This is a genomic window from Rhizobium mongolense USDA 1844, assembly GCF_000419765.1.
Classification (GTDB): Bacteria; Pseudomonadota; Alphaproteobacteria; order Rhizobiales; family Rhizobiaceae; genus Rhizobium; species Rhizobium mongolense.
On record NZ_ATTQ01000001.1, the window covers coordinates 281,227 to 337,110 of the forward strand.

Genomic DNA, 55,884 nt, shown 5'->3' on the forward strand with positions numbered 1-55,884 from the left:
CGATACTTTCACGCCGACCGATCTCCTGGAGCGAACGGCGCATCCGGACCTCATTACATCCCGATTGCTCCTGAGCGCAGCCGATGTCCTGGAAGGCAATACGGCACTGGATACACTGTTCAGGCAGCAGTTGACTGACCTTCTGGCCACACGCCTGCTGGCTGCGCACACGGGCAAGGCACCGAGCTATCAGCCGGCGCTCGGCGGCCTCGCGCCGAGCGTGCTGCGCCGGGCCATCGAACGATTGCGGTCGGACGCCGACGCGGACGTCTCCCTCGCGGCCCTCGCTGCCGATTCCGGGCTGTCGCGTTTTCATTTCTGTCGGGCTTTCAAGGAAAGCACGGGGCTTTCGCCTCACAACTGGCTGCGTCAATATCGGCTCGAGCAGGCCATAAACATGCTACGTGATCCTCAAAATTCGATCGCGTTTGTCGCAGCCTCGCTCGGTTATGCCTCGCAAACAGCATTTGCAGCTGCATTCCGAAAATTGACCGGTGAAACACCGACTGATTGGCGGCGGCGCCACGGCTGACCGTAATCTCCTTTCGCCCTCGCCCCAGATTCCGGGCTGTCGCGTTCTTGGCTTCCACGCCATCGGCTGGAACACGCGACGACCATGCCGCGCGATCCCTGGCATGGCGTTGGGTCGCAGCCATTTGACTGCGCCTCGCAAACAGCCTTGGCCGCCACATTTCGAAAGCTGACCTGTAAAACGCCGGGCGATGAACTGCCGCGCATCCGCTAAACCGCAATTGCTCTGCAATGGCCCCAATCCCTCTGGCGCAGTCGTAGACTTGTTTCGCTAGACCACCATTGCGCCCATACCAATGGATCCTGGGAGACAAAGGATGGTCTGGGATACCGATTACGGGTCAATCGCAACGAAGCGACCCGTAGCGCCCTTGCATGCCCGACTGTCCGTCGATTCGATGACGGGCACCGAAACAAATATTCTACAAAGGATCAGCACAATGACCTCCATTACAACCAGCGACGGTGTTCAACTTTTTTACAAGGACTGGGGACCGAAGTCCGCTCAGCCGATCGTCTTTCACCACGGCTGGCCGCTCAGCTCCGACGATTGGGATAATCAAATGCTCTTCTTCCTCGGCAAAGGCTTTCGCGTGATCGCTCATGATCGCCGCGGCCATGGCCGATCGAGCCAGGTAAGCGACGGTCATGACATGGATCACTACGCCTCCGATGTTGCCGCAATGATCGACTACCTCGATCTTCGCAACACGATCCATGTCGGCCACTCTACCGGCGGCGGTGAAGCCGCGCGGTATGTCGCGCGCTACGGCAAGGGTCGCGTTACGAAACTGATCCTGATTGCGGCCGTGCCGCCATTGATGTTGAAGACCGCGGCCAATCCCGGCGGTTTGCCGATCGAGGCATTCGACGGCTTGCGCAGCCAGCTGGCGGCAAACCGTTCGCAGTTCTATCGCGATTTTCCGAGCAGCCCCTTCTACGGCTACAACCGCCCGGGTGCCGAGCCTTCGCAGGCGGTCATCTCAAATTGGTGGCGTCAGGGCATGATGGGCGGCGCGAAAGCGCACTACGACGGCATCAAGGCATTCTCGGAGACGGATTTTACCGAGGACCTGAAGAGCATCACCGTGCCAACGCTGGTGTTGCATGGCGATGACGACCAGATCGTTCCCATCGGCGCCGCCGCTCCATTGTCGGCGAAGCTCCTGCAGACCGGCACGCTGAAAATCTACGAGAAACTGCCGCATGGGCTGTGCACGACCCATGCAGATGTCGTCAATGCCGACATGCTGGCCTTCATCACCGCCTAAGCGACGTCGCTTCACCAATCCGCGCGCCATCGTTACCAACCATCTCGCCGCCCATCGGGAGCGGCAACGGTGACTCGCGGGCCCTTTGAAACTACAAACCACGGAGTGAATAACATGAGACTTGTGATTGTAGGCGCCGGGTTCGCTGGCATGTACGCCGCACTTTCCGCAGCCCGCCTGCGCGATATCGAAGGCGTTTCGCCCGAAGAGCTCGAAATCGCGCTGGTGTCCCCGGAACCGACGCTCGTCATCCGCCCCCGGCTTTACGAGCCGAAGCCCGAGACCCTGACGGCACCTCTGCAGGATGTATTTGACGCCGTCGATGTCGCGTACGTGCAGGGCAGCGTCGAAGCAATCGACCCGAAGGCCTGCACCGTAGACGTCGTCAATGCCAAGGGCGAACGAAAGACCCTTCAGTATCATCGCCTTGTGCTCGCCACCGGCAGCCGGCTGTTCCGCCCGAATATTCCCGGCCTTGCCGAATACGCCTTCAGCATCGATAACATCGATGACGCCATTGCCCTCGATCGCCACCTCCACGCGCTTTCGAAGATGCCGGCTTCGGCCGCGCGCGACACCATCGTTGTTGCCGGCGCCGGTTTCACAGGGATCGAGGCGGCGACCGAAATGCCTTCGCGGCTGCGGGCCCTGTTCGACAAAACCGTCAATCCGCGTGTCATTATCGTCGATCGCAGCAGCGCGGTCGCCCCCGACATGGGCGAAGGTCCTCGCCCGATCATCGAGGAAGCACTGCGCAAGCTCGGCGTGGAAACGCGGCTCAACGCCGGGGTTTCATCACTCGATAAGTCCGGCGTTACGCTGAGTACCGGCGAGCATATCGAAACCATGACCGTGATCTGGGCGGCAGGCATGCGGGCCAATCCCCTGACCACCAAAATTCCCGGCGAGCGTGACAAGTTCGACCGGCTGCTGGTCGACGGCTGCCTGCGCGTGCCGTCCGTGCCTGGCGTCTTCGCCACCGGGGATGCGGCGCGCGCCGCGTGCGACGACTGCGGCAACTACGCACTGATGTCGTGCCAGCATGCCACACGCATGGGCGCCTTCGCGGGCAACAATGCCGCCGCCGAACTCTTGGGTGTGCCGGCACGGCAATATCATCAGGAAGCCTACGTCACCTGCCTTGACCTCGGCGATGCCGGAGCCCTCTTCACCCGAGGCTGGGAGCGCAAGGTGGAGATGGTCGGCGAGAAAGCAAAGGCGACCAAGCAGGAGATCAACACTGTCTGGATCTATCCGCCGAAGCCCGAGCGCGCCGCTGCGCTGGCCTCAGTTGATCCGGAGCATGTGACCAACCTCTGATCGCATCCCAAGATGGGGCTGCGCTCTCAACAAGAGCGCAGCTTGCCATATTCGGGCTTGTTCCTGACACAACTCTCGATCATTTCTTCCCGAGCGCTTTCGGCTCGTCAGCGATCTTTGAAGGTGTGCCGCAAAGAGCAGACCGCCTGGTTCTCACCTGGGAACCGTGATCGTCTCCGTATTTGCTCAAAACAAGCTTTTCATTGTCCCGGTATCGGGAAGTCCACCGCGTTTTCTGTAAGCCGGTTGAGGCCGAAGCCCACATGACTCCATCATCCGATGGTCGGAGAGATATGGTTCAGCAAGCGGCAGGACGACTCTATGCTATCAGCGCGAAGGTGACTGGTGAGCTCGGAACCGAGCAATTCGCTGCCGCTGCCGGGCAGACCGATGCGTGCGCTCGCGCATTCCTTGGGCCGGATGGCTCTCGCACCCTGGTGTCGCCGCTTGACGACCATGAATGGATTCGCCCGTTCGGGCTCAGATGTCTGACTGCAGAATTTAATGGCGCCATCTTTTCAGTCGAATGGAAGGAGGCACGTGGTCCAAACACGTCACCGTAGCGCCACAACTACGCACGCAATCCGACCTGCGATACAGCGAACTTAAGCTTCAGCGGCGGCGCTGAGCCAGCGCTGCGTTGCGCAAGCGGGCGAAGATTGCGGACCTCAAGCTCGGGCCGAAGTAGCCAGCAGCACCCTTGTGTTCCTGCTCCCTACAGTCCTGACATCAACTCTACCGAAAATGCCGTCGTCAAGCTGAAAGCCTGCTGCCACCGAGACCCAAGCGCTCCATCAGCCCCCTCTGGCGCGCCCGTCGGGGCGATCGCGACCTCGTCTCACCGACCTAAATTCGCAGATGACTTCAGAGCGGCAGGACATGATTCCGATTAGAGAAAAACGCTCTAGACTGAGCGGGATGAGAGCGCCTCATTGTTCACATCGGGATATTCGTTGGCGGCCGATGTCGGCACGAAAACGAGGCTTTCGGCCGGCATGGCCAGCGAAAGACCGCTTGCTCTGCATCGGTCATGGAGGAGGTCGACGATCTCGTTCTTGGCGGACGTTCGAGTGGCGACGCTGTCGACGCGAAACTGCAACTCGACTTCGATTGCGATCGCGTCGATGGCTTTGATGGCAACGACCGGCGGCGGATTCTTCACGATTCGGACACTGGCTTGCAGCACGGACCGCATGACCTCCTCGACAAGACGCGGCCTTTGCGTAGCCGCGATGCGCACACGCAACGCGATCTGGTGGGTCTCGTCAGGGCGACTGAGATTTGTCACACCCTGTTTTGCCAGTATGCTGTTCGGTAGCACGACGACATTGTACGTCGCGGTCAGCAGGTTGGTGGAGCGCCAGTTGGTTTCGACGACGCGGCCCTCAGTGCCGTCGCTCAACTCGACCCAGTCGCCTATTGCATAGGCCCTGCCGAGCGTCAGGGCGATGCCGGAAAAGACATCGCCGAGCGTGTTCTGCAAGGCGAGGCCGAAGATGATGGCGATGACGCCCGATGTCGCAACCAAGGTGCCGATCGGCATGCCGAAGACGAAACCGATGACTGAAAGCGCCACGCCGAGATAGATGACGGCAATGGCAATATCCTGGATGAGGTGTGCGTTCCGCGACTTGTGGTTAAGCCTGACATAGATGTGGACGAAGCCAATGATCGTCCACGCGAGATGGGTCCACCACAGGATCCTAGCCGATTTGGAGAGTAGCGCGGCAAAACCCTGCGTAAAGATACCATCGGGCCGGTGCGGCGCGATTCTTGCCGTAAAGAGTACGAAACTCATGCCGGTAAAGAAAAGGATCTGGACGATCAGGCGACCTGTCGGACGGTTTCCGCCCTGAATGTGCCACACGACGATCCCGGCAATTCCCAGAATGTTGATCAGGACGAGCGGCAGGAAGTTGTCATCACCAAACATAACTGGGTTCACCGATCATGGTTTGCGTCAAAGAACTGCCGGGCACGGCATCGTGTGCCCGGCCAGATCGCCTATTTCTTGATCGGGAAGGTCAGTTCCTTCTCAGCGGTATCGACCACAAAGACAGCGAGCAGCTTTGCCGGCTTAGTCTTGCTGGCGTTTTCGCTGACACCGTGGCGATCGCCCGGCAATTCCGAAAAGCTGTCACCGGCTTCATAGACCGTGACGGGCCCGTCATTGACCTGGCTGCGGATCGCCCCTTCGAGGACGGTCGCGTAAATGAAGGCGGACACTGGGTGTGTGTGGCCCTCCGAGAAGCCGCCCGGAGCATATTCGACGAGAACGCCCTTCATGCTCTTGCCTGGAACGTTCGGCAGTTCATGGTCATAGACCAGCGTAACCTTCGCGCCCTCGCCGCCACCAGGCGTATCATGTGCAAGAGCCGAACCTGATAGGAGAGCCGTCAACGCAACGGCAAAATGCAATGACTTGATCATGTCTATCGTCCTTTCCTGACTGAGGCACTGGGCCGCCTATAAGACGGCCCGTATGCAAGTCGTTATTTTCTGGGCGTTGTCGCAAACCAATCATCGAAACGGATGTGGCCGATGCGAGGATGATTGTCGGAAACGAGTGAACCGTCTTCCAGTTTGGTTCCGAAATAGCGGGCATCCGGATCCGCGACGACAGTGCGGGAATCTCCGATCGCCTTGAGGTAGCGCGCGGCGAAATCGCAGAGACGCGCGCGCTCGGGGCCGCAGATTTCGATAATGCCGTTAGCCGGCGCGGCAAGGGCCGCGTCCGTGACGAAATCGGCGACGTCGTCGGACGCGATCGGCTGTAGGAAACCCGTCGACAGGCGGGCCGTGTCGCCGACCGTGCCCTCTTGGGCGATACCGCCGAGAAATTCCATGAACTGTGTGGAACGCACGATCGTATAGGGAATGCCGGCTTCACGGATGATCTTTTCCTGGGCGACCTTGGCTCGAAGATAGCCGCTATCCGGCAACCGATCCGTGCCGACGATCGAAAGCGCGACGTGGTGTTTCACGCCGGCCTCGATTTCCGCTGCCACCAGGTTCTTGCCCGCCGTCTGAAAGAATTCGAGCACGGCCTTATCCTCGAAGGATGGCGAGTTCGCGAGGTCGATCACCACCTCGGTATTCTTCAGTGCTTCCGCCAGGCCCTCTCCGGTGAGGGTATTGACGCCGGTTTTCGGGGCAGCGGCAATGACCTCATGCCCTTTCTTGCGCAGGCGCTCTGCGGTCTTGGAACCGATCAGGCCGGTTCCGCCGATAATCACGATTTTCATAGGATGCTCCATTTGCTGCGCGCCCATGCGGTGCGCGTGGTTCAATAGGTGGATAGGTGAAGGCCTTGTCGAAGCTCGGGCTTCAAGGCCGAGCTGGACATGGCCTTCAAAGGATGACGCTCTGGTTCGGCCTTAATTCATCATGCGGTCAGTAGTCCCAGAAGACCGGGACCCAACGAAAGGCGTCGCCGTCGACCGCGACATGGCCAACAGAAGGAAACGGCATATGAGTTGCCACCAGCAGTTCGCCGGTCGCTGCAAGCTCCCGCAAAAGCCGGACCCGAACGCGGGCAGCCTCCTCGGGGTCATGTTCGAAACCGTTGTGCCAGTCGGGGTGGTCGAACCCGACCGCGAACACGGCGTCGCCGGCAAACATTAGACGGTCGTTGCCTGAGGCCACACGGACCACGCTGTGCCCGGGGGTGTGGCCGCCGGTTCGAGAGACGACCACGCCCGGCGCCACTTCATGCTCATCCTCGAACAGCCGCAGCTGGCTCTGGTAATCTTTGCTGAACCGTTTGGCGGCCGCCCGCAGCGCGTCAGGGAAGCCCGCAGGCATCGAGACGTGGGAAAAATCGGGCGACTCCCAAAATTTGACCTCGGCAGCGGCCACATGGATCCGCAGGTCCGGATTCAACCGTTCCTTCACCCCGTCGACGAGCAGCCCGCCAACGTGGTCCATGTGCATGTGGGTCAGCACCACGTCGGTCACGGATCCAAGATCGATGCCGGCGGCCCCCAGTCGCTTCATCAACTGCCCGGCCCGCGGCAAGTTCAAGTCCGGGTCCAATCCTAGCCCAGCGTCGATAAGGATGGTCTGCCCGCCGCTACGCACCACGACCACGTTCAGCGCCCAGTCGAAGGCATCCGGCGGCAGGAACATGTCGCCCAGCCAGGCGGCCCGGGCGGCCGGGTCAGCGTTGTGGCCCAACATAGCGGTTGGGAGCGGTAGCACCCCATCGCTGACCACCAGCACGTCAATCTCGCCGATCCGCACCGCGTAGCGCGACGGAACCAGCTCTTCGGGTCCCGTTCTACCGGGGTGTGAGGTGTTGTCCGCTTTCATGCTTGCCTCCTGAGGGTTGTCGATCATCTGGTTCATCTTTGAAAACTCCTGCGTTCTATCTTGGTGCTAGATCCTTGGTGGCTCACGCTTCCTGGACGGGAGCGCGGTCAATGCGGGTGAAGTCTTTAGCGATCGGCGACACACTCACTGCTGGCGTGTCCTCTAATGATCTATCGAAACCGATCTGCGGCTGCGCCAGAACGATTGCTGCCGCTGCAGAGCAATTGCTGCGCATGCGGCAATCGCCCGGGGTTTCGCCGGTTTGTTGGATGCAGCCGCGAGAGAAACGTCCGGCAATGATCCTCAAGGACATCCTGGTCTTCGGGATCGTCGTTCACGTGGTTCTCGACTGCTTCGACGGCGTCAGTCGTCTGGCAAGCTGGTGCGGCGCAACATCTCGGGGCCATTGATTGAGGCTCGACGTCCTTTCCCAAGTGGGCGGAACGGTGCCAAATGGATTTCTACAAGTTGCGGCGTCGCACCAGACTAGGGTGCGACGCGGGACCCCCAGCGCCAATATCGAGATTAAATCGCTCGAAACGCTAGCGATCTCAGGTTTTATTTGTTCTGCAGGAGCAGCCGATGATGCCCGTCTGGCCGTATCGTCCCCACCCTCGGCATCTTTGTCTTTTTATCGTGGCCTACGTTCTGGGCTGCGGTTTCGCTCAGGCTCTCGCAATCGTTCCCGGAACCGGTATTTCCATTTGGTCTCCGAGCGGGCTTTTCATTGCCACGCTCGTTCTGGTTCCGAGGCAGAGCTGGCCATGGTGGGTGCTAGCGGGATGTTTCGCCGAGCTGCTCAGCAATCTCCTGTGGTTCCACAGCCCTTTGCCTGCCGCCTTTTTGATATATGTCGGCAACGCCCTCGAGGCGGTGGTCGGTGCCTTGCTGGTCAATTGGGCCTTGAAGCGATCGATCCGATTGGAAACGTTGCAGGAGGTTCTCGCTTTCGTCGTGCTGTGCGCGGGAGTTGCACCGCTGGTGAGCGCGACCGTGGGAAGCGCGACACTCGCCTGGTTCGGAATATTTTCGCAAGGCTTCGCCGGCGCCTGGCCGCTGGTGGATCGGAGACGCCACCGGCGCCTTGATCGTTGCACCGCTGGCGTTGATCGTGATCCAGAACTGGCGACAAGACTGAGTTCTCGGCGGCCCGATGGGCAGAAGCCTGCGTCCTTGGGCTGATCTTCCTCGGCGTCAACTCCGAATCTCGACAAAGCCAGTGAATCACGACCAAAGTCTTCACGCCAGGGCCTTTTTCAAAGCCCGCTAGGCATCTTTCGGCAGCACTGAGCGAACCCTTGCGATGAAGACATGGAAGTCCTGCATGAAAGTGCGAAGGAAATCAGCGGTGGTGTCATTCATGACCTCACCGTCATCGGTGATCAGCCCTGGTGTGAACTGGATGTAGGCTTCCGGGGCATTCATTTGGGGAGAGTTGCAGAAGCTAAGCACGCTGCGCAAATTCTGCTGGGCGACTGCTGTGCCTATGGCGCCCGGCGAGGTGCCGATCACCGCTGACGGCTTGCGTGTGAACGAGTTGGTGCCGTAGGGGCGGCTAGCCCAGTCGATTGCGTTTTTCAGCCCGCCAGGTATGGATCGATTATATTCGGGCGTGACGAACAGCACGGCGTCGACGGCCGCGATTGCCGCCTTGAATGCCTTGCCAGCCGGCGGGTAGTCGGCGTCATAGTCGTAGCTGTAGAGCGGCAGGTCCTTGAAGGATATCTCCGACATTTCAAGTTCGGGCGGGGCAAACCGCACCAACGCCTTGGCGAGCTTGCGATTGATCGAGGCCTTGGCGAGGCTGCCGATGAAATAGCCTACTTTATGTGTGGTCATGGCGTTCTCCAATATCACGCATGATAAAGGAAGTATCATACTTCAGATTCATAGAAGGGTCTCTTGTCCTTTTGAGCCCAAGTAGCTAACCGCCGACGAACGTGACCGTCTCGTGGAGCGGGGCGCGGCCTGTACGGGCGGAACTTGCGGTGATATCCTCGTACCCGATCGACATGCCGCAGAAGAGGATGAGCCCGTCCGGGGGTGACAGGACCTCCGCGACCGTCTCGCGAACCTGCGACCATGCCATCTGCGGGCAACTGTGCAATCCTTCGGCCCGGAGCAGCAGCATGACGGTCTGAAGATACATGCCGACGTCGGCCCATTGGGGCCGGCCCAGGTCGCGGTCGATGTAGCAAAACAGAGCGGCGGGCGCGCCAAAACAGTTCCAGTTGGCGATGGCTGCCCGCTGGCGGGCCTCCCAGTCCTCGCGCGCTATGCCAAGCGCGCTGTAGCGCTCCTTGCCAAAGGCAGATCGGCGCTCCCCGTACGGGGATTTCAGCACCGGCGGGTACATCTCATACTGCCGCTCGTCCCAATGGTCGCCGTGGGCCACACGCTCGATGGCGGACGTCTTGAGCTCGACAAGCGGCGGACCAGTCAACACGTAAGTGTTCCACGGCTGGATGTTCGATCCGGACGGCGACCAAGCTGCAGCGGACAGCACGCGCTCAAGCACCGCCCTCGACACAGGCTCGTTTTTGAATCCGCGCACCGCCCGGCGGCTTGTGACTGCCTCATATACGTCCATGGTCGCCTCCATACCGGCCATTCGTTTCGGTCTATCGGGGTGTGAGGTATTGTCCATACTCATGGTCGTCTCCTCATGTCTGTTCCGGTTCTGATGTGGTTCGTTATCTCCATTCGCAATGGAGACGTAAATCATACCGGGGTCTAGGAGGTGTAGATCAAACGTATATCAGGGATCGGTGCATCCGAAGGGCATGTGGCCGAAGCATCGCTGAAACCCCGCGCCACCCCGACCTTGGGTACCGCCCCTGAACGGCGCGGTTGTCATCATCCTCATCTGCAAGCAACAGACCCGGGATTATCCGTGATGACAAGGTGGAGAGCGCCCTCATCCATGTCGAGGCGAACCACAGCGATCCGCAGCTTCAATTTAGATCGAGGTGCGGCGAGCCTTGGCGAATCCCCGATCAGTCGCGATGAACCGCTCCAGCATAGGCACGATCAGGCCAACGGGGTCGCGACTGGCTGCCCGGTCTCGCGGGCCAGTTCATCGGCTCCGACCGGCTCGTTGCGACGCTAGTCGGCCGGGGGCGATACGGTCGCCGGACCTCGCAGCACCGCCGGAATCACCTGATAGAACTTGCATCGCTGATTTGGCGCCCGCCATAGACCAGCCGATAGACGCCGGGCTGGAAAGGAAACATCGCGTAGGCAACCCCTTTAATGGTCTCGGTATCATGGTCCACGGGCAAGCCGTCGCGGCTGATCGCGAATAGCTCTTTGCCTCTGGTTCGCGCCGGGACCATTCCGCGCAACATCGTTCCGGTTCGCCGGTCGACCAACGCCTCGAAGGTAAGGACGGTACCGTCCAGGCGATCTGCCCGAAGTGCGAGTTGTTGTGGCCCTCGGTCCAATCGAGCAATTGTTGCACCGAGACCAGCGGCACGCCGCGGGCTTTCGCAGCCCTCGTCAATTGTCTGTCGAAATCGTCGGTGAAGTCGTAATGCGTCCCGAACGCGCCATAATAACTTGAGGCCCCAGCGCCCGGTCAAGCTGTGTCTCGATGGCTGACGGGAAGCGCATGCCGCTCTCGTTCACCAGATGCGACGCCGCCTGGTAGACGTCGATCATGCTGCCATCGAGATCGGCAAATCGCATCGGCAGACCGGAGCCGGTCATGAAGCCGGGACGGTTCTGTATCCACGATCCGGGCCAATAGTAGTAGATGAGGTCGATGCGGATCCCGTAGTGCGCCTCCATCTTCGGCGTCGATACCCAGTCGCTCCACGCGATGCAATGCTGCGGCATAGGCAAGAGCCTTTCTGGGCGACAGCCGCCATTCGGGTAAACCCACGCGGTGGCGCGGTAGCATTCCCACGCGGCGAGCAAGCACCCCTTCGGCTCGGCGGGCTTGAGCCGGTCGGATGAGTCCTCGGTTCCGCTGGGCGTGCCGTCCGTACGGAATATTACTTCACCGGCATGACGACCGGAGCATCCTTGTTCTTCAGCAGCACAACGATAAATTTCGCCGGTTTGGACGTGCTCGCGTTGCGACTGACCAAGTGAATGTCGGAAGGGCCTTCATAGTAAGTCTCCCCTGGCGACAAGGTGACTTCTTTTTCACCTTTCACCTGCATCACAATGGAGCCTTCCAGAACGTAGACGAATGCATTTGCGTCGTGCCTGTGGATAGGGTCTGAACCTCCCGGCCCATACTCGACCGATATCATTAGCCCTTCCTTGCCAGGATAATTTGGAAGATCCTTTTGCATGAGGGATGTGACCTTTGCACCATTTTCAGCCGCAATGCCGGGCAGGGTGCCAAGTAGAGAAGCGGTCGCGGAGACAAAAAGCGAGAAGAGAACTGCTTTCATCGTCGAAATCCTTTTAGTTTGTTGAATTGTTTGCATAAATGCGTTTCGAGCTCGAACAACACGTTGTTCGATGCCTGGGCTTACTTCGGCTGCCGGGACTGTCGGAACCATTCCTCAAAGCCGATCTTGCCGAGCCGTGCACCGTCGGCAGGCACCAGCGACTGGTCATTCAGTTTAGTGCCGAAATAACGAGCATGAACATCAGCTTCGACAGTCCGCGGGTCATTGCTTGCTTTCAGATACCGCGCAACGATCTCGTTCATGGGAGCGCGCTCGGGACCCGCAATCTCGATCGTGCCGTTGAGCGGCCTGCAGAGGACAACGTCGGCCATGGCATCGGCAACGTCGTCCGATGCGATAGGCTGGAAAGATGCAGGCGAGAGCCGCGCGACGGTACCGACAGTTGCTTCATCGGCAATGCCCTGCAGGAATTCGAAGAACTGCGTGGAATGGACGATTGTGTAAGGGATCGGCGAAGCTTTGATGAGTTTTTCCTGGGCAAGTTTGGCCCTCATATAGCCGCTTTCTGGCAGCCTTTCCGTTCCTACAATGGATAGGGCAATATGATGCTTCACTCCGGCCTTTGCTTCGGCCGCCAGCAGATTATGGCCAGCCGTTTCGAAGAATTCCAGAACCGCTTTGTCTTCGAAAGAAGGCGAGTTGGCGAGATCAAGCACGACGTCGCAACCTGTCAGCGCTTCAGCAAGACCTTCGCCGGTGATCGTATTTACCCCGGAGTTTGGTGAGGCAGCCAGAACGTCGTGTCCCTTGGCCCGCAACCGCGCAACAGTCTTTGAACCGATAAGGCCGGTCCCGCCGATCACAACAATTTTCATAACGGATGTCCTCAAAAATGAAAGTTTCGGATCATTTCGAACGCTTCGAACAATGCCGGGAGCGACAGATCCATTCTATCGTGCAAGGAGCGTAAAGTTCTAATCGCCGGGTTTAGTCGACCCATCCTCAAGTCTAGTCCAGGAACGGGTGATACGAGTGTTGCCGCCGGGCGCGAGGAAGCGTTTAACCCTTTCCCGGTTCAATTTCCTATAGAGCGGCGGCTCTCGCCATGCGTCGAGCATGTAAACCCGCATTTTGGTTTCGCCATGTGAGCGAGGATCGCTCGCATGCATGTAGATACAAAAGGCGCAGCCATTGATCTGCGAGGCACGTAATTTGACGAGCTCGCCAAGCCTGGGCTCCAGTCACCTCCCAAAATGGCCTGGCTATTGTGCAAACGGCGGGGAATAGGCCCCCTGCACGATCTCCAAGCGCTTTTGGAAGTGAGCCAGAACCGTTATCGAAATATGATCTCTTCTATACCAATTCCAGTCTGGCAGGTGCGGCCAGCAGGTGCGGTATCGGGTCGGTGGAAGGCCGACGAGCGAATCAAGCTGGGTCATAACTGAACCGTTGCATCTCAGCTGATCTATTCAGTCGCTGACCTCCAGCGCGTGTTGCCGCGATCGTGGCGACAGAACCTATACCGAGGTATGGCTCGTACTACCTCTTGACCCCATAGATCGCAAACACGGCTCGACATAGCGTCTTAGATGCCGCGTCTAAGGCGGCGGTGAGAAGGAGAGCTAACATGGATTTCGAACTTACCCCACACTCTGTTCGAATGGGTACCGACGACTTGGTTCCGTCACGCTACGCGCTGCGGATCGGCGAGATTGATGTACTAGTGGTCAGCGATGGTGTGCTAACGCTGCCGGGCGCGATGTTGGGCCACAACGCCGAGCCGGCTGTGCGGGCGGCCTGGCTGGATTACAATTTCCTGCCCACTGACACGCTCGATTGGGGGCTGAACGTGGTCGTGGTACGTAGCGGCGGCCGGACCATACTTATCGATGCTGGGCTGGGGGACGACCCGAACTTAAACTTGCCGCGAGCCGGGCAGTTGGCGCATAGATTGGAGGCCGCCGGCATCCATCTTGCGTCCGTCACCGACGTGGTGCTTACCCATATGCACATGGACCATATTGGCATGCTGCTCGTCGACGGCGTGAAGGACCAGCTGCGTCCGGATCTGCGAATCCACGTGGCGGCCGCCGAGGTGGAGTTTTGGACGCACCCCGATTTCTCCCACGTCTCCATGCCGCAGGGGTTCCCGGACGCGCTGCGGGCGGCGGCCAAGCGGTTCGCGGAAGAGTACCGCAGCAATCTGCAAACGTTTGAGGAGGAGCACGAGGTTGCACCGGGGGTGGTCGTCACCCGCACCGGCGGCCACACCCCGGGGCACAGCGTGGTGCGCCTCGCGTCCGGCGGCGACCGGCTGATGTTCGCCGGCGACGCCGTGTTCGCGGTCGGGTTCGAGCACCCCGACTGGTTCAACGGCTTCGAACATGACCCCGAGGAGGCGGCGCGCGTTCGGGTCCGTCTCTTGCGGGAGCTGGCGGCGAGCGGCGAACTGCTGGTGGCCACTCACCTGCCGTTCCCATCCGTCGGCCATGTGGCGGTCGACGGCGACGCCTTTCGTTGGGTACCGCTATTCTGGGACTACTGACCTCTTAGCCGGATCAGGGCCGCACTAGGGCGCGTATTCACAACGTTGATGACCCCACGCCCTAGTGCCAAAAAGATATCAATAACCCCAGCGATTGTGCCTAACACCTGCATTCGATGGTCTGGATATGTGGCATGGCCGCGAACCGCGAAGATCTTTTACTGTTTCCATGAAACGATGAAACGATCTAGGCGACCGCATGCGTTTGAACAACTGGTCGATCGCTGCCTCGTACGACGCCGCCCGTCACCGGCTTAGGCTTCGGCTTCTCTACCGTGAGCAGGTCGATCATCTCCGCGCCGCACCGGTTGTGCTCCGGCGGCATGCATTTGTGGGGGTTTCTGCTCGGGATCGATCCGGCATTCAAGCGGCGTGTCATGGGCGGTACATAGGGTTTCCCCACCCGTTTTGCTCTTCGGCCGCAAACCGCTGATCTACCATGGCGTGGTTCGGATAGTGCTGCATTTGCTCACGGCAGCAAGTGGCCCTTCGCGGCTTTCGCAGCGGCGCAACAGTACCCTAGTTCGCGCCGAACTCGCGCATCGACGCGGGCAGCGTTTCCCATGCCCGGATCAGCTCGCCGACGGAAGCGACCTCCATCTTGCGCATGACATTGCCGCGATGCAGCTTTACGGTCACTTCACTGATGCCGAAGTCGAAGGCGATCTGTTTGTTGAGGCGTCCGCGCGCCACTTCATACAGAACTTCGCGCTCGCGTGGCGTCAGCGAATGAAGGCGTTCGACGTTGCGCTTGACGATCACGGATTCCTCCCGCCGCGCAACATCCATCGCAATGCCCCTAATCACAGCGTCAAGCAGCGTTTGGTCCCGCACGGGCTTCGTGAGAAAGTCCACGGCGCCGGCCTTCATCGCCTGGACGGTCATCGGAATGTCGCCATGCCCGGTCAGGAAGATGATTGGCGTGAGGCTGCCATTTTGGGCCAGATGATGCTGCAGGTCCAGACCGCTCACTCGTGGCATGCGAACATCGAGGATCAAGCAGCCGGGGCTGTCCAAGACGTTGGTGTCCAGCATTTCCCCGGTCGAGGCAAAGCAAACAGGCTGGAATCCGGCCGACAGGATCAACTCCGACAGCGCCTCCCGCATGGACGCATCGTCATCGACAATGATGACGAGCGGCTGCTCTGCTTCGCTTTTGCTCTGCTGTGACAGGGGCGCCAATCTCCCGACGAACGACTGGTCAACTCTCATGATCATCCTCCATGTTTCGATTGGTTAAGGCGTTGTCCACGGCAGCCAGCAAGGCCTCGGCATCGAAGGGCTTGCGGAAAAACCCGCTGATGCCGCGGGCGCGATCCTGATCCGCAATCTCGTGGCGGCCGGTGATCAGGAACACCGGCAGCAGCGGCCGCACCTTCTTCACCCAATCACGAAGTTCAAAGCCGTCCATGCCTGGCATCCCGATGTCGGTGATGAGCAAGTCCACGCCCGACAGCCCGCTGATGAGTAGCGACCCCGCGGACGAGAAGCTGTGGGCAGCATAGCCCGCGGACTCCAGAAGGTCCTCCAGCGACTCGAGCAGTCTTGGATCGTCATCAACAATCGCCACGACAGGTCTTCGCTTGCTCACGCTCCACTCCCTCCTGCTCGGCGCGAGTGGGTGATCGGTATTTCCAATCGCTCCGCGATACGTACGAGATCAGCGAGCGACGCCGCTGCCATTTTGTGCATCACATTCCTTCTATGGATTTCCAGCGTGACCTCGCTGATCCCCAGCTCCGCGGCGGCCTGCTTGTTGAGAAGACCACTCACCACGAGCGGCAGCACCTCACGTTCGCGCGGCGTCAGGTCTAAATAGCGTTGCCTCAGCGCGCCGACGTCGGCGCGTTCTGATCTCTTTTCCCGATCCTGGGCGATCGCCGCATCGATTGCGGCCATGAGGTCCGAATCACTGAAGGGCTTAGTTAGAAAATCCACGGCGCCGTGCTTGATCGCGCGCACCGAGGACGGGATGTCACCATGCCCTGTTATGAAAACGATCGGCGGATGTTCGCCCGCGGCGATCTGCCTCTGCAGATCGAGGCCGTTGATATCCGGCAATTCAACGTCGAGGATGAGGCAGGCAGGGACGTCCGGCTTGTCCGCGCTGACATAATCGCCGGCCGATCCGAACGCGATGGCGCGCATGCCGTGGGAGGCAAGCAGCTCGCTGAGCGCCTCTCGCATGCGTTCATCGTCATCCACGATGAAGGCGATTTGATCGTCCGTCGCCATCACTCTGCTCCCACTTCATCGGGTAAAGTGAAGACGAAGGTCGCTCCATGCGGTTGGTTCTTCTCCGCCCACAGCCGTCCGCCGTGAGACTCGACAATCGAACGACAGATCGCGAGCCCCATGCCCATCCCGTGCGCTTTCGTCGTAAAGAACGGCTCGAATATCTTGTCAGGAGATTCGACGCCCCGACCGAGATCACTGATCTCGGTCTCGACCGCGTGCCCCCTCCGCCGCGCGCGGATCCGAAGAACTCTGTCAGTCGTAATGGTATCCATGGCCTCCATGCCGTTGCGAATAAGATTGACGAGAACCTGCTGGATCTGGACCCGATCGAGCGTGACAGGCGGAAGGTTGCTTTCGACATCAACGTCCATACGGACGCGCCGCCGCGCCGCCTCCTCAGCGGTTAGGTCACGCGCATCCGCGATGACGCTGTCCAGTGCCGTGGCATGCCTCGTTTCGACCGACTGCTTGAATAAGGCGCGGATGCGGCTCACGACGTCGGCGGCGGCATTTGCGTCACGAATGATGCGCTCCACCGTCTTTTGCGCGCGCTCGAGATTTGGCGGTTGAGCCGTGAGCCAGCGCTGGCAGGCGTGCGAGTTCGCTACGACGGCCGCTAACGGCTGGTTTACCTCGTGTGCTATAGAAGCCGAAAGCTCAGCAAGGCTCGCCGCCTGACTCGCACGCGCAAGGCTCTCTTGCGCCAGACGCAGCTCTCCTTGCGCGCGAATCTCACCGTCGATGTCCAGGCAGATGACGTTCCACTGCACGATGGCGCCTTCGGCGTTGCGCATCGCCGCGGCACGAGTATCGACCCAGCGATATTCGCCATCGAAGCGCCGCAGACGGTGCTTCCGGGCATACGGCTCGCCGGTGGACAATGAATGGGCATATCTCTCTTTGACCCCTGCCACGTCGTCGGGATGAACACCGGCATCGAGTGTGCCGGCCAAGCGAGACTTCCCGGTTCCGTCCAATTCTTCAAGCTCATACCCGAGGAATTCGCGGAGCTGTCGACTGCGATATAACGGCTCGCCGTCGGGCGCAGCGCAATCGATCATTACCGGTAGCGTTTCAACGAGCTCCCATAGCGAGCGCTCTCTCTCGCGCAGCGCCTCCTGAGAAATCACAAAATCGTGGATATCGACGTTGGCGCCGTACCACCGGATGATTCGGCCACTCTCATCGCGGAGCGGATCCGCACGCCCCTCTGTCCAGCGGTATGAACCATCCCATCGGCGGTTGCGAAATTTCAACTCGAATGCTTCACCCGTGCTGAAGGAGTGGGTTAGGGCGCGCTCCAAAGGGATCCTGTCGTCAGGATGAACGATGGCCTGAATTGCTCCGGCTAGTCCTTGCTCGGCATCAAAATCCTCCAGTTTCAGGCCGATATAATCCATCATGGTCTTGTTGATGTATGCGGGCTCGCCCCCGGGCGTTACGCACCAAATCTGTACTGGCACTGTGTCAATGAGTTGCTGAAGCTGCCGCTCGCTGCGTCGCAGAGCCTCCTCGACGCGCAGCTGATCGTCGATGTCATGGGAGAGGCCGTACCATTGGAGGATGCGCCCGCTCTCATCGAGCAGCGGCTCCGCGCTGCCTTCCACCCAGCGGTAGACGCCATCCGCACGCCGCAGGCGATAAGTCTTGGAGAAGCGCTCTCCGGTTACGAAAGAATGGTTGAGCGCTTCCCTAAGGCTGGCCGCATCATCGGGATGGACGGCGGCTTCTATGATGGCTGCCAGCCGGCTCATGCCCGGTTTGTCCAAATCCCCTACATCCAGACCGAAAAAGTCAATCAAGCGCTTGTTGAAGAAGGTCGGCTCGCCCTCCGGACTTAACCGCCAGAGCAGGCTCGGAACCATATCCACGAGCTGCGAGAGCTCCCGCTCCCGGTCGCGGAGCGCTTCCTGTGCGCGCATCTCATCGTCGATTTCGATGGAAATTACATACCATTGCGCAATCGCTCCGTGTTGATCCCGCAGCGGTTCTCCGCGGCCATCAACCCACCGATATGCGCCGTCCGCACGGCGCATGCGATATTTCATGGAGAAGGACTCGCCGGTAACGAATGAGTGGCGGGCCGTCTGTAGCAGGCTAACTGCATCATCGGGATGGACGAGGCTCTGTATGATTGCAGCCAGCCGGCTCATGCCAGGCTTGTCCAAATCCCCTACATCCAGACCGAAAAAGTCAATCAAGCGCTTGTTGAAGAAGGTCGGCTCGCCTGCGGGCGTCAGACGCCTGATCTGGACTGGAACCATGTTCACGAGCTGCGATAACTCCCGCTCCCGGTCGCGCAACTCCTCCACGCTTTGGCGCAATGTGAGCACCGCCAGCTGATGCTGCCGGGATATGGCGGCCACGATGAGCGCCGAAAATGCCGAGACGGCCAGAAAAAGCTGCAGCATGACCTGCTTATGCTTCTGGGACTCAGGATCGCCGGCAAATTGACTGGCGCCGGATATCGTGAATACTGCCGTGATCATAGCGAGGAGAGTTAAGCTGACCGCGGCGCCTTTGAACTCAAAGCGCACTGCGGCCCAAAGAAGAGGCGGCATGATGATGTAGGCGAAGGGCAGGTAACCGCTCAAGGAAAGGGCAGCGACACCAAGAAAGATCAGCCCCAGGACACAAGCTTCCATCCATTGCGCCACCGAGAGCTGGGCCTTGCCGCGCCAGTTCTGCAATACGACCAGCGCCAGTGGTGCCACGATCAAGACACCGGTTGCGTCTCCGATCCACCAAAGAGGCCAGGCAGTTGTGAAGGATTGCGATTGTATGCCAAACCACGCAAGTGTCGCGCTTCCCACCGTAGCGCTTATGACTGGCGCAATTCCAGCGCCCAGTACCACGAATGCGAGAACTTCCTGCAAGGTTTCCAGCCGCACCGGCCGCCCGCAGATCCGGATCACCAGCCATGCGCCGGCCGCCGCTTCAAGAGCGTTGCCGGCGTAGATCAGGACGGCGGCAGGCAACGGACTATGGAACCACAGGAAATTGCTAAACAGTTCCGCCAGAAGGCCCCCCAGCACCCACCACGGCCAGCTGTGCCTGGAAGCAAGGATAAGCGTAGCCATTAAAAGCCCGCCCGGAGGCCAAATGGAAATACCTGTTCCGGGTACGATTGCTAGCGACTGAGCGAAACCGCAGCCCAGAACATAGGCTACGACAAAAAATCCCAGATGCAAAAATTGGGGGCGGTGCGACCAGACGCATATCATTGGCTTCTCCTGCCGGACAAAAAAACCTGAGGGCTACCAGCGCGCTTCCTATAGCACTTGTTCTCCAATATCTGGCCTGGCGAATCATACGCCCACCCTAATCCGGTCACGGCCCAACCGCACCTCATGGAAATCCATGAGATGAAGTGGATATCTGCGGATCTGATCGGCGGATTCACACAGGCATGACGATGATCTGCGTCATCCATGAAATGGGCTTTGCCCGGCAGGTGGCCGACCGCGTGATCTTCATGGCCTCCGGCGAGATCATCGAAGAAGCGCCGCCGGAAACTTTCTTCCGCAATCCGACGCATCCGCGCACCCAAGCCTTCCTCGGCGAAATCCTGGCTCATCATTAAGGCGATGCACATGACGGTTCCAAACGAAACGACGAAACGAGCTGTGTTGGTGGGGCTGATCGGCGCCGATATCCAGATGTCGAAGTCCCCTGCCCTGCACGAGCGCGAAGGCGTACTTCAGGGCCTCGACTATCGCTATGAACTCCTCGACCTTGCAAAGCGCGGCCTTCCGGCTACCGCCCTGGCTTTGAACTTCGTGATCAGCTGAAAAAGCTGCGTCCGGAATTGCCGGTATTCCTGATTACTGGCCGTCACGAAATCGCAGATCAGGGCCGCGCCCAGGGCACCAGCGGTTTCTTCCGCAAGCCCTTCGATGCCCCTGGCCTGCTCATCGCCATAAGCGAAGCTTGCAAAAATCGAGATGGAGGTTAACATGAGAATTAATTAGTCGGTCGGAAAATCAGCTCCCCTGGCACCACAGGACAAGAAAAATGCAGCCGAACCCGTTGTCATTATCGTCGACGACGATGCAGCTGTGCGGGAAGCTCTGTCGGAGTTGATCCTCTCGGCTGGTTTTCAGCCCGTCAGTTTCGCCTCGACCCGTGAAGTGCTCAACGCCGTCGATATATTGGATAGCCCGGGCTGCCTGATCCTGGACATGCATATGCCAGGAGCAAGCGGGCTTCACCTGCTGCACCATCTGGCCGAGAGTGGCATTGCCAAACCCATCATTTTCCTGACCGGTCATGGCGACATCCCGATGACGGTTCAAGCGATGAAGGCGGGCGCTGTGGATTTTCTCACCAAGCCGGTGTCAGACCAGACGCTGCTCGATGCAGTGATAGCCGGTATCGCGTTGGATGGGGCCTGGCGCGCGGAAGCTATCGTCGTGAAGCGCAATCTTGAACGTTTAGGGACGCTGACGCCCCGCGAGCGCGAGGTTCTACGCGAGGTAGTGACGCGCGGACGCCTGAACAAACAGATCGCCTTCGACCTCGGCATCAGCGAAGTCACGGTCAAGCTGCACCGGGCCAATGTCATGCGCAAGATGGAGGTCCGTTCCATCGGCGATCTGATCAGGGCACGGGAGACCTTACCCCCGGCGATGCGCGAGACCGGCGGTGGATTTTGACCAACCCAACATCAGGTGCTCAGATGGCCGCGAGGGCTTTTGCCTCGCGGGCGATGAAATCGCAGACCCGTTTTACGCGCAACGGCACGGTGCGGCCAAAGGCGTGCAGTGCACTAAAGGGAGCGCTAGGGAACGCAAACTTCGCCGCGAGTGAAACAAGTGTGCCGCCTTCCAGGTCTTTCGCGACCAGACACCGCAGAAGATAGGCCGCTCCCAGCCCACTGAGCGCAGCCTGAATGAGTGCTGCCCCTGAGTCGCAATCGACGCGCCCGAAGGGAATGAAGCTCGTCCCGTCCGGCAAACGCAGAGGCTGCGTGATGCCACCCAGTGCATAGCGGGCGAAGGGCAGAGCCGCCAGCGCTTCGGCAGTTGCAGGATTGCCCCAGGTCTTCAGAAACGTCGGAGACCCGACGATCGTCATCGGCAGGTCGGCCAAGTGACGAACCATGAGGTCCCCCCGCGCGGGATTTCCTACGCGCAGCGGAACGTCGTAGTCCTCCCTGATCAGATCGACGAACCGATCCGTAAGTCCGACTTCCAGATGCAGGTTCGGATAGTCGGCTGCAAAGCGTCCGAAGAGGCGCGGCAGCAGTAGAGGGCCATTTCGCTAGGCATGCGCAAGCGACCCGAGGGCGCAACGTCGGACCTGATCGCCTCTTCACTTTCATCCAGGTCCCGCAACGGCGGCGCAACGCGGTCGAAGAAAACTTACCCGTCCTGGGTAAGCATCAGGGCGCGCGTGGAGCGCAGGAACAGCCGGGCGCCAATCTTCTTTTCCAGCCGCCACGCTCTTCGACACCGCTGACGGTGTCGTCGCCAGATCGCGGGCCGCGGCGCTGAACGATCCGGCCTCTACCGTCCGCACAAAAGTCATCAATCCGGGCATCTCCTTGAGCAGGTTCGGCATTTGCACCTCCGCGGCACAGGTCATGTGCCCGCCCATGATCTAATGACGCAGGGTGGCAGCGTTTATCTAATTTCTCTTTGAAAAGAGATAAACAATGCAACACCTCAAAGACAAGGTCGCCGTCATCACCGGCGGCAATAGCGGCATCGGCAAGGCGACTGCTCGGCTGTTCGCGGACGAAGGGGCGCAGGTCATCATTTCCGGGCGCCGGCAGGATGTCGTCGACCGCGCCGTGCAAGAAATCGGTCCGTCGGCCATCGGCTTCGCGGGCGATGCCGCCGTTCCCTCAAGCCGTAATGAGTCTCGTCAAGCTCTTCGAGGCGTTGCTCAAGGATAAATAACATTGCTTTGACGCTGCTTTGACGGCAGGGCGCTACGACCGGTTTGCCAAGATACGCAGAGGGATCTCAGCCGGTTATGCTTCAGCTTAATTATCACCAAAGCATCGATCTTCCTTTCGGAATCCCGATTTCCCTTCCCGGTTGCTTGCCAGGCGCCGCAGGTATGGCAGACTGGTCTCCAGATGCCAGGTCTTCGGCCTGCCAAACGAGCGCATCGGAGGCAACGGGGGCGGGGCCGGTGGATCGCATGAACAAGGAGCAAGATCCGTTTCGGATGTTCCTGCTCGGGCCTTTTGCCCTTGTGGACGCTGAAGGGCGATCGGCCACTCCGAAATCCAAGAAAGCCCAGGCTCTTTTGGCGATGCTTGCATTGTCCGCCCGGGGCTCGCGCTCGAGAATCTGGCTTAGGGACAAATTGTGGAGCGACCGCTCTGACGACCAGGCGGCAGCTAGTCTGCGCCAGGCCCTTTTGGACATTCATAAGACTCTGGGGCCTGCACGTGATCTCTTGATTGCGGATAAGAATACCGTTTGGCTGGATATGGACCGACTCGTGCTTGATACCGAGCTGGTGGTTCGGACAAAGCGGTCCGCGGATCAAATCACCGACGAATTGCTCGAAGGTATAGACATCCGCGATCCAGAATTCGAGGACTGGCTAACGCTGGAACGGCAGAACTGGTATAGCCGGCTCAATGAAGGACAAGTCCACGATGTCTTCGAGCCGCGACAGCAGCCGAGCCGCGATATCGCCAAACATTCCGCCTTGCTACCTTTGACAGGCGCCCCGGATATGCCAAGACGAGGCAAATCCGTGGAAATCGCAAGCAGCAACCCATATCGGCGGCCGGCCGACGGTGACTGGCAATGGATCATGGTCCTTCAGCCCCCTATCGTGGTGGGTGCTGGAGAGGGCGGACAAATTGCTGCGACACGGTTCCAGAATCTCATTGCAAAAGCCATCACTGATGGGCTGGCCATTGGCGTCAGCGACCTCTCCTTCACCTTGCCAGATATTGAAGAGAGCGAACAGCAGATCAGCCTTCCGATATGCCTACAGCTTCGCCTCACGTTTGACGGTGACATGGTGATGATCGAACTGGTGATGAAGCACCTGATCAACAACCGTATTCATTGGCTGGGCAGTCAGGCAATCAACCGCACGCAGTTCGAGCGGGGCGAGTTCGGCATCGCCGCTGCGCTAATCAGCCAGGCCGTCGATCAGCTGGCCTATTTCCAGGAGACCCAGGCAAACGACAGTCGATTGTCGCAAGACGGCCTCCTGATCGACGCCGTCAATGCGATCTTTCGGCTGTCGCGCCGCGATCTAGATAACGCCGAGCGGCGCCTGGAAGAACAGATCCAGTATCAGCCGCGGTCATCGACTTTTGCCTGGCTGTCATTCATCCGGACTTTCCAGGTTGGCCAACGTTTCAACGCGCTTGACGCGCATCTGATCGAGGAAGCTCAGGCCTATGCGCGCAAAGCGCTGGAACTCGATCCGCAGAATTCCGTATCGCTCGCGCTCGTCGGCCACGTCCATTCGTTCCTGTTCTGCGAATATGACTATGCGGCCAACTTGTTTGAAAAATCGATCCGCCTGAACCCGGCCCTGCCGCTCAGCTGGGATCTCTATGCGATGCTTCATTGCTATGCAGGCCAGCCCGACAAGGCCGTGGCCATGGCGCGTTGGGTACAAGAGCTCGGCGTCTACAGCCCGCATAAGTATTACTTCGACACGACCAAATGCATTGCAGCAGCGCTTGCAGGCGATCATGCCGCAGCCATAGCTGCAGGCGAAGAAGCCCTGCGGGCACGGCCGAACTTCAACAGCTTGCTGCGCTATCTTGCCTCCAGCCATGCTCATTTCGGCGATCTAGGCGGCGCGCGCCATTACCTGCAGCGTCTTGAGGCGGTCGAGGGCAGCTTCTCCATCAATGCCTTTAGTGGCAGCGGCTATCCGCTGCTCAATACAGGCGGCGGCCAGATCTTGATCGACGGCCTGCTCAAGGCGGGCGCCAAGCTGCGCTGAACCCGGACAATTTTTCAGAACTTCGCGCAAGGAGGCTGCAATGGAAGAAGCGGACGCTACTGTGGAATCGCAATCAAAAATCGTTTTATTTCTAAACACTTATAAATTCAGGATTGAGCCCGATACGGTTCTTCCATGCGAACCCAGGGACGATACCGGGGCTGATCCTGTCGCCGGTGCATCGCCGGTTGCCCCTGCAGACTCCGAACCTGCGCTTTTCGTCGGCACGGATGAAGATGCATCGCTCCTGGCTGGGCCTATGATGGCGACGATGGCCGTAGCCTCGGTCCTTAACAAGAGCGTGGCGAATAAGTCGGTGCTCAACAAGGCGTCGCTGAACAAAAACAAGAACAAAAATAAGAATAAAAACAAGAACAAGACGACGATGGACGGTGCCAGCCTTGGCGTGTCGCAGCTCATCCCTTCCTTCGAGCTGCGCAGGCTGCACCAGCAGCCGTCCCGCAACGCCTATACCGCGGCGCGGCGCTTCACCTGGGAAACGCTGGATATACTGCCGCCACCGGGCCCCGATTATACCCGTCTCGAAACCACGGTGCTGCTCTCCATGCAACGCCGCGATCGAGAACGTGCGCGGCGCCTGCCCGACATCCAGATCGAGTCGACGATCTCCGTGACGGAATTCACCCGCGCATTGCATATCGAGGATCTCGGCGGTTTCGAGCAGACCGAAGGACTTTTCCAGGCGATCCTGGCAGCCTGCGAATATGTGGGACTGATCTACAAGAGTCAGTTCAACCGGCTGCGGCCAAACCAGTTCGAGCCCATGCTGCGGCCGTTGCTGGCCGTGCCCGTCCACGAGTCCTATCCCAGCAACCACTCGTTCCAGTGCTTTTCGATCGCCTTCGCATTCTCGACGATCCTGCCGGAACATCCGGCCACCGACGAGCTAGCCCGCATCGCCCAGAACGTCGCCGAAAACCGTGAATGGGCTGGCCTCCACTATCCCAGCGACACGCAGGCGGGGCGAGATCTCGCCCGACGCTTCGCTCCCTACCTCCACGACGCGTTCGGTCCTCTATTCCAGGCCGTACACGACGAATGGGTCTGAATTCGCCAGCTGCACAACAGGGATCATGAACATGACGGATCAATTACAAATGCCTGAGCCCGCGCCGATCAACTACTATTATCTCTGGCACCTGACTGCGCTTGGTGTGGTCGACGCGGAATACGGATCGGCTCCGCCTGCTCCACCCGCGCTCGATGCGAGCGCCGCACGCGCGCTCCCCGATCCCCTCATCACCGGCACGGTCTGGGATGCCATCGCTTCCGCCGGCCCGTTGCGACCCGCGCGGGTCGCGCTCATCGATGTCGGCGTATCTTCGGACCATCCCAATCTGGCAACCCGGCTTGACCGGGAAGCGTCAATCGATTTGACGACCCATCGTTACGGCGCGCGCGTGCTCGAAATACTCGATACGACTACGTCGTTTGACCGCGAGGAAAGACATGCCTTCTTTGCCGGGCTCAACATCGCTCCGCTCGGCAATATCGGCCTTTCGAATGACGACCGGGACTATCTCAGTGACCTGGTTGCCGAATACGCCACGTCGGAGGGTGTTCTCCGGCGGCTCTACAATCCGGAATCGCTTTTTGCATCGCATGGTACGTGCTGCGCAGGGCTGATCGTCGGCGAACCCGCCGTTGTTGCGGAAGAAGGCACAGCAAGCGCTCCGCCGGAGGGAGCCTTCTACGGCAATGGTGACGAGTTGCGTACGAGCGGTAATCGCAATGTCATCCCCTATTTCGGCGTTGACCCTTTTTCAAAGATCATCTCTATCAGGACGTCCTTCGAAGACGATGTCAGGCAGTTCATCGCTGCCTTTCTTTATGCCTATCATCAGAAGGCGGACGTGATCGTCTTGCCCCGTGGTCTGCCGGACCCAAAACGCAGCGTCGTTGATCCGAAGAATGAGCTGAAGGCCGACTTGGAACTATGGAAAAACCAGGATGCCGCCAATCTCTTCACGCGCATTGCCTTCGCCGACCAGGGTGGACCTGAACTGGAGCCGAAGGCTGCGCAGAAAGGCTCCAATCCGGATCGCCCGTGGCATATCCTCAAACAGCTCATCCTCGCCATCAGTCGGCACATTCCGATCGTCTGCGCCGCGGGAAACAGTGGCGAGAGCCAGCTGATCTATCCGGCAAGTCTTGCCGCCGACGACAACGGCATCATCGCCGTCGGGGCCGTTACCGTCGAAGGTTTCCGTTCGGGCTACAGCAATTACGGCGAAGGATTGACGGTTGTCTCCCCCTCCGACGACGGTGAGGTCTTCAACCGGCATCAGTTGCGCCTCGACCGGCTTTCTCCATTTGCCGCACAGCACGACTACAGTGCTTTTCGAATGCGGGAATACTACTATTCGCACTTCTCGCTGCTGACGACGGACCTGTCGGGGATTTTCGGCTATGATCACGGCTCCGATCAATGGTCGGCGATCGTGCCGTTCGGAACCAATCCCGGCATCGGTGGAGGATACTACACCACCTTCGGGGGCACCTCCGGCGCGTCGGCGCAGGTGGGGGGGCTATGCGCCCTGATTCAGCGGGCCTACAAGAGCCGCCACAATCCCGGTGACCGCCTCTCGGGTCCTCATGTCAAGTCCATTCTGAAAGCCGCGTCCCGCCTGGACACCATTGTCGCACCCGGAACGAGGAAACTGACGGCGGATTGCATGAATGCAGAAAGCGAGGACGCTCTCGACGCGGCCTATTTCTTCGGGTCAGGCCTGCCGAATGCGCGGGCGGCGGTACAGGCGGCTCTGGCGATCTGACCGCTGCGCATGCGCTTTCCAAATTTAAGCCTCCTCGATCAAGGATCTCCTCGATCGAGGAGGCTTTTTCTTTGTTTACGTCATTTTTTACGGATTTTTAACGCGGAACTGGCGGGCGAATGACGCCCTTGGGCAATAGTGCCTCTCAACCGACGACGCGCAACGTTCCGATGCCGGACGAAGCCGTCCCGAACGGGGGCATTTTCGCCCCAGATGCAACCTTGATCCGCCCGAAGGCAAACTCACGGAGGCTGCCGATGTCCGCGTCCCGTATACAAGAATTGGCAGATGAGGCGCGTCTCCTGCTCAAGCGCAATCCCCTGATGGCAAGTACCCTCTCCCTGCAGCGCGTGGCAACTCGCAACCTTTTGAAGCGACGCTTCCAGTATGGCCGCACGCTTGCGGTGGCTTCGAAGCTCGCCGATTGTTCGGTCGGGATAGAGGCGCTGGCAGGTTATTTCCCCGATCTTGCAGATGGCGGATACACTCGTCTGCTGGAGCTTCCGCTAGCGATTGCCGGACCGGTCGGTGCCGATCCCTACCGTTCATCCGCACTTGCAGCCTGGATGGGTGGGCTCGCGCGCAGTCTGGAATGGCAGGCAGCCCGCCCCGATGTGCAAGTCGTCAGCGGTTATCTGCAGCCGGATCTGATCGCATCGGATCTTGAACTCGAACGTCAGCCGGCGTGCCGGCTGTCTTGCGGTATCGGCCTCGTCCGCATCGAAAGCCCGGCGCGAAGCCCTATCATGCAAGCCCTCCTCCGCCAATGCATGCCGGACTATTCCAGGCCCGACCGCCCCATCACGGACGATGCGGAATTGGATCGCATCGCCGACCATCTGGAGAAGGCCTTCGCATTAATCGCGGAATTGGACGAGTGCGGCTATCAGCGTCTGATCGCCGGCCTGCACACGCTTCACGTTGGCGTGCGGCGCGAAGGGCAGTGTTCCTTTTCGAGTTCGAACGAATTGCCGGGCAGCGCGCTCATCGCTCTTTCCAGAGAGAGATTGCGCGACGGCGATCATGCCGCGACAGCGGCCCAACTGCTTCACGAGGCGGGAAATATCCTGCTCGGGTTTTATACGACCTCGGCGGCGGCATCCCTGCCTGGGGAGTTCCAATATGTTTCCCCATACAAGAACGACCTACAGACGCTCGAGAGCATCCTGCAATCGGCCTACACCATTCCCTGGGAGTGCGCCATGCGCATGGCATGCCTATCCACCGAGGCGGATCCTGAGCGCCGCGCCCGGAAAACGGCATTCATAATCGCCTATGCCGCGCGGCAAGTCCCGCTCATCGACATCGCTCGGAAAGGAATCGAACGTCTCGGCGGCGATGTCCTCCTCGACCTCCCAGACATCGCCGCCATTCCTTCCTGGAGTGGCCGGATCCTGGACCTCGTGGGCCAGTTGCTTGCCGAAGAGCCTGTCGCGCACCGCCAGGCCCATCTTGCCGAGCGCCAGCGAGTTCTCGATCGCCAAGCCTGGGATATCGGACAGATGCTCCTGCGCGGCAAGGAGCCGATCGATCCTCGGATGGGCCGGCGAGAGATCGATGACAGCGGCGACAATATCAGCCTCTGGTACAACGGAAAATTCCACGTGATCCCGAAGGCCGCCGACCATGCGGTGGGCAAGGATTACGGTCGCTACGCCGCGACGATCCGCACAATCGCGCCCAGCGAAATGGAGGCGATGTGATGATCAATTATCGGTTTAGACGATTGTCAGCGGCAGTCCGTGCGCCAGTCGACTTCCCGAACTTCTTCGCCCACAGCCTTGGGTGGGGCGGCAGGGGGGCTCTGTTCACCGGCAATAGTACCGATGCTGTCGAGGAACAGAGCCCCACAGTTACTAGGCCTGCGTTCGGCGGCGCGTTGGAGGGTTCCAATATGCCGGCTGAGGACGAATATGTCTCCGCCGCAATCGATCACGACGACGCCTCCCTGACGCCTCTTTGCCATCGGCAACGCGGCTTCGCAGGGTTTCGCGAAATCGACTTCGTCATCATCGAATGCGGCGGCCTGGGCTCGCAGATTGCCATCCAGCTTGCGGCCCTCGGCGCGCGCCATTTCCTTCTCGTGGATGCCGATCGCATCGACGAGAACAACTTGAACCATCTCCCATGGGCGAGCGAAGCTGATCTCGGCTGTTTGAAGACGGACAAGCTGGCGACCTATCTGGCCGCGTGTTTCTCGGCCAATGTCTTCGCGCTGCCGGAATTTGCGGAAGGGGCCGCAGCGCTCCGATTAATCGCAGATTACGCCCACAATCCGTTCGTCGTTCTTGCCGGCGACGATTCTCATCCGGCCCAAGAGTTCCTGACGGCCTGCCACGCATCGCAAGCCGGCCTGCCGCCCCACCTGCATGTCGGCCGCTGCGGGGTCCATTGCATGGCAGGTCCCTCGGTCGCAGTGCATGAGGACGCATGTCCCGTCCGCCATTGCGCCGCCCAGGTCGCAACCGACGACAGCTTTCTCGCCCCACCGGCCGCTGCCGACAACGTATTTATCGCTGGCCTTGCCGTGTCGCAGATCACCGAAGAGTGCCTTTCTAAGCACTCCGCATCACGGGGACGCCAATGGATATTGGACCTCAAAAGCAATCAGGCCGAGTTCCGTTGTCTTTCCAAACACCTTGAATGCGCGCGCCTGTTTCGCCGCTACGAGAGGCGCTGATATGGATCATATTGAAAGCGCTGATGCCATCTATCCGGCTGCGACAAATTCGGAGCTGCGGTCGTTCGCGCTGTGCTCAGTCATCGGCTATGTCGGCGCCACTGGCGGAAAGAACGATGAGCTGACCATATCCGAAGCTCTTCGTGATCCACTGATCGCCATGGTGATGCGCGCCGATGGCGTGACCTCCGAAGAATTCAAGCGAGTTCTTCAGACGGCAGCCCGTGAGGTGGAAACTAAACTGGCCAACGCTATCAGAGGAGATGGGAAGGAACAGGCAATGAGGACGCCCACGCCTTCCCACCAATGGGGGGACACGCGACATTTTTGTCGAAACGACGCGGAAGATGGTTGACGAGCATGTGTAGTCAATCCCGGTTCGAACCATAGAACGGGATTCACACTGGCTGTCCGGCGGAGTTCAGGGCAATGAAATTCGATATGTTGAGAAGCTTCCCAACGATAATTCTTGCTTTCGCGGAAGGCAAAGATCGCAAGGTGATCCGTACCGCACGCGAGGCTGCCCAACTGTTGCTGAAGGAATGGCCCACCGACGATGGTGAGGAATTCTTCACGGCGGTGAGAACCTGTCTGGAGGTCCTTACCGGAAAAACCGAACCCGAGAACTTGCACGAGGCGATCGTCCGAGCCGCAAATGAAGCGGGTATCGTGGCGATCACGACTGATCACCACCTGGGTATCCTCAGGATCTATCCAGTCAGCGAGGTCCGCCGCCCACGCGCTCATCGCAATCCCGCTCCCATCGAACCGCTTCGCCGCTCGCCATCAGTGCGCCGACGTCGGCAGCGAAAATAGTCGGGGCGATCCAAAAGGGCATTGATCGGAAATGCATCGGGGCGTTTCGAATGAAGGCGAAACTGCCCCGCCTGCTGGGCAAGTTGGGTTTCAAATTCCGCTGGAAGCGCCGTCGGATAGTGAGAGTTCACCGTCTGCACGTCGTTGGCGTCTATTTCCAGCGACCACTTGCGTTTGGTCGGCTCGCCCAGTTGCCCGACGATAGCGGACCGAAGCGCGGGAAGCAGCTTCTCGGCAATATGCCGCTCGACATCACCCACCAGGGCTTCAATGAGTTTGTTCGCTTGTTATTTGCTGATGCCTTCCTTGTCCGGATCGCGGTCACAGTATAGCCGAGCTCTGCTCGATCAAACGAAAGGTCGATATCCTCGGAAAAGCGGCGGATGGCGCCGAATGCCTTGGAAAGGGATGTACCACCCTTGAAAACAAGCGTGGCCGTATCCTTTTCCTGCAGGCCGAAAAGGCGCTTCAAGGTCCAGCAGACCCAGAAGTCTTTTTCGATGATCGTGTTGGCGACCCCTCGAACAGTGCCTGTTTCGCCAAGAGGGCAGCTCGATCATCAATCGGAAGAAGAGCTACACTATCCATCGATTTCACCCGACGCTGCGTTGGCGATCGATACGACCGTCGGCCTCCCAGGCGGGGGTCTGGACCGCAGAGGAAGCGAGCGTCTTCTTGTCACTTGCCGACAAACGACGCGCTGCGATCTGTGCAGCGTCGCCGGCACGCATCGCTCCCACATGGCGAAGCGTTTGCACGACCGTGCCAGCCGCACTGCCAGGAGCGATCAAATGCTTGGGCGAGGCATCTCGCAGATCGACTACGCGCTTGCCCAAGACGACACGGCGGGAGGGACCATCGGTGAGATAGGTATATCTTGCTGCCGGGCGAAACCGCAGCTGCTGCGCCGAAATAAAAGGTCGGCATTTGCGGCTTCCTTGCGGTCCTGCCCAGCCTGCGCCGCCGGCGGGGTTGCGGCGGCGGCGAAGCGGAATTGTGGACATGCTGGACGCTGCCCGCAGCCTCCACGAAGCAGCAACAGCAACCCTGAACAAAGCATTGCGGGGTAATGAATGCTAGCTCGTTGCTGAAGGGAACGGCCGGGAGCAATTCCGTCTCGTGAACCGAGTTCAGAGTCGATTGCCTGCGCCGTATCGTGCTAAACTGACGTGGCGCGAGCCGTGTTCTGGACCATGATCAAAGTAACCGCTCTACCTGACCAGATGAACTTCGAGGTTGCCGCCGGCGAGACGTTGCTCGAGGCTGCTTTGAGGTCGGGTGTGCCGTTTGCCCATGCCTGCGGCGGCCGGGCGAAATGCTCGACCTGCCGCGTCTGGGTACTGGACGGCGTGGAGGGTTGCCCGAACCGGAATCGAGACGAGAGCTTGATGGCGGAACGACTGAGGCTGGCGGATGAGGTCCGGCTGGCCTGTCAGCTCAAGCCGGAGGGCGAGCTTCGCGTCCGACGCCTGGTGCTGGATGAGACCGACTTGATAATAACCAGCCAGCTTCTCAGTTCTGCCGAGACGCGTTCCGGCGAGTCGAAACAGGTTGCGGTTTTCTTCAGCGATGTCGCCGATTTCACGAAACTGTCCGAGCAGCTTTCGCCCTATGATGTGATGTATCTGCTCAATCGCTACTTCGCCCAGGTTGGCGACATCATAGAGCGGAATGGCGGGTTCATCGACAATTTCATCGGCGACGGGCTGATGGCAATCTTCGGAATCGACGATCAGCGGGACGCTCCGCTTCGAGCCGTCAACGCGGCGATTCAGACCATTGCCACAGTCGATCGCCTGAAGCCGTTTTTTGCCTCCATGTACGGCATCGATTTCGATATTCGTATCGGTCTCCATTATGGCGAAGCCGTCATCGGCACATTGGGCTTCGGCGGAAACCAACGCCTCACGGCAGTCGGGAACGTCGTGAACCTGGCCAGCCGGATCGAAGCCGCGAACAAGGATGCCGGGACACGACTGCTGATTTCCGAGGCGCTTCACGGCCAGATCGCCGACAAGGTGGAGGTCGGCGATTTTGTCAGGGTACGCCTAAGGGGTTCCTGCGAACGTACGAGCCTGTTCGAAGTCATCAGGCTCAAGCCCGAATGCGACGCTGAACTGAACGCCAGGCAACCCCGCGAAACCATCCGTCATGCCGGCAGGAGGTGGGTCCGCGCATTTCCCGAGGACGAGCTTCAGCCCCACGAACGACGGATTCTCGATTTCGAGGATTACGATATCGTCGTCGTTCGCGGAACCGACAGCTACTGCGCCTTCAACAACGCCTGCCCGCATCTTCATCTGCCGTTCTACGAACGTCGAAAACCTGCCGAGGTGAAGACGCTCAATCTCCCACACACGGAGAGCACGATCACCAGTGATCACGGCCTCGTCTGCCGTTGGCATCAAAGCTGTTTCGACCTGTTTTCGGGCGAAATCAGGAACTGGGCGCAGTTGCAGCAGGATGGTACTGCGCCGGGCTATGAACACACAGGTGACATCTCGAAAAATCCCACCAGGCTGACGGTATACCCCTGCCGAATACAGGACGGATGCCTGTGGATCGGGCTCGACTGACAAAGAACGGTTTCGGTTTCTTCGGCGGATTCGTTTCGCTCTGACCGTCTGCCAACTCGAGAGTTGCGGCCGACTCCAGCCGCAGACTATTCAGCTTGGGGACGGAAGCGCCCCTCCGCCGACAAGGAGCAGTCTCGGGAACTGGACCAGCGACCAGATCGTACTTGCCATCCGGACGGGTCGGCGTGCCGCTTGCCGGCCTCGTATCGGCCGAAGAGATTGCTTTAGCCAAACGCGACTGGCTATTTACATTGATCGCCTGGCCGGAACGCACCGTGGATGCCGCGCTTGCTGCAATTCTGAATTCGACGACGCCGATCTTCGCGTTCCTCTTGACGGTCCTTATCACGCACACGAACCAGTGACTGGCCGCAAGCTGCTCGGCGTGGTTACCGACATTGCCGGCACCTCCTCATCATCGGTATCGAGGCATTTCATGGCCTCGGCGATGAACTGCCGGCCAGGGAAAGGCGTTCCTCCTTCCAGATAGCGACGTTGCAAGTTCCAATTAGCGCCCGTTGATTTCCAATCAGCCGAGAACGAGGTTTGTAGAGCAGAGGGCGGAGGAAGCCCTTTCGGATATCCCAGTCGCCCTAATCGTAGGACCTCGCCGGGCTGGCAAGACCACCCTCGTCCGAAAGATGAAGGATGGTGGTCAGACGGCCAAATCCATTCACTCAATCGCATTTCGCAAACTTTCAGTTATTGCAGTTATCGGCCGTGGGCACTATATTGGCGATATCAGGAGATATTGCCATGGCCAGCCAAATCGTTCACTTCGCCGGACTGTCGGATCGCGATCGCAAGGCAGCCTCGCCTCTGCCGAAACTGGGCGCGGGTGACAGGCTGGAACTTCATGTTCGTCATGAAGGCGGGAAGGAACAGACGCTCTCGATACCGCCCTCAGCCGCCGCGGCAGTTGAGGCGCTTTTGGCGCACATGCTACGCGGCGAACGTGTTGCAGTGCTGGCCGAAGACCAAGAACTGAGCCCGACCGAGGCGGCGGCTATTCTCGGCATCTCTCGTCCCCTCGTCGTCCTGCGCATGGATCGGGGCGATCTGCCATTCCGCTACGTGGGCAAACATCGCCGTGCTCTTCTAAAGGATGTGCTCGGGCTGAAATCCAGGCTCGACGTCCGTCAAGCGACGGTTGACGCGCTTGCCGAAGATACCGAGGATCTGATCCAGACCCATGGCCTCTAAAGCGCCTGTCGCGGTCTATGATGCCTGCGTCCTCTATCCATTTCATCTGCGGAATGTCCTGATCCAGTGCGCCTTTGATGGCCTTGTCGAGGCGCGCTGGACCGACGATATCCACGGCGAGTGGATGCGCAATCTCGCCGCTGACACTCCGGGTTTGCCCATGGAACGCCTGGAGCTCACGCGCGACCGTATGAAGGCCGTCCTCCCGGAGGCGGACGTGGTGAATTATCGTCCGTTGATCGAGGATCTTAAACTGCCTGACCTTGACGATCGGCATGTACTCGCCGCTGCCATTGTTGGAAAAGCTTCTACCATCGTCACCTGGAACCTCAAGGATTTCCCGAGACGAGACCTGCGTCCTTACGGCGTGACGAGCAAGTCGCCAGATGATTTCCTGGCTGACCTTCATACTACGTTTCCCGAGGCACTTCTTTCGAGTGCCAGACTTGCGCGGCTTAATCTGCGCAAGACAACGCCAACAGTTGAAGGGTTCATCGACGCGCTTGCTCCGCCAGAACATCGCCTCGCTGGACTGGTCCGGATGATCCGATCAACTTGCCGCAGTCGTCGCCTTCAGTGCTTATGGCAGCCTTTTCGACCGCCATTTTGTGTACGGTCGCTTATCAGTTAGCCCTATCAGGTCCGCTGAGCTTGCTGATGTAGAGCGCAACAAGAACGATCCCACCTGTCGTCGCGTTGGTCCAATACGCGGGACCTGAGAGAGAGTGGTGGAGGCAGTTCTGCTATCGTTTGAAGACGGCCGGTTACGACGGGTGGCTTTCGGTGGAGCATGAAGACGTTCTCCTCAACAGCCTCGAGGGCCTCGAGAAGTCGATCGCGTTGCTCCAGGGTGTCATGCCTGTGGCCGAGAGATTTCAAACCTCAGGCGATCTGAAAAGCGCTGGCGGACTAGACCATGAGCATTGCACGCGAGCAGAAGAAACAAATGCGGGCGGCTCGAAGCCGCCGAAGGCGGTTGAGGTCAAAGGGTGATAGATGGAAACGCCCGCGCTATTGCGCCCGCAAGTTCTCCTGCCTCATAGGGTTTACGCAAGGCCGTTTCGTGATGATATCCGTCGATGAGACCATCGCTTCCGTAACCTGTCGCGAACACAAACGGAATGCCACGTTCGCGCAGAACCTGTGCGACGGTGAAGGATTGAGTGCCTGACAGATTTACGTCAAGCACGGCAAAATCGATCTCACAGGTCCGGGCAAGATGGAGCGCTTCGTTGATACGGCTGGCTGAAGAGAGCACTCGATGCCCCATTTCCGTCAGCAAATCTTCAAGGTGAAGGGCGACCAAGTATTCATCCTCGACGATCAGAATCCGAATTGCTGTCTGGTTGGCCACCACGGTCCTTCACCCATCCTGACCGACTGGCATGGGTGCATCGATCGTGCAGACGACACCGGTGGGCGGATACTCAACTCGCACCTCACCATTGAGTTCCGCCGCCAGCGCCCGCTCGATCAAGCGCGAACCGAAGCCCTTGTGTTTCGGGGGAACAACCTTCGGTCCTCCGTTCTCGGCCCAGTGCAGGATTAGGCGGCGCTCGTCGCCTTCGCCTTCCATCGCCCAAACGATCGCGACGTGACCGTTGTCGGTGGAAAGCGCACCGTATTTGGCAGCGTTGGTGCACAATTCGTGCAGCGCCATCGCGAAGGCCAACGCGGCGCTCGGCGTAAGCTGCAGGTCCGGACCTTCGATGTGGAAGCGGTTTTCGCCACCCGCATGTGGCTTGACGGTGTCGGCGATGATCTCCGCCAGGTTTGCACTCGCCCAGCTTTCGCGAGTCAAAACGTGATGCGCCTTTGCCAGGTTGATCAGCCGCGACCCGAATGCATCGCGCGCCTCGTCCAACGTCGAGGCATGGCCGAGCGTCTGAGATGCGATGGACTGGACGATCGCCAGCGTGTTCTTGACGCGGTGGTTGAGTTCGCCCATCAGGGTTTTCCGGTGTTCGTCGGCGCGGCGGCGCTCGGTCATATCGCGCGCGATCTTGGACGCGCCGATGACCTTGCTCCGCGCGTCCTTCAGCGGCGATATGGTCAGCGAAACCCAGACCTGGCTGCCGTCCTTGCGTAGCCGGACCGTTTCGTAGTGTTCGATGTGCTCGCCCCGCCGAACACGATCGAGAATGTCGTCCTCCTCATCGTACCGGTCAGGCGGAATCAAGATCTTGATGGACTTGCCGACGATCTCCTCAGGTGTGTAGACAAATAATCGTTCAGCGCCCTTGTTCCAGCTCCTGACAATGCCGTCGAGGTCCTTGCTGACGATCGCGTCTTCGGACGATTCGACAATCGCGGCAAGGCGCTCGGCAAGCTCTTCGGCTCGCTTGCGCTCGGTGATGTCGACCAGCATGTTGACCGCGCCCGTGATCTCGCCGGAGGCGTCGCGCAACGGCGTCGGATAGACAAGCAAAGGCACGAGGACGCCATCCGGCCGCTCGACCACGGCCTCCGCCCCCCGTATCGGCTGCCCTTCCTTCAGGGCGACGGCCATCGGGCACTCGTCGTGCCGTAGTGGCGTTCCATCCGGCCATTGCATACGCCATGATCCGCAGAATTCCTCCTTGCCAAGCTCCGGTTCGCGGCCCCAGATTTCGGCGGCGGCAGGGTTGTAGGAGGTGATCAGCCCCTCGGCGTCCGTCGTGTAGATCGCACCCGGCAACGCTTCGATCAGGTCCTTCAGACGTTGCTCGCTCTGGCGGACCGCGACCTCGCCTTTCCTTCGGTCGGTGATGTCCTGCATCGCCAGCAGGATCAGTTCTTCGCGGTCTCCTTCGCGGGCGAGCTTGCGGGCATTGAGCACGATGCAATGCCGGCCGATGCCCCGAAAGTCATGCTCGACCTCGAAGTCGACGACCGCCTGGTCTTTGGAGAGTACCTCATCCAGCAGCGCTCGCAGCCTGGGAATGTCCCACTGGCCGTTGCCAAGTTCATAGACAAGCCTGCCCACGGTTTCCTGTCGCCGCATCCGAAACTGCTTGTAGAAAGCGTGGTTGGCCGACTGGACCCTCAGGACGCTGTTCAGGATCAGCAAGGGCTGCCGAATCGTCTCGACGATGGCCTCGGAATAGATGCGCGCTTCCTGCGCCGCATCAGCGGCGCGCTTCCGCTCCGTGATTGTCGCTGAACGTGACGACGACGCCGGCGATGTGATTGTCCCGTGTGCGGTAAGGCAACATGCGCCGCAGATACCAGCGGCTGTCATCGCTCTGCACCTCGGCATCGATGGTGATGAGTTTCTTCAAGACTGTCTCGGCGTCCGGCAACAGGTTCGCGTCGGAGAACTTCCGCGCGAAATGGGCGATTGGACGGCCTATATCCGACGACACGAAATCGAAGAGCTCCTTTGTCGCGGGCGCGAACCATTTGATCCGGAACTTGTCATCCAGGAAAAGGGTCGCGGTCTCCGAGCCCGCCAGCAGGTTGTTCAGATCGTTGGTGGCCGCTTCCAGTTCGCCGATCTTATGCTGGAGCTGGTTGTTGACGGTGTTCAGCTCCTCATTGAACGACTGCAATTCCTCCTTCGAGGTCTCCAGTTCCTCGTTGGTGGACTGCAGCTCCTCGTTCATCGAGGTGGCTTCCTCGTTCGAAGCTTTCAGCTCTTCGTTGGCCGTCTCAAGATGTTCGATGGTGTTGCGCAGTTCGGCGCGGGTCGTCGTCAGCTCTTCCTGAAGGGCACGTTCGCCGGAGGAACCCCCTCCGGCGTCCTCGCGCATGCTTGCCTTGACTTGTTTGGATGCCTTCGGGGCCGGAATGAAGCTCACGAGGAGGTTGCCGCCTGCCGACGAGGTGGGCAGCGGCATCACCGTGATGGCGACGGAACGGCTGGACTTGCCCTCCTGGACGCGGGCGGTGACGGTCACGTCCCTGTTGTCCTTCATCGCTTCGCGTATCGCCACCCGAAGCTTGAGTGCCAGCCCGTCGCGCGCCATGGTCAGCAAATCTCTGGTAGGCTCGCCGGAGGGCTGTTCGAGGTAGTCCCTGGTCGCGCCGTGGAAATAGAGAACGCGGCCCTTCAGGTCGACCAGCACCGACGCTGGTGCAAAGCGCTCAAGCAGCGCCCGGCGTGCCATTTCGGCCACCGGGGCGGTCGGTCCAGGCAGCAGGGATGGCGGCTTCTCCCCCGTGGTCGGCTCTGCGGACGCCCGTGGCCGTGGATAGTCGACAAGATCGTGGCGCGTAGGGCCAACACGGCGGTAGATCCGCCATTTCTTCGACACCGTCTCGAACAGGTCATCGTGTCGCCCGACCGTTTCAGCATTGCCGAGAAACAAATGCCCGCCCTGCGTGAGCGAGAAATGGCAAAGGGCGATGATCCTCTGCTGAGCATCAGGCTCCAGATAGATCAGGACATTGCGGCACGAGACGAGGTCGAGCCGCGAGAACGGCGGGTCGCGCAAAAGGTTCTGCCGCGCGAACACCACCATGTCGCGGAGTTCTTTGGTGACCTGGTAGCTTCCGTCTAGCTTTTCGAAGTAGCGCCGGAGGCGTTCAGCTGAAAGACCAGTCATGGCCGCCGCCGGGTAGACGCCGTCTCGCGCCTTGCGCAGGTTCGCTTCCTGCGCATCGGTCGCGAACACTTTCAGGTCAAATCGCTTTCCCGCCGCCTCCGCTAGTTCAATTGCCAGCATCGCGATGGAACAGGCTTCCTCGCCTGTCGAGCAGGCTGGAACCCAGACCCGGATAGAAGCGCCGTTCTCGCGCTCGGCGATCAACGGCTTGATCACCTGCGCGGCGAGAACCTGCCAGGCTTCGGCATCGCGGAAGAACCCGGTGACATTGATCATCAGGTCTGCGACCAGCGTCTGGACTTCCTCGGGATTGGTACGCAACTCGTCTATGTATTCGCCCAGCGTCTCGATGTTCCTGAGTCCTTGACGGCGGTAAATCCGGCGGTGCTGCGTGCTCCGCTTGTAACTGCCGAAATCGTGCCCGGCGCGGGTGCGCAGAAACTCCAGAACCTGCTCCACCGTTGCTTCGCCGTTTATTGACGGGGGAAGATCGGCTTAGGCCGGAGCGGCGACGTAACCGTGGCGGACGTAACGGAGGACCACCTCGGGCATCATCTCCGGAGCAAGGACATGATCTGCCATGTCCGCTGCAATAGCGCTTCTCGGCATGCCGTCGAATTTGGCTGTTTCGGGAGCCTGAACAAGGCTCATTCCGCCTTCGGCCCTGATCTCCCGCAGGCCCTGCGAGCCGTTGTTTCCTGTGCCGGATAGTACGATGGCGATCGCGCGCTCGCGCTTCGACGACGCAATCGAGGCAAAAAGCACATCGACCGGATGACGCGGCCCACGGGACGTGGATGGTCTCGACACACGCAACTTGCCTTCCTGCACCCTCAGCTCGGTGTCGGGAGCGATGACGTAGACATGATCCCGCTCTACCGGCATCCCCTCCCTGACCTGGGCGACCGGCATTGCCGTGCGGGCGCTCAGAATGTGCGCCATCTCACTCTCGTGTTTGGGATCGAGGTGCAGCACGACCACGAAAGCGCAGCCGCTGTCAGGGGGCATGGCGTCAAAGAAACTGCCCAAGGCCTCAATGCCGCCCGCCGAAGCACCAATGCCGACGATCGGCATTGCCGACTGTGGCATGGCGTCATTCGTTGGGAGCGAGGTGTGTTCGTTGACGCTCTGCTTCGGCGTGCCAACTTCCGAATCCACGGCTTTTTTCTTGGTTCGGACGGATTCCCGTTTGGAACGACCATGGATGGCATTGCCAGATGTTTCGTCGGCCATTACATCGCCTACTCACTATCTGCCGGGTGACACGGCAGACGCGATATGTTTGCACACCGCAAATCGCTTCACAATTATATTTGGCCATCGGCCGTCGCTAACCAACGATCAGCCCAGCGATGCGACCGAGGGGGCAGCCGCAACTCGATCTCAACCTGTAGTCAGACGGGCCGTGCGCGACCGATGGCCGTCAATCCGCATCATCGTCACTTCCGATCTAGGTTCGTGGAGATCACTGATCTCCCGGATGGCACTATTTTCTTCTCGAAACCCTACCGACACGATGATCTGATCCGTTCGATGCACGAGCTTGTGACAGAGGGAGCTTCTTTCAACCTCGGCAAATAATGGCCACTGCTGTTCCCGCAAGCTGATCGCGGTATCGACCTGCGTAAAACGGTGCAACGGCGCAACTACGGCTCTTGAATTACCGGATTTCACCATCCATATACCATCCACATAGATGGAGAATGATCATGGCGGACAATATACGCAGGCTTCCCGACAAGGGGTCTGAATCGGAAAAGGTCACAATTAACCTTGGCTATGTCGATCTCGGTCGCATCGACCTCCTCGTTCAGGAAGGATTCTACTCAAATCGCTCCGATTTCATTCGCACGGCGGTCCGGAACCAGCTTGGCATTGAGGGCGAGGCAGTAAAGCAATCTATTGTCCGTCACACCCTCGAACTTGGGCTGCGCAACTACAGCAGAGCCGACTTGGAGTCCGTAAAGGCGGCCGGAGAAAGGTTGCACATCAAAGTGGTGGGCCTCGCCCGTATCGCCCCGGACGTAACGCCCGACCTCGCCCTTGCGACAATCGAATCCATCACCGTGCTCGGCGCGCTTCAGGCCAGCGCGGAACTGAAATCCGCGCTCGCAGATCGCATCCGATAAGGTGATCGCGCCGTCAACAAGGACACTACCCATGAACGATGAATTTGCTGCGGCCATGCGCCGGGCAACGCTCTTCACGCGTGCCTCGAACCCTTCGGAAGCCACCCGAGTGATCCTGGATACCCTTGCCGGGCGAACCGTCTCAGGCGAACATGGACCGGCGGTTTCCGACATCACGCCCCCGCCCGCGAAATCGCGCCCGAAGCCATTTCCGGTAGATCCTCACGCCCAGCTCATAGAGCCTGCGGCAAAACCGGAAACCGCTCTCGCCGAGACGGATACTTTCCAACGATCGCCGCGGGTGCGACGGCCGCTGGGAGACACGCTCAGGATCCTCAGTGAAGGACGCTCGGTGGCCGGGAAGCTCCCATCTTTTTCAGACGGCGGCCTTCCCGGAATGACACGACGCTCCCTTAAGCCTGTAATCCCGGATGGTGCAAAATATCTGGCACGCTCGTTCACGTGTGCGGCGGGCACGCGAAGCTACAAGCTCTACGTTCCGGCCTCTGCGCCAGCCATGCCGCGAGGCCTCGTCGTTATGCTGCATGGTTGCAAGCAGGATCCAGACGACTTCGCGATTGGAACCGGCATGAACGCTACCGCCGAAGCACGCGGCCTGATGGTGGCCTATCCCGGCCAGACGGGTGCGGACAACGCATCATCTTGCTGGAACTGGTTCCGGCCCTCAGATCAGAGACGCGGCGCTGGCGAGCCTGCGATCATCGCCGGCATCACGGAAGAGATCATTCAGGACTTCGAACTCGATCGCAGCCAGATCTTCATCGCGGGCCTGTCTGCCGGCGGAGCGATGGCGGCGGTGATGGCCGAGGCCTATCCTGATCTCTATGCAGCGGTGGGGATCCATTCCGGACTGGCCTGCGGATCGGCCACCGACGTCGTTTCGGCATTCACCGCTATGCGTGGGGACGGCGGTCTCGCCTCTCGCACGAGAACACTGAAAGATTCAGTCCCGGCATGCCGCGTCCGCACAATCGTTTTTCACGGCGACGCTGACCGGACGGTCCATCCCTCCAATGCCGATCGGATCGTCGCGGCGGCAACCCCATCTGTGCCTGGTGGCGCAGCGAGCAAGCCCGGCCGTTGCGCCGGCGGCCTGACCTATGAAACAACCGTTCTTACGGACGAGAAAGGAAGGCCGGCATTGGAATACTGGCTGGTGAACGGCGCGGGGCATGCGTGGTCAGGCGGACATGCCGACGGGTCATACACAGATCCTCGAGGGCCGAACGCCACAACAGAAATGATCCGCTTCTTCCTCGATCAATGTGAATGACGATCGATTGGCTGTCACGTGGCCAAGCCTTCCTCTGATGCTGACGCCAACCTCCTAGGATTCGCGCGGTCGCCGATATCCTTTGCGATCTGGGCCACACCATTGATGCCCGTAGCCCGCTTAAAGTAGCGAATGCAGTCCAGGAGCGTTAACTCCAGCCGACGCAGGCGTGGCTAGGTCCAGATTTTGGAAGATTCGTCGTCAGACACATTCGGTAGACTGCTGCCGGATAATCCAAAACGTTTGTCTTGTTGTCGAACCGGGATGCGGACGCTCCACCGGATTGCCAACGGAGGAATTCCTCAGCCTGTAGAATGTCGCGTATAGCCAATTCGCAATTGGCACGACTACGTTTCCATACCTTCCACCCAGGTCTGTAAGATGAATTGCCCTCCCTAAGCCGATCCCGCTCCCAGCTAATGCCTGATAACATCTCCAGAACTTTTCGCCGATCGACTCGGCCATTAGGATTGCTCGCCTTTCCGGAGGGCTTCGACTGACAGCTTTTGGGCCGTGAATAGCACCTCGAAGCGGATTTTGTGGTACTGAATGGCGCGGGATTTTCGATGACGTCATATTGCGGAGCATTTCATGACCACGCTGCAACAGGTGGCTTTTCGCGCGGGATGTTCGCTTGCAACCGCGAGCCGGGTCTTAAACCGCAATGGTCCCGTCAGTGACGGAATGGTGCGCAAGGTACGCCGGGCAGCAGCCGAACTCGGCTATCGGCCGGCGGGACCTGCCGCTGGGAAACCTGGGCGACGCCCGGTTGTCGGCGTCCTTATACCGAGCATAACGAACCCGGTTTTCGCCTCATCGCTTTCCAGCATTCAAAATCGCATGCTGGTCGCCGGTCACGGCGTTGTAATTGCCCAGTCCAATTATGATCCGGGGCGCGAGGCTGACGCCGTTGCATCACTCCTGAACGACCGTCCAACTGGCCTGATCCTTACCGTCTGCGATCCGCTGACGAGTGCCGCCCTTCTGCCGTCCCTACCGCCAACGGTTCTCCTCAACAACATGCCGACGCGGCGATTTCCCGCTGCGGTCACGGCCGACAACCGCGGCGCCGGACGCGAACTTACCGACTTTCTGATCGCTATGGGACACCGACGCATCCTGTTCGTATCGGGAAATTTCGTCGCCTCCGACAGAGCTAGATCCCGCTATGCCGGTCATGTCGACGCCATGCATGAAAGGGGCCTTACGCCGCTGGATGCAGTCGAGATCCCGTTTGTCAGCGGTTATGAGGAGCTTGATCTCCGCGAGGCGATGACCACGTTTTCACCGACAGCGATCATCGCCTCCAATGATCTTCTTGCCTTCGGCGTCATCGGCGCGCTCAGGCGCGAGGGCTACTCGGTGCCCCGGGACGTTTCCGTCGCCGGCTTCGACGGTATCGCGATCGGCCGGCTGATGGACCCGCCGCTGACGACGATCGAAATGCCCGATGCCAGCATGGGAGCGACGGCGGCCTCGCTGCTCCTCGATATCGCCGAGAACGCCGCCCCTGCCCGCCATCTCGATGTTGGCTATACGCTGCGCAAAGGCGGAACGGTACGCGATCTCACTCAAGATCCGTCATGGTAAAGCCGCCGCATGTGTGATGCGGCGGCTTCGTGCTGAGGCGAACGGCTCAGCTGCGCGGCAGCATGCCCTGAACGTCGTCGGCTGCGTCGTCGAGCGCTTCCTTCGGCTCGGCAGAGCCGTCGACGACGCGCGAAAGGTTGTCGACGATCGTCTGCGTGACCTTCACGCCGTTGCTGCCCGGGAAGGCGTACCAAGGCACCATCACCGGCATCTGGCTCAAGCCGGCCTGCGAACTTGGCGAACTTCCAGGCGGCGTCCTGCTTTGCTTCATCCTGCGTCAGGATGACGACGGCGTTGCCGCCCGTCGGCAGGCGCCCGTTGACCGGATCGATCAGCGGGATCTTGGCCGTGCGTAGATCGAACTTGTTGCCGACATTCTTGATCGTGTTGCGCAACGCGCCGGTCGTCTGGAATTCAAAACCGACCTTGCCGGCGGCAAAGGCCTGTTCACCGGCAGCCTTGGTGAAGACCGGCATGCCGCCTTCAGTGACCATGCGGTGCAGGGTCTCGACGGCCTTCTGGCCTTCCGGGCCATTGAAGGCCACCTTGCTCTCATCCTCGTTCAGCATCTTGCCGCCGGCGCCAAAAAGCAGAGCCGAAAACATCCAGTCGTCGCCCTGCCAGCGGAAATCGATGCCGTCAACGCCGTTGCCGAGCGCCTTGATCTTGCCACCAAGCGCAATGACTTCGCCCCAGGTCTTCGGCGGATTGTCCGGATCGCCGCCGGCTGCCTTCACGAGATCGGCATTGTAGTACATGATCGGGTTGGAGGTCGCAAAGGCGAGACCGACCTGCTTGCCGTTGACTTGCGCAAGCTTGAGGATCGTGTCGGAGAAACCCTGCTCGGCCATGTTCCCGTCCTTTTGGACGAGCGGGCTCAGATCAAGACCGACGTTACGCTCATTTAGCATGCGCAGGCGATTGAGGCCGACGAATGTGACGTCCGGCAATTCGCTGGTGCCGACCTGGCGAAGGATCGTTTGGATACCTTCTTCGTAAGTTGCAGACGGGCTTGCGAACTGGATCTTGATATCCGGATTTTCTTCCATGAACTTCTTCGAGATCGTATCCATTACGTCCTTGAAGAAGCCGGGCATGGGGTAGTGAACCGTAAGCGCTGTTTCGGCACGAGCCGGAAGCGAAATTGCCATCGATACAGCCGCGGCGGCGAGAAGCTTGGTGATATGTTTCATCGCTCGTTCTCCTTTGTTAGAACCGGTCAGCCTTTAAGACCGGTCATGGTGATGCCCTCGACGAAACGCTTCTGCGCCAGCAGGAAGACGGCAACGAGGGGAAGGGTAATGGTCAGCGTTGCCGCCATCAGCGCGCCGTAGTCGTCGCCAGCTTCTGCGGCGCGGAAATACATGAGACCAAGCGGCGGCGTCGCATAATCCTGCCTGCTGATGACGACCAGCGGCCAATAAAGATCGTTCCAGTGGGCGACGACTGAAAAGATCGCAAACGCGGTCACTGCAGGCCACGCGTTGGGAACAATGACGCGGGCGACGATACCGAGTTCCGACATGCCGTCGAGCCGGGCGGCATGGATGAGATCATCCGGCATGGCGCGAAAGAACTGCAGAAACATGAAGATCGCGAAAACCGAAATCGTAAAGGGAGCGACAAGCGCGGCATAGCTGTTGAGCAGCGAAGCGCGGTCAAAGGCCACATAAAGCGGCAAGGCGGTTGCGTGAATCGGCACCAGAAGGCCGAGCATGACCAAGACCATCATCATTCGTGCGGCGCGGAAGCGCAGCTTCGCCATAGCATAGGCGCAGGGGATCGCGACGAGCACCTGGAAGAAGAAGATCAGCCCGCAGACGACGACTCCGTTCCACAGCAGCCTCCCCATCGGCACGCGGCCCAGCGCCTTGGTGAAGTTCTGCACATAGTTGAAGTGCTCGGGGATCAGCGACAGAGAAGAGGTGAAAATATCGCTCTGCGCCTTGCCGGCGGTCGAGATCATGAAGACATAGGGTGCCAAAAACACAATGGCACCAAGGCAAAGCAGCGTCAGTCGGATAATTCTGCCGAGGGGAAGGGAGCTCGTCGTCATGTGTAATGGACCCGGCGATCAAGAAGGCGATACTGCAGGAACATCAGCACGACGAGGATCAGGAGAAAGACGACCGTCATCGCCGAGGCATAGCCGACCCGCAGGTAGACGAAGCCTTCCTGGTAGATGGTGAAGAGCAGCACCTCCGAGGCCTTGTTCGGACCACCCTCGGTCAGCGTCTTGACTGTCTCGAAGACCTTAACGGCGCTGGTGATGCTGATGGTGATGACAAAGAGCGTCGTCGGGCCGAGCATCGGCCAGGTGACCAGAAAGAAACGATCGACTGCGGATCTGGCGCCGTCCACTTCGGCTGCAGCATAGAGCTCACGCGGGATCGCCGTCAGGCCAGCCAGGAAGAGCACCATATTGAAGCCCGCCGATTGCCAGACGCCGATGATCGACAGGCTGTAAAGCACCGTGCCGGAGCTGCCGAGCCAGTTCGGGCCGGAAAGTCCGACAAGCGAAAGCAGCGCGTTGAGCGGACCGATGGTCGGATGGAACATATACTGCCAGACGGTCGCCATGGCGACGATCAGCGAGGCGACGGGCAGGAAATATGCGGTGCGAAAGAAACTGCGCGCCGTGGTCTCGCTTTCGATCAGCATGGCAATGCCGAGCCCGAGGCAGATCGAGACCGGCGCGACGATTGCCGTATAGACCGCCGTGTTCCACAGCGACCTGCGAAAGGTGCGATCGGTGATCAGGTCAGCGTAGTTTTCCAAGCCGACGAAACGGAACGTTCCATAGCCGAGCTCGAAATCGGTGAAGCCGAGGATGATGACGGCAACGACCGGCAGGAGCACGAAGAGGAAAAGCAACACGATCGCCGGCAGCGCCAGCATCCAGGCAATGCGGGCTTCGCTCAGCCGATGCGCTGCGGCCGGATCTCGCGGCATGGCCATGGAGGCGACGCTAGCCATGCGCCTTCTCCAGCTTGGCATCGGCAGCAGCAACGACACTGCGCAGGCGCGAGCCGTCTTCGGCAAAGACCATGGCCCGCTCGCATGAGAGCTGAAGGCCGACAGGGACGCCGGCTGAAAGACCGGCGGCCCGCGCAGGCGAAAGCTTGACGATCATTGTCTCGCCGATCGCATCCAGCCGGCAATAGATGATGACCTCTGATCCCAGGAACTCGATCCGCTCGATGCACGCGGGAAGCCCGTCATGCCTGCTCTCGGCAAGGTGAACGAATTCCGGGCGAATGGCGACGGTGACCGGAGCTTTCGACTGCGCCATGGTCTTAAGCGCCAGGCGGATTCCACCAAAGGCCACGATACCGCCTTCAGAAACCGCCGGCAGCAGGTTGATGCGCGGCTGGCCTATGAAGCGGGCGACCTCGATATGCGCTGGGTCATCATAGATTGCTTGCGGACTCGCGAGCTGCAGAAGATTGCCGCCGATCATCACGGCGAGGCGGTCCGCCATTGAAAGAGCCTCCGCCTGATCGTGCGTGACATAGACGGTGGGGACGCCGGCGCGGCGATGCAGCTCGACAATTTCGCCGCGCGCATGGACGCGCAAGTTGGCGTCAAGGTTGGAGAGCGGCTCGTCCATCAGGAAAACGCTTGGTTGGCGTACCATGGCGCGGGCAAGCGCCACGCGTTGCCGCTGGCCGCCGGACATCTGGCCAGGCTTGCGGTCCAGCAGATGGTCGATCTTCAACGATTTCGCCATCTCCCTGACGTCGCGCTCAATGCTTGCACGGATCGTGCGCTGGCCGGGCGTCAGTGGTCCCATGAATGGCAGGCGTTGTTTTCTTGAGAGCCGGCGCATTGCAAGCGGCACGGCGATGTTTTGCGATGCCGTCAGGTGCGGGTAGAGCGCATAGGATTGAAAGACCATCGCGATATTGCGGTCGGCCGCTGCCATCGCAGACACGTCTCGCCCGCCGATCGCAATTTCGCCCTCGTCGGCATGGTCGAGGCCTGCGAGGATACGCAGCAGGGTGCTCTTGCCGCAGCCGGAAGGACCGACAAGCGCGATGAACTCGCCGGGCTGCGCATCGAGGCTCACGCCCTTGAGGATTTTACTGCCGCCGAAGGACTTCGTGATGCCGCGAAGCGAAAGCGCGCTCATTCGGCCGGCTCCTGCGCCTTTGCCGCATGCGGATAGACCTCGTGCACGACGTCGTCGAGAACATGCGCCGTCATGCCGGGAACCGCGACGGTGCGGCTTTCGGCGTCATCGCCGAATTCGTGGACAACGGCACCGATCAGGCGCTTTCCCGGCATTTCACGCTCCATCTTGTCGATGATGAAGGCGGCCGACGGTCCCCATGTCAGCGCTGTCTGTTCGAAACGCCCCTGCCAGGCCCAGTGCAGATGGCCGCTGGCAAAGAGCGCCACGTCATGTGCGGCAATCAGGTCGTAAAGCCGGCGACGCTGGGCTGGCCTGACGCTCCAGTAACCGGTATCGCCTTCATGCGGCTCGTCGACGAAAAGCGGCTTGTGCGCAAAAAGCGCAACGCGACGGCCGCCCCGGTCTTCCAAAGCTTTCCGGAGCCATTCGAACTGCGCTTCCTCCTCGTCATCCTCATGGCCGAGCAGCAGCGAATTGAGGCCGACGAAGCGCCAGGAACCTGCGTCTTCCAACCATCGGTCCTCGCCGGCCAGCCGCCGCCAGCGCTGAAGCCGCTCAGTATTGACCGGCTGACGCGAGCCTGGGAGGTCGCCGACATCGTGGTTTCCCGGAACGATGAGCATCGGAATGGAAGCCTGACGCATGAGGCCCATCGAAAAGATAATGTCCTCGTCCAGATCCGCGCCGTCGACGCTGAGATCGCCGGTATGGGTGATCAGGTCGGCACCGGTTTTTTCGATCCATGTCAAAAGCGGCGCCCAATTGCCGTTGAAATGCGGCTTGTTCGGGCTGAAATGCGTATCGGTGATCTGGATGATTTTCATGGGCGCACCTCCGGGTGAGGAAAGCGTCAAAGGTCCTTTTGAACGAGCGGCGCTTCTTGGCGACCTCTCTAGAAGGCTCCCATGTCAAATAGGCAGCGGCGGTTTTCAGCTGTTTTCCAAATTTGTCATCAATGCGTCATGAAGCATCGTGTCTTCGCAGGATCGGAGGAGAGACCTCGCAGACCCCGCACTGTTTCTGGCCCGTCCCGCATCGACCTATTGCGGTGTCGCCTGCGACCGCTTCGTCCTTACGGTGACGATAAAGGCGGCTGTAAACAGGATGGAGAGCATCAACACAATGGTAGGAGCCGGTGCGCTATCAATGAAAAAAGACAGATAGATTCCAGCACCCGAGGCGATTAAGGCAATGACCACCGACAGGATGAGCATCCTGCTGAAGCTGCGCGTCAGCAGGAAGGCAATGGCGCCCGGTGCAATGAGCATCGCGATGGCGAGGATGATTCCGACTGCCTTCAACGCAGCGACAACGGTCAGCGAAATCAGGCAGAGCAAGCCGTAGTGCAACAGGTTGACCCGAAGGCCGACGGCCCTCGCCTGCGCCGGATCGAAGGCATGCAGCAGGAAATCCTTCCACTTGATGCCGATGATGCCCGCAGTCATTGCCGCAATGACGGCCGCCTCGGCAATGTCGCGCCAGGCAACGCCCAGCATGTCCCCGAACAATATGTGATCGAGATGCACCTCGGACTGGATTTTGACGTAGAGCACCAGGCCGAAGCCGAACATGCCGGAAAACACGATGCCCATCACCGTATCCTGCTTGATGCGGCTGTTGTCTTTCAAAAAGCCAGTGGCAACCGCACAGAACATGCCGGTGACGAAGGCGCCGACTGCAAAAGGGATGCCGACGATATACGCAATAACCACGCCGGGAAAAACCGCATGGGAGATGGCATCGCCCAGCAATGACCAGCCCTTGACCACGAGAAAACAGGAAAGCAGCGCCGTCGGCACGGCCACAAGCATCGAGATGACCAGCGCGTTGACCATAAAGCCGAACTGGAAGGGCGAAAGCAGCGTCTCAAGGATATTCATTGACGGGCCTCGTGAGCTTCGGCCGCCTTGCGACGCGCCGCCAGCATTCCGTGTTTGGGAGCAAGGAAGAAGGCGACAAGGAAGAGGAGGGTCTGCAGCACGACGATGATGCCGCCAGTTGCGCCGTCCAGGAAATAACTCGCATACGCACCGACGAAACTGGTCGCCGCGCCAATGACGACGGCGATCGAAAGCAGCCGGGGAAAGCGGTCCGTCAGCAGGTAGGCAGTGGCACCCGGGGTCACCACCATACAGATGACGAGGAAGGCACCTACCGTCTGGAGGGCGGCGACGGTCGATGCCGAAAGCAGCGTGAAGAACATGATCTTGAGCGCAGTGGGATTGAGGCCGATCGACCGTGCATGGGTCTCGTCGAAGAAGGTGACCATGAGATCTTTCCATTTGACGAGAAGGATGGCGAGCGAGACAAACCCGATGACGGCGAGCTGGAGAGTGTCCTCCGGCGTGATGGCGAGAATGTTGCCGAGCACGATGGTCTGGACGTTCACCGAGGTCGGCGACAGGGACACCATGAAGAGGCCGAGCCCGAAAAAGGAGGAGAAGATCAGGCCGATAATGGCGTCCTCTTTTAGCCTCGTACGCTGGTTGAGGAACAGCATCGCGGCGGCCGCAAGGCCGCCGGAGAAGAATGCGCCGACCGAAAAGGGCAGGCCCAGCATATAGGCGCCGGCCACCCCGGGGACGATGGAATGGGAAAGCGCATCGCCGATCAGTGACCAGCCCTTGAGCATCAGGTAGCAGGATAAAAACGCGCAGACACCGCCGACCAGAGCCGACACCCACATGGCATTGAGCATGTATTCGTAGGTGAAAGGCTCGATGAGGAAGGCCATCAGCGCGAGCCTCCATTACCCCGTGGCTCGTGCGCGACGAACCGGCCGTCTTGCAGCACGAGGGGGCGTTCGTCGTCGGTCATCACATCGATCGGATGTGACTGGCCATCCTTAGCCTCGGCCAGCAAGAAGTGGCGCAGTACGCCGCCAAAGGCCTTTTCAAGATTTGCCTGCGTGAAAGTCTCGGCAGTCGTGCCATGGGCGAGCACTGTGCCTTTGACGAGCACGGTGCGGTCGCAGAATTCAGGCACCGAGCCGAGATTGTGCGTGGAAACCAGCATGACCCGGCCCTCGTCGCGCAACTCGCGAAGCAACGCGATGATCTGGTCCTCGGTCTTGACGTCGACACCGGTGAAGGGCTCATCGAGCAGGATGACGCGGCCGTCCTGGGCAAGCGCGCGGGCCAGGAAAACGCGCTTCTTCTGCCCGCCTGACAGCTCGCCGATCTGGCGTGTGCGGAAGTCGCTCATGTTGACGCGTGCGAGTGCCGATGACACAGCAGCGTGATCTGCCGCCTTCGGGATGCGCATCATGCCCATGTGGCCGTAGCGGCCCATCATGACAACGTCCTCGACCAGGACTGGAAAATCCCAATCGACCTCCTCGCTTTGCGGCACGTAGGCGACGAGGTTCTTGCGGAGCGCCTCACCGACTGACATCCCGAGCACTCTTATGTCGCCCTTGGCGAGACGCACGAATCCCATGATCGACTTGAACAGCGTCGACTTGCCGGAGCCGTTGACCCCGACCAGTGCGGTGATCGTGCCCATCGGGATCTGGAAACTCGCATCCCAAAGCCCAGTATGGCCATTGCGATAGGTGACGGTGGCGCCTCTCACCGCAATGCCCGATCCCGCATCGAAAGACGCGGGCCGGGCAAGGTTGCTGAGCGGCTCATTCATTGCGACAGGCCCTCGACAAGGCCCTTTTCGACAGTATCGGAAGTTACGCGGAGCAGATCGATATAGGTCGGCACAGGCCCGTCCTCCTCGCTGAGGGAATCCACATAGAGCACGCCGCCGTAATGTACGCCGGTTTCGCGCGCCACCTGCCTGGCCGGCTTGTCGGACACCGTGCTCTCGCTGAAAACGGCAACGATCTTGTTGGCATCGATGGCATCGATCACCTTGCGGACCTGTTGTGGTGTTCCCTGCTGGTCGGCATTGATCGGCCAGAGATAGAGTTCCTTCAGGCCAAAGTCACGGGCGAGGTAGGAAAAGGCGCCCTCGCTCGACACCAGCCAGCGCTTATCCTCGGGAATCTGCGCAAGCTTTTCTCGGATCGGCGTAATGGTCGCCTCGATTTTCTCTTTGTAGGCGGCAGCGTTGGCCTCGTACGCCGCGGCGTTCTTTGGATCGTACTTGACGAAGGCATCGCGGATGTTGTCGACATAGATCAGGGCATTCTTCGGCGACATCCAGGCATGCGGGTTTGGCTTGCCGGTATATGGTCCTTCGGAAATGCTCATCGGTTGAACGCCTTCCGAGACGACGACACCCGGAACGTCACGGAGATTGACGAAAAACCTTTCGAACCAGCGCTCGAGATTAAGGCCGTTCCAGAGGATAAGTTGAGCGCCCTGCGCCCTTTGTATGTCACCGGGTGTCGGCGAATAATTGTGGATTTCCGCACCCGGTTTGGTGATCGATTCCACGATGGCGGCATCGCCCGCCACGTTCTTGGCCATGTCGGCGATGACCGTAAATGTCGTCACCGCCTTGAACTTCTCCTGAGCCGCTGCCGGCATCGCTGCGACCGACACGATTGCTGCCGCGATCAGTCCGGCCAACAAGCGCCCTACCCGTTTCAACATGCCGATGCTCCTTGCTGCGAATGATTTGCATATGCAGTCTTATGGAAAGCCCTCCATCTTTGCAAGTGCGACTTATTCGCAATTATGAAAGCTTCGTGAAATTTGATCTGCGAGCCTGAATGGGACGGCGGCATCTTCCACGGCGCTGCCACCCGATTATCCGGAAAGATTAAGAACCCTGGCCTGTCGGATTGCGCAAGGGACCTTCGTCTTATCATCAGCATTGGCGAAACGCACGCGATAGAGAGGAAAGACCGATGTTCCGCACGGCCCTGATTGCAACAGCCCTGTTTGTCACCAGCTCCGTCCTTGCCGAGGCCCAACCGGCGGGCAACCGCGTTAAGGTCAACGGCATGCAGATCTATTACGAAGTGTCCGGCGATGGCGATCCGTTGGTCGTGCTGCACGGCGCCTATATGAACATCCCCTCCATGGGAACAATTATCCCGAAGCTCGCCAAAACCCATAAGGTTTACGCGCTCGAACTTCAGGGGCACGGCCGCACGACCGACATCGACCGGCCGATCACCTATCCCAACCTGGCCGACGACGTGGCGGCCTTTATGGACGCGGTCGGGCTCAAGAAGGCCGACATATTCGGCTACTCCATGGGTGCGGCCGCCGGGCTGCAAGTTGCCATCCGCCATCCCGAAAAGGTGAACAAGCTGATCGCAGCCTCCGTCGCTTATGATGCTGAGGGCTGGCAGCCGGAGTTCACGGCCTTCATCCCGCAAATGACAGTGGAAATGTTTGTCGGCATGCCGTTTGCCAAGGACTATCGCAAGCTTGCCGCCAATCCCGACGGTTTTCCCACCCTGGTCAAGAAGCTGATCGCGCTCGAACACGAGCCGATGGCATGGGAAGCGGACGTCAAGGCGGTGAAGACACCGGTGCTGATCATCACTGGCGACGCCGACGTTGCGACCCTCGAACATTCCGTTGCCATGTTCCGGCTGCTCGGCGGCGGCACCATGGGCGACATGGGCAAGCCGCTGCCGGCCTCGCGCCTCGCCGTCATGCCAGCGACGTCACACACGGCTGTCATCAACCAGCCCGAGCTACTGCACGCCTTCATCGAGCCCTTCCTTAGGGGCGAGACGCCGAAGGGCATGTTCGAGTAGCCTACGTATCGCGCTGCCAGTCGTAAGGGCATTGTAAAGTTAAAGTGCCAGGGCCAAGAATGTGCGACATTTCGGGCGATCACGCGGCTTGGAGGCGAGCGATGTCGCGCCAAATCTGCATCGCGATGTCTCGCAGTTCGCGATGGTGGGCTGACGCGATGTCGTGGCGGGGAACGCGGAAGAGGTTGGCGATCGGATCATGGATAGAGACAAAGCGCTGAAACCGTCGTGGTAACTTGAAGCGTTTCATGATCCGCTCGCGCCGTCGCACGGGTTGATGAGAATTCTCCGCCCGATTGTTCAATCCCTTGTGTGATCGATGCTCGACAGCTGGACTGAAAGACGTCAATCATATTTCAGCGAAATTGATGTTTTCAACGAATGATGAAATCGAAGTTTGAGTGAAACTGGCGCTGCGAGACGGAGGAGCTCTGGAGATTCCTAAGCCCAGGATCTCAGATCAGGAGGCTTGCGCGCTGTAGGCCAGGTCATCATCGGGCGTGGTCACCTCCACGGGTCGGCGCGCAAATTCCGAGGCTGGAACGGGTCGTCCCACGTGGAATCCCTGAACATCGTCAATTCGGCATTCCCGCATCAGCTCGAGCTGTTCCTCCGTTTCGACGCCTTCTACAAGAATGCGATGCCCACGATTGCGGATGAGCCGGATTATATCGCGCAGCATGGATCTTCCACGCGCAGTATCGCTGTCGTGAAGGAAGGATCGATCAATCTTGACGGTGTCGAAGTCGATCAGGCGAAGCCAGGAGAGACCCGCAAAGCCGGTCCCAAAGTCGTCCAGCCAGATCTTGATGCCAAGCGCTTTCAGGTCGCTAATGCAACGGATAACATCCGAATGCATTTCCAGTTCAAGCCCCTCGGTTATTTCGAACGCGATCCTTGAGCCCATCACCCCGGTCTCGGACAGGACGGCGGCGACGCAGGAGGCAAAACCAGGTGCTCTCAACTGGATCGGCGAAACATTCACGCTCACCAGTTCGATATGATTTGCAGCCAGCAGTTCCCTGCAAACGGTGCGCAGCGCCCAATAGCCAAGTTCCATTATCGCACCGGATCGCTCGGCGACCGGAATGAAGAGGCTTGGCGGCGCTGCAGTGCCGTCAGGCATGCTCAGTCGCATGAGAGCCTCAACCGCATGCACCTTGCCACTTTCGACCTCTTGAATCGGCTGATAGACAAGGGAGACGAGCTCCTGAGCCACGGCAACCTTCAAAAGCGCAGCTATGTGCGCCGTTTCGTCACCGCTTTGAGGATCGTTCGGATCGAAAAGTTCTGCGCAATTGCGGCCCTTTGCTTTCGCCGAGTAAAGAGCGCGATCCGCTTCGTTGATGATTTTCTCAAGTTTCGAACCAGATTCTGGTCTTGTGACTGCCGCGCCAACGCTGACCGTCACCACCGGCACCCCGTCGAGACGCTGCCCGTGCGCAATTTCAAGGTCTTCGACGGTTCGACGGAGTTTTTCAGCGAGATCCGCAGCCTCAACGTCGTTTCGCAGGGCCGCGATTACGATGAATTCCTCGCCGCCGTAACGCCCAATCGTCGCCCCTATAGGCGCCACAGCGTCGTCAAGAGCCGTCGCCACAGCGATGAGGCATCTGTCCCCCTCCTGATGACCATAGAAGTCATTATACTTTTTGAAGAAATCGACATCGATCAGAAACGTGGCAAATTCGATCCCCTGCGTTTGCCATTTCTCCCAAAAGTCACGCAGTTGATGGTCGACGGCCCTTCGATTTTCCAGTCCGGTCAATGGATCGGTATTCGACAGCCTGAGAAGTGCCTTTCCCCGCTCCGAGGCCTCCTGGTGCTGGAGGTCCGCCTCATGCGCGTTGAGGAAGACGTTGAAGCGTTCCTTGTTAAGCTTCCAATTCACATAGGACGTGAATGTGAAACACGACAGGTAGAACGTCACGAAAGCGAGATCGTAGGAGGGCCCGGG

At 59.7% G+C, this 55,884-nt stretch carries 48 protein-coding genes and 14 pseudogenes (2 of these 62 cut by a window edge); 28 read left to right on the top strand and 34 right to left on the bottom strand.

The window, feature by feature from the left end:
- From A3C3_RS0101570 to A3C3_RS0101580, 3 genes are all read left to right on the top strand, one after another.
- Nucleotides 1–532 carry the 3' portion of a helix-turn-helix domain-containing protein gene (locus A3C3_RS0101570; protein WP_022712866.1) on the top strand. Its footprint begins 419 nt before the window's first position, so the window shows 532 of its 951 coding nt (coding positions 420–951); the start codon falls outside the window, past its left edge; it ends in the stop codon at nt 530–532.
- A 439-nt stretch (nt 533–971) separates the two neighbouring features.
- The gene (locus A3C3_RS0101575) at nt 972–1,802 is read left to right on the top strand and encodes an alpha/beta fold hydrolase (RefSeq protein WP_028739307.1); all 831 of its coding nucleotides are present in this window, start codon (nt 972–974) and stop codon (nt 1,800–1,802) included.
- Between the two features lie 114 nt (nt 1,803–1,916).
- Nucleotides 1,917–3,122 carry an NAD(P)/FAD-dependent oxidoreductase gene (locus tag A3C3_RS0101580; protein WP_022712868.1) on the top strand — a complete coding sequence of 402 codons (1,206 nt, stop codon included), beginning with the start codon at nt 1,917–1,919 and terminating at the stop codon, nt 3,120–3,122.
- Between the two features lie 904 nt (nt 3,123–4,026).
- Here A3C3_RS0101580 and A3C3_RS0101590 read toward each other — a convergent pair.
- From A3C3_RS0101590 to A3C3_RS0101605, 4 genes are all read right to left on the bottom strand, one after another.
- On the bottom strand, nt 4,027–5,055 hold the full coding sequence (locus A3C3_RS0101590; RefSeq protein ID WP_022712870.1) for a mechanosensitive ion channel family protein: 1,029 nt from the start codon (nt 5,053–5,055) through the stop codon (nt 4,027–4,029).
- A 71-nt stretch (nt 5,056–5,126) separates the two neighbouring features.
- Nucleotides 5,127–5,552 carry a cupin domain-containing protein gene (locus tag A3C3_RS0101595; RefSeq protein WP_022712871.1) on the bottom strand — a complete coding sequence of 142 codons (426 nt, stop codon included), beginning with the start codon at nt 5,550–5,552 and terminating at the stop codon, nt 5,127–5,129.
- Between the two features lie 62 nt (nt 5,553–5,614).
- On the bottom strand, nt 5,615–6,367 hold the full coding sequence (locus A3C3_RS0101600; RefSeq protein ID WP_022712872.1) for an SDR family oxidoreductase: 753 nt from the start codon (nt 6,365–6,367) through the stop codon (nt 5,615–5,617).
- 148 nt (nt 6,368–6,515) lie between these two features.
- A complete protein-coding gene (locus A3C3_RS0101605; protein ID WP_022712873.1) occupies nt 6,516–7,469 on the bottom strand; it encodes an MBL fold metallo-hydrolase in 954 nt (317 codons plus the stop codon).
- Between the two features lie 74 nt (nt 7,470–7,543).
- Between A3C3_RS0101605 and A3C3_RS44940 the strand changes: the two genes are divergently transcribed.
- Together A3C3_RS44940 and A3C3_RS0101615 are read left to right on the top strand one after the other, a co-directional pair.
- Nucleotides 7,544–7,843 carry a hypothetical protein gene (locus A3C3_RS44940; protein WP_156890769.1) on the top strand — a complete coding sequence of 100 codons (300 nt, stop codon included), beginning with the start codon at nt 7,544–7,546 and terminating at the stop codon, nt 7,841–7,843.
- A gap of 172 nt (nt 7,844–8,015) precedes the next feature.
- Nucleotides 8,016–8,629 (top strand): annotated as a pseudogene (locus A3C3_RS0101615) (MASE1 domain-containing protein); the annotation flags it as partial.
- Between the two features lie 70 nt (nt 8,630–8,699).
- Here A3C3_RS0101615 and A3C3_RS0101620 read toward each other — a convergent pair.
- From A3C3_RS0101620 to A3C3_RS43050, 7 genes and pseudogenes are all read right to left on the bottom strand, one after another.
- Complete coding sequence (locus tag A3C3_RS0101620) at nt 8,700–9,272, bottom strand: NADPH-dependent FMN reductase (protein ID WP_022712876.1); 573 nt, start codon at nt 9,270–9,272, stop codon at nt 8,700–8,702.
- Between the two features lie 85 nt (nt 9,273–9,357).
- A complete protein-coding gene (locus A3C3_RS0101625) occupies nt 9,358–10,023 on the bottom strand; it encodes a nitroreductase (RefSeq protein ID WP_028739308.1) in 666 nt (221 codons plus the stop codon).
- A 369-nt stretch (nt 10,024–10,392) separates the two neighbouring features.
- A pseudogene (locus A3C3_RS43040) lies at nt 10,393–10,517 on the bottom strand (DUF2274 domain-containing protein); the annotation flags it as partial.
- Between the two features lie 414 nt (nt 10,518–10,931).
- Nucleotides 10,932–11,270 (bottom strand): hypothetical protein, encoded by a 339-nt coding sequence (locus A3C3_RS46570; protein WP_022712879.1) that lies wholly within the window; start codon nt 11,268–11,270, stop codon nt 10,932–10,934.
- 158 nt (nt 11,271–11,428) lie between these two features.
- Complete coding sequence (locus tag A3C3_RS0101640; protein ID WP_022712880.1) at nt 11,429–11,836, bottom strand: cupin domain-containing protein; 408 nt, start codon at nt 11,834–11,836, stop codon at nt 11,429–11,431.
- A gap of 80 nt (nt 11,837–11,916) precedes the next feature.
- The gene (locus A3C3_RS0101645; RefSeq protein ID WP_022712881.1) at nt 11,917–12,672 is read right to left on the bottom strand and encodes an SDR family oxidoreductase; all 756 of its coding nucleotides are present in this window, start codon (nt 12,670–12,672) and stop codon (nt 11,917–11,919) included.
- Nucleotides 12,673–12,861: 189 nt separating this feature from the next.
- Nucleotides 12,862–13,038: pseudogene (locus A3C3_RS43050) on the bottom strand (carboxymuconolactone decarboxylase family protein); the annotation flags it as partial.
- Between the two features lie 386 nt (nt 13,039–13,424).
- Between A3C3_RS43050 and A3C3_RS0101650 the strand changes: the two are divergent.
- Nucleotides 13,425–14,342, top strand: a complete 918-nt coding sequence (locus A3C3_RS0101650; protein ID WP_022712882.1) for an MBL fold metallo-hydrolase — start codon at nt 13,425–13,427, stop codon at nt 14,340–14,342.
- Nucleotides 14,343–14,861: 519 nt separating this feature from the next.
- Here A3C3_RS0101650 and A3C3_RS0101660 read toward each other — a convergent pair.
- Genes A3C3_RS0101660 through A3C3_RS0101675 form a run of 4 tightly spaced genes read right to left on the bottom strand, consistent with a single transcriptional unit; the run spans nt 14,862 to nt 19,804 of the window.
- Nucleotides 14,862–15,554 (bottom strand): response regulator transcription factor, encoded by a 693-nt coding sequence (locus tag A3C3_RS0101660; protein ID WP_022712884.1) that lies wholly within the window; start codon nt 15,552–15,554, stop codon nt 14,862–14,864.
- Nucleotides 15,544–15,933, bottom strand: coding sequence for a response regulator (locus tag A3C3_RS0101665; RefSeq protein WP_022712885.1), 390 nt, complete (start codon nt 15,931–15,933; stop codon nt 15,544–15,546). The genes A3C3_RS0101660 and A3C3_RS0101665 overlap by 11 nt, the downstream gene beginning before the upstream one ends.
- Nucleotides 15,930–16,577 (bottom strand): response regulator transcription factor, encoded by a 648-nt coding sequence (locus tag A3C3_RS0101670; protein ID WP_022712886.1) that lies wholly within the window; start codon nt 16,575–16,577, stop codon nt 15,930–15,932. Before A3C3_RS0101670 ends, A3C3_RS0101665 begins: the two co-directional genes overlap by 4 nt.
- Nucleotides 16,577–19,804 (bottom strand): MASE1 domain-containing protein, encoded by a 3,228-nt coding sequence (locus tag A3C3_RS0101675; RefSeq protein ID WP_022712887.1) that lies wholly within the window; start codon nt 19,802–19,804, stop codon nt 16,577–16,579. Before A3C3_RS0101675 ends, A3C3_RS0101670 begins: the two co-directional genes overlap by 1 nt.
- A 182-nt stretch (nt 19,805–19,986) precedes the next feature.
- On the opposite strand from A3C3_RS0101675, the pseudogene glnQ reads away from it, so the two are divergent.
- The 4 genes and pseudogenes from glnQ to A3C3_RS0101690 all read left to right on the top strand — a co-directional run.
- A pseudogene (glnQ, locus tag A3C3_RS43055) lies at nt 19,987–20,163 on the top strand (glutamine ABC transporter ATP-binding protein GlnQ); the annotation flags it as partial.
- 10 nt (nt 20,164–20,173) lie between these two features.
- Nucleotides 20,174–20,347 (top strand): annotated as a pseudogene (locus A3C3_RS44945) (shikimate dehydrogenase); the annotation flags it as partial.
- Nucleotides 20,347–20,535 (top strand): annotated as a pseudogene (locus A3C3_RS46575) (response regulator); the annotation flags it as partial. The pseudogenes A3C3_RS44945 and A3C3_RS46575, both read left to right, overlap by 1 nt.
- A gap of 37 nt (nt 20,536–20,572) precedes the next feature.
- Nucleotides 20,573–21,235: a response regulator transcription factor gene (locus A3C3_RS0101690; protein WP_167521931.1), complete on the top strand. Its 663-nt coding sequence runs from the start codon at nt 20,573–20,575 to the stop codon at nt 21,233–21,235.
- A 19-nt stretch (nt 21,236–21,254) separates the two neighbouring features.
- Here the strand turns inward: A3C3_RS0101690 and A3C3_RS41070 are convergent.
- A pseudogene (locus A3C3_RS41070) lies at nt 21,255–22,178 on the bottom strand (LysR family transcriptional regulator).
- A 58-nt stretch (nt 22,179–22,236) separates the two neighbouring features.
- Between A3C3_RS41070 and A3C3_RS0101700 the strand changes: the two are divergent.
- The 9 genes and pseudogenes from A3C3_RS0101700 to A3C3_RS48390 form a co-directional block, all read left to right on the top strand.
- A pseudogene (locus A3C3_RS0101700) lies at nt 22,237–22,422 on the top strand (SDR family NAD(P)-dependent oxidoreductase); the annotation flags it as partial.
- A 137-nt stretch (nt 22,423–22,559) separates the two neighbouring features.
- On the top strand, nt 22,560–24,515 hold the full coding sequence (locus tag A3C3_RS0101705; protein ID WP_022712893.1) for an SARP family transcriptional regulator: 1,956 nt from the start codon (nt 22,560–22,562) through the stop codon (nt 24,513–24,515).
- A gap of 40 nt (nt 24,516–24,555) precedes the next feature.
- Nucleotides 24,556–25,584, top strand: a complete 1,029-nt coding sequence (locus A3C3_RS0101710; protein ID WP_022712894.1) for a phosphatase PAP2 family protein — start codon at nt 24,556–24,558, stop codon at nt 25,582–25,584.
- Between the two features lie 31 nt (nt 25,585–25,615).
- Nucleotides 25,616–27,310, top strand: a complete 1,695-nt coding sequence (locus A3C3_RS0101715) for a S8 family serine peptidase (RefSeq protein ID WP_028739310.1) — start codon at nt 25,616–25,618, stop codon at nt 27,308–27,310.
- 119 nt (nt 27,311–27,429) lie between these two features.
- A complete protein-coding gene (locus A3C3_RS0101720) occupies nt 27,430–29,013 on the top strand; it encodes an aKG-HExxH-type peptide beta-hydroxylase (RefSeq protein WP_022712896.1) in 1,584 nt (527 codons plus the stop codon).
- On the top strand, nt 29,013–29,990 hold the full coding sequence (locus tag A3C3_RS0101725) for a ThiF family adenylyltransferase (RefSeq protein WP_028739311.1): 978 nt from the start codon (nt 29,013–29,015) through the stop codon (nt 29,988–29,990). Before A3C3_RS0101720 ends, A3C3_RS0101725 begins: the two co-directional genes overlap by 1 nt.
- Before the next feature lie 55 nt (nt 29,991–30,045).
- Nucleotides 30,046–30,345 carry a hypothetical protein gene (locus A3C3_RS37465; protein WP_051154422.1) on the top strand — a complete coding sequence of 100 codons (300 nt, stop codon included), beginning with the start codon at nt 30,046–30,048 and terminating at the stop codon, nt 30,343–30,345.
- Nucleotides 30,346–30,419: 74 nt separating this feature from the next.
- Nucleotides 30,420–30,806, top strand: a complete 387-nt coding sequence (locus A3C3_RS37470) for a DUF982 domain-containing protein (protein ID WP_022712897.1) — start codon at nt 30,420–30,422, stop codon at nt 30,804–30,806.
- A 50-nt stretch (nt 30,807–30,856) separates the two neighbouring features.
- The gene (locus A3C3_RS48390) at nt 30,857–31,138 is read left to right on the top strand and encodes a hypothetical protein (protein WP_022712898.1); all 282 of its coding nucleotides are present in this window, start codon (nt 30,857–30,859) and stop codon (nt 31,136–31,138) included.
- A gap of 50 nt (nt 31,139–31,188) precedes the next feature.
- On the opposite strand, the pseudogene A3C3_RS48395 reads toward A3C3_RS48390, so the two are convergent.
- Nucleotides 31,189–31,278: pseudogene (locus tag A3C3_RS48395) on the bottom strand (hypothetical protein); the annotation flags it as partial.
- Between the two features lie 108 nt (nt 31,279–31,386).
- A pseudogene (locus tag A3C3_RS41075) lies at nt 31,387–31,687 on the bottom strand (DUF6088 family protein); the annotation flags it as partial.
- A gap of 312 nt (nt 31,688–31,999) precedes the next feature.
- Here A3C3_RS41075 and A3C3_RS42450 point away from each other — a divergent pair.
- From A3C3_RS42450 to A3C3_RS48080, 5 genes and pseudogenes are all read left to right on the top strand, one after another.
- Nucleotides 32,000–33,382 carry an adenylate/guanylate cyclase domain-containing protein gene (locus A3C3_RS42450; RefSeq protein WP_145611675.1) on the top strand — a complete coding sequence of 461 codons (1,383 nt, stop codon included), beginning with the start codon at nt 32,000–32,002 and terminating at the stop codon, nt 33,380–33,382.
- 245 nt (nt 33,383–33,627) lie between these two features.
- A pseudogene (locus tag A3C3_RS43065) lies at nt 33,628–33,838 on the top strand (EamA family transporter); the annotation flags it as partial.
- A 300-nt stretch (nt 33,839–34,138) separates the two neighbouring features.
- The gene (locus A3C3_RS0101760; RefSeq protein ID WP_022712901.1) at nt 34,139–34,585 is read left to right on the top strand and encodes a helix-turn-helix domain-containing protein; all 447 of its coding nucleotides are present in this window, start codon (nt 34,139–34,141) and stop codon (nt 34,583–34,585) included.
- Complete coding sequence (locus A3C3_RS37485) at nt 34,575–35,216, top strand: PIN domain-containing protein (RefSeq protein WP_022712902.1); 642 nt, start codon at nt 34,575–34,577, stop codon at nt 35,214–35,216. Before A3C3_RS0101760 ends, A3C3_RS37485 begins: the two co-directional genes overlap by 11 nt.
- An 80-nt stretch (nt 35,217–35,296) precedes the next feature.
- Nucleotides 35,297–35,480, top strand: a pseudogene (locus A3C3_RS48080) (sugar phosphate isomerase/epimerase); the annotation flags it as partial.
- An 87-nt stretch (nt 35,481–35,567) separates the two neighbouring features.
- Here the strand turns inward: A3C3_RS48080 and A3C3_RS0101775 are convergent.
- The 5 genes from A3C3_RS0101775 to A3C3_RS44950 all read right to left on the bottom strand — a co-directional run bounded on the left by A3C3_RS0101775 (nt 35,568) and on the right by A3C3_RS44950 (nt 40,788).
- Nucleotides 35,568–35,939, bottom strand: coding sequence for a response regulator (locus A3C3_RS0101775; protein ID WP_022712904.1), 372 nt, complete (start codon nt 35,937–35,939; stop codon nt 35,568–35,570).
- 9 nt (nt 35,940–35,948) lie between these two features.
- Nucleotides 35,949–37,805 (bottom strand): PAS domain S-box protein, encoded by a 1,857-nt coding sequence (locus A3C3_RS37490; protein WP_051154412.1) that lies wholly within the window; start codon nt 37,803–37,805, stop codon nt 35,949–35,951.
- Complete coding sequence (locus A3C3_RS42455; protein ID WP_051154413.1) at nt 37,693–39,570, bottom strand: CheR family methyltransferase; 1,878 nt, start codon at nt 39,568–39,570, stop codon at nt 37,693–37,695. Before A3C3_RS42455 ends, A3C3_RS37490 begins: the two co-directional genes overlap by 113 nt.
- Before the next feature lie 36 nt (nt 39,571–39,606).
- Entirely contained in the window at nt 39,607–40,269 is a 663-nt protein-coding gene (locus tag A3C3_RS42460) for a chemotaxis protein CheB (RefSeq protein WP_167521921.1), read from the bottom strand.
- A gap of 225 nt (nt 40,270–40,494) precedes the next feature.
- Nucleotides 40,495–40,788: a hypothetical protein gene (locus A3C3_RS44950; protein ID WP_145611677.1), complete on the bottom strand. Its 294-nt coding sequence runs from the start codon at nt 40,786–40,788 to the stop codon at nt 40,495–40,497.
- 32 nt (nt 40,789–40,820) lie between these two features.
- Between A3C3_RS44950 and A3C3_RS0101790 the strand changes: the two genes are divergently transcribed.
- The 3 genes from A3C3_RS0101790 (at nt 40,821) to A3C3_RS0101800 (ending at nt 44,124) form a co-directional block, all read left to right on the top strand.
- Nucleotides 40,821–41,240 (top strand): CopG family transcriptional regulator, encoded by a 420-nt coding sequence (locus A3C3_RS0101790; protein WP_022712905.1) that lies wholly within the window; start codon nt 40,821–40,823, stop codon nt 41,238–41,240.
- A 31-nt stretch (nt 41,241–41,271) separates the two neighbouring features.
- The gene (locus tag A3C3_RS0101795) at nt 41,272–42,534 is read left to right on the top strand and encodes an extracellular catalytic domain type 1 short-chain-length polyhydroxyalkanoate depolymerase (RefSeq protein WP_022712906.1); all 1,263 of its coding nucleotides are present in this window, start codon (nt 41,272–41,274) and stop codon (nt 42,532–42,534) included.
- A gap of 591 nt (nt 42,535–43,125) precedes the next feature.
- Entirely contained in the window at nt 43,126–44,124 is a 999-nt protein-coding gene (locus A3C3_RS0101800) for a substrate-binding domain-containing protein (RefSeq protein ID WP_022712907.1), read from the top strand.
- A 46-nt stretch (nt 44,125–44,170) separates the two neighbouring features.
- Here A3C3_RS0101800 and A3C3_RS41085 read toward each other — a convergent pair.
- From A3C3_RS41085 to A3C3_RS0101845, 9 genes and pseudogenes are all read right to left on the bottom strand, one after another.
- A pseudogene (locus tag A3C3_RS41085) lies at nt 44,171–45,317 on the bottom strand (ABC transporter substrate-binding protein).
- Between the two features lie 26 nt (nt 45,318–45,343).
- Nucleotides 45,344–46,180: a carbohydrate ABC transporter permease gene (locus A3C3_RS0101810; RefSeq protein WP_022712908.1), complete on the bottom strand. Its 837-nt coding sequence runs from the start codon at nt 46,178–46,180 to the stop codon at nt 45,344–45,346.
- On the bottom strand, nt 46,177–47,100 hold the full coding sequence (locus A3C3_RS0101815; protein ID WP_022712909.1) for a carbohydrate ABC transporter permease: 924 nt from the start codon (nt 47,098–47,100) through the stop codon (nt 46,177–46,179). Before A3C3_RS0101815 ends, A3C3_RS0101810 begins: the two co-directional genes overlap by 4 nt.
- Entirely contained in the window at nt 47,093–48,256 is a 1,164-nt protein-coding gene (locus tag A3C3_RS0101820) for an ABC transporter ATP-binding protein (protein WP_022712910.1), read from the bottom strand. The genes A3C3_RS0101815 and A3C3_RS0101820 overlap by 8 nt, the downstream gene beginning before the upstream one ends.
- On the bottom strand, nt 48,253–49,083 hold the full coding sequence (locus A3C3_RS0101825) for a metallophosphoesterase family protein (RefSeq protein ID WP_022712911.1): 831 nt from the start codon (nt 49,081–49,083) through the stop codon (nt 48,253–48,255). The genes A3C3_RS0101820 and A3C3_RS0101825 overlap by 4 nt, the downstream gene beginning before the upstream one ends.
- A 216-nt stretch (nt 49,084–49,299) precedes the next feature.
- On the bottom strand, nt 49,300–50,139 hold the full coding sequence (locus A3C3_RS0101830) for a metal ABC transporter permease (protein ID WP_022712912.1): 840 nt from the start codon (nt 50,137–50,139) through the stop codon (nt 49,300–49,302).
- Nucleotides 50,136–50,993: a metal ABC transporter permease gene (locus tag A3C3_RS0101835; RefSeq protein WP_022712913.1), complete on the bottom strand. Its 858-nt coding sequence runs from the start codon at nt 50,991–50,993 to the stop codon at nt 50,136–50,138. Before A3C3_RS0101835 ends, A3C3_RS0101830 begins: the two co-directional genes overlap by 4 nt.
- Nucleotides 50,993–51,895: a manganese/iron ABC transporter ATP-binding protein gene (locus tag A3C3_RS0101840; protein ID WP_022712914.1), complete on the bottom strand. Its 903-nt coding sequence runs from the start codon at nt 51,893–51,895 to the stop codon at nt 50,993–50,995. Before A3C3_RS0101840 ends, A3C3_RS0101835 begins: the two co-directional genes overlap by 1 nt.
- Nucleotides 51,892–52,806, bottom strand: coding sequence for a metal ABC transporter substrate-binding protein (locus A3C3_RS0101845; protein WP_022712915.1), 915 nt, complete (start codon nt 52,804–52,806; stop codon nt 51,892–51,894). Before A3C3_RS0101845 ends, A3C3_RS0101840 begins: the two co-directional genes overlap by 4 nt.
- Before the next feature lie 257 nt (nt 52,807–53,063).
- Between A3C3_RS0101845 and A3C3_RS0101850 the strand changes: the two genes are divergently transcribed.
- Nucleotides 53,064–53,927 carry an alpha/beta fold hydrolase gene (locus A3C3_RS0101850; RefSeq protein ID WP_022712916.1) on the top strand — a complete coding sequence of 288 codons (864 nt, stop codon included), beginning with the start codon at nt 53,064–53,066 and terminating at the stop codon, nt 53,925–53,927.
- Nucleotides 53,928–54,006: 79 nt separating this feature from the next.
- Here the strand turns inward: A3C3_RS0101850 and A3C3_RS37505 are convergent.
- Nucleotides 54,007–54,255, bottom strand: a pseudogene (locus tag A3C3_RS37505) (DDE-type integrase/transposase/recombinase); the annotation flags it as partial.
- 132 nt (nt 54,256–54,387) lie between these two features.
- Nucleotides 54,388–55,884, bottom strand: partial view of a putative bifunctional diguanylate cyclase/phosphodiesterase gene (locus tag A3C3_RS37510; protein ID WP_022712918.1) — the 3' portion only. The gene runs 507 nt beyond the window's last position; only the last 1,497 of its 2,004 coding nucleotides appear in the window; its start codon lies beyond the right edge, outside the window; it ends in the stop codon at nt 54,388–54,390.

What these genes read in the sequence shown, in the direction of transcription:
- A3C3_RS0101575 (WP_028739307.1), top strand. Translation starts at nt 972, where the DNA reads ATGACCTCCATTACAACCAGCGACGGTGTTCAACTTTTTTACAAGGAC.
- A3C3_RS0101580 (WP_022712868.1), top strand. Translation starts at nt 1,917, where the DNA reads ATGAGACTTGTGATTGTAGGCGCCGGGTTCGCTGGCATGTACGCCGCA.
- A3C3_RS0101590 (WP_022712870.1), bottom strand. Translation starts at nt 5,055, where the DNA reads ATGTTTGGTGATGACAACTTCCTGCCGCTCGTCCTGATCAACATTCTG.
- A3C3_RS0101595 (WP_022712871.1), bottom strand. Translation starts at nt 5,552, where the DNA reads ATGATCAAGTCATTGCATTTTGCCGTTGCGTTGACGGCTCTCCTATCA.
- A3C3_RS0101600 (WP_022712872.1), bottom strand. Translation starts at nt 6,367, where the DNA reads ATGAAAATCGTGATTATCGGCGGAACCGGCCTGATCGGTTCCAAGACC.
- A3C3_RS0101605 (WP_022712873.1), bottom strand. Translation starts at nt 7,469, where the DNA reads ATGAACCAGATGATCGACAACCCTCAGGAGGCAAGCATGAAAGCGGAC.
- A3C3_RS44940 (WP_156890769.1), top strand. Translation starts at nt 7,544, where the DNA reads ATGCGGGTGAAGTCTTTAGCGATCGGCGACACACTCACTGCTGGCGTG.
- A3C3_RS0101620 (WP_022712876.1), bottom strand. Translation starts at nt 9,272, where the DNA reads ATGACCACACATAAAGTAGGCTATTTCATCGGCAGCCTCGCCAAGGCC.
- A3C3_RS0101625 (WP_028739308.1), bottom strand. Translation starts at nt 10,023, where the DNA reads ATGGACGTATATGAGGCAGTCACAAGCCGCCGGGCGGTGCGCGGATTC.
- A3C3_RS46570 (WP_022712879.1), bottom strand. Translation starts at nt 11,270, where the DNA reads ATGCCGCAGCATTGCATCGCGTGGAGCGACTGGGTATCGACGCCGAAG.
- A3C3_RS0101640 (WP_022712880.1), bottom strand. Translation starts at nt 11,836, where the DNA reads ATGAAAGCAGTTCTCTTCTCGCTTTTTGTCTCCGCGACCGCTTCTCTA.
- A3C3_RS0101645 (WP_022712881.1), bottom strand. Translation starts at nt 12,672, where the DNA reads ATGAAAATTGTTGTGATCGGCGGGACCGGCCTTATCGGTTCAAAGACT.
- A3C3_RS0101650 (WP_022712882.1), top strand. Translation starts at nt 13,425, where the DNA reads ATGGATTTCGAACTTACCCCACACTCTGTTCGAATGGGTACCGACGAC.
- A3C3_RS0101660 (WP_022712884.1), bottom strand. Translation starts at nt 15,554, where the DNA reads ATGAGAGTTGACCAGTCGTTCGTCGGGAGATTGGCGCCCCTGTCACAG.
- A3C3_RS0101670 (WP_022712886.1), bottom strand. Translation starts at nt 16,577, where the DNA reads ATGGCGACGGACGATCAAATCGCCTTCATCGTGGATGACGATGAACGC.
- A3C3_RS0101675 (WP_022712887.1), bottom strand. Translation starts at nt 19,804, where the DNA reads ATGATATGCGTCTGGTCGCACCGCCCCCAATTTTTGCATCTGGGATTT.
- A3C3_RS0101705 (WP_022712893.1), top strand. Translation starts at nt 22,560, where the DNA reads ATGCTTCAGCTTAATTATCACCAAAGCATCGATCTTCCTTTCGGAATC.
- A3C3_RS0101710 (WP_022712894.1), top strand. Translation starts at nt 24,556, where the DNA reads ATGGAAGAAGCGGACGCTACTGTGGAATCGCAATCAAAAATCGTTTTA.
- A3C3_RS0101715 (WP_028739310.1), top strand. Translation starts at nt 25,616, where the DNA reads ATGACGGATCAATTACAAATGCCTGAGCCCGCGCCGATCAACTACTAT.
- A3C3_RS0101720 (WP_022712896.1), top strand. Translation starts at nt 27,430, where the DNA reads ATGACGCCCTTGGGCAATAGTGCCTCTCAACCGACGACGCGCAACGTT.
- A3C3_RS0101725 (WP_028739311.1), top strand. Translation starts at nt 29,013, where the DNA reads ATGATCAATTATCGGTTTAGACGATTGTCAGCGGCAGTCCGTGCGCCA.
- A3C3_RS37470 (WP_022712897.1), top strand. Translation starts at nt 30,420, where the DNA reads ATGAAATTCGATATGTTGAGAAGCTTCCCAACGATAATTCTTGCTTTC.
- A3C3_RS48390 (WP_022712898.1), top strand. Translation starts at nt 30,857, where the DNA reads ATGAAGGCGAAACTGCCCCGCCTGCTGGGCAAGTTGGGTTTCAAATTC.
- A3C3_RS42450 (WP_145611675.1), top strand. Translation starts at nt 32,000, where the DNA reads ATGATCAAAGTAACCGCTCTACCTGACCAGATGAACTTCGAGGTTGCC.
- A3C3_RS0101760 (WP_022712901.1), top strand. Translation starts at nt 34,139, where the DNA reads ATGGCCAGCCAAATCGTTCACTTCGCCGGACTGTCGGATCGCGATCGC.
- A3C3_RS37485 (WP_022712902.1), top strand. Translation starts at nt 34,575, where the DNA reads ATGGCCTCTAAAGCGCCTGTCGCGGTCTATGATGCCTGCGTCCTCTAT.
- A3C3_RS37490 (WP_051154412.1), bottom strand. Translation starts at nt 37,805, where the DNA reads ATGACAGCCGCTGGTATCTGCGGCGCATGTTGCCTTACCGCACACGGG.
- A3C3_RS44950 (WP_145611677.1), bottom strand. Translation starts at nt 40,788, where the DNA reads ATGGTGAAATCCGGTAATTCAAGAGCCGTAGTTGCGCCGTTGCACCGT.
- A3C3_RS0101790 (WP_022712905.1), top strand. Translation starts at nt 40,821, where the DNA reads ATGGCGGACAATATACGCAGGCTTCCCGACAAGGGGTCTGAATCGGAA.
- A3C3_RS0101795 (WP_022712906.1), top strand. Translation starts at nt 41,272, where the DNA reads ATGAACGATGAATTTGCTGCGGCCATGCGCCGGGCAACGCTCTTCACG.
- A3C3_RS0101800 (WP_022712907.1), top strand. Translation starts at nt 43,126, where the DNA reads ATGACCACGCTGCAACAGGTGGCTTTTCGCGCGGGATGTTCGCTTGCA.
- A3C3_RS0101810 (WP_022712908.1), bottom strand. Translation starts at nt 46,180, where the DNA reads ATGACGACGAGCTCCCTTCCCCTCGGCAGAATTATCCGACTGACGCTG.
- A3C3_RS0101815 (WP_022712909.1), bottom strand. Translation starts at nt 47,100, where the DNA reads ATGGCTAGCGTCGCCTCCATGGCCATGCCGCGAGATCCGGCCGCAGCG.
- A3C3_RS0101820 (WP_022712910.1), bottom strand. Translation starts at nt 48,256, where the DNA reads ATGAGCGCGCTTTCGCTTCGCGGCATCACGAAGTCCTTCGGCGGCAGT.
- A3C3_RS0101825 (WP_022712911.1), bottom strand. Translation starts at nt 49,083, where the DNA reads ATGAAAATCATCCAGATCACCGATACGCATTTCAGCCCGAACAAGCCG.
- A3C3_RS0101830 (WP_022712912.1), bottom strand. Translation starts at nt 50,139, where the DNA reads ATGAATATCCTTGAGACGCTGCTTTCGCCCTTCCAGTTCGGCTTTATG.
- A3C3_RS0101835 (WP_022712913.1), bottom strand. Translation starts at nt 50,993, where the DNA reads ATGGCCTTCCTCATCGAGCCTTTCACCTACGAATACATGCTCAATGCC.
- A3C3_RS0101840 (WP_022712914.1), bottom strand. Translation starts at nt 51,895, where the DNA reads ATGAATGAGCCGCTCAGCAACCTTGCCCGGCCCGCGTCTTTCGATGCG.
- A3C3_RS0101845 (WP_022712915.1), bottom strand. Translation starts at nt 52,806, where the DNA reads ATGTTGAAACGGGTAGGGCGCTTGTTGGCCGGACTGATCGCGGCAGCA.
- A3C3_RS0101850 (WP_022712916.1), top strand. Translation starts at nt 53,064, where the DNA reads ATGTTCCGCACGGCCCTGATTGCAACAGCCCTGTTTGTCACCAGCTCC.